This window comes from Thiothrix eikelboomii (assembly GCF_900167255.1).
Classification (GTDB): Bacteria; Pseudomonadota; Gammaproteobacteria; order Thiotrichales; family Thiotrichaceae; genus Thiolinea; species Thiolinea eikelboomii.
Window position 1 is genome coordinate 57,672 of the sequence record NZ_FUYB01000013.1, and the last position, 54,251, is coordinate 111,922.

General features: G+C 46.3%; 55 protein-coding genes (1 of these 55 only partly in view). 44 read left to right on the top strand and 11 right to left on the bottom strand.

Annotation, left to right across the window (positions count from 1 at the left end; genetic code table 11):
- Positions 1-869, bottom strand: the 5' portion of a protein-coding gene (locus B5D50_RS12800) for a DUF1501 domain-containing protein (RefSeq protein WP_078923033.1). It extends 271 nt beyond the left edge of the window; the window shows 869 of its 1,140 coding nt (coding positions 1-869); it begins with the start codon at positions 867-869; its stop codon lies off the left edge, out of view.
- An 11-nt stretch (positions 870-880) separates the two neighbouring features.
- On the bottom strand, positions 881-2,257 hold the full coding sequence (locus B5D50_RS12805) for a DUF1800 domain-containing protein (protein WP_078923034.1): 1,377 nt from the start codon (positions 2,255-2,257) through the stop codon (positions 881-883).
- Between the two features lie 160 nt (positions 2,258-2,417).
- On the opposite strand from B5D50_RS12805, the gene cysQ reads away from it, so the two are divergent.
- The 17 genes from cysQ to acs all read left to right on the top strand — a co-directional run bounded on the left by cysQ (position 2,418) and on the right by acs (position 20,768).
- Complete coding sequence (gene cysQ, locus B5D50_RS12810) at positions 2,418-3,212, top strand: 3'(2'),5'-bisphosphate nucleotidase CysQ (protein ID WP_078923035.1); 795 nt, start codon at positions 2,418-2,420, stop codon at positions 3,210-3,212.
- Between the two features lie 126 nt (positions 3,213-3,338).
- Positions 3,339-4,055 (top strand): response regulator transcription factor, encoded by a 717-nt coding sequence (locus B5D50_RS12815; RefSeq protein ID WP_078923036.1) that lies wholly within the window; start codon positions 3,339-3,341, stop codon positions 4,053-4,055.
- Between the two features lie 84 nt (positions 4,056-4,139).
- On the top strand, positions 4,140-4,838 hold the full coding sequence (trmB, locus tag B5D50_RS12820) for a tRNA (guanosine(46)-N7)-methyltransferase TrmB (RefSeq protein WP_078923037.1): 699 nt from the start codon (positions 4,140-4,142) through the stop codon (positions 4,836-4,838).
- 134 nt (positions 4,839-4,972) lie between these two features.
- Positions 4,973-5,803, top strand: coding sequence for a hypothetical protein (locus B5D50_RS12825; protein WP_078923038.1), 831 nt, complete (start codon positions 4,973-4,975; stop codon positions 5,801-5,803).
- Positions 5,804-5,972: 169 nt separating this feature from the next.
- The gene (locus tag B5D50_RS12830; protein WP_078923039.1) at positions 5,973-6,524 is read left to right on the top strand and encodes a M23 family metallopeptidase; all 552 of its coding nucleotides are present in this window, start codon (positions 5,973-5,975) and stop codon (positions 6,522-6,524) included.
- A 146-nt stretch (positions 6,525-6,670) separates the two neighbouring features.
- Positions 6,671-7,111 (top strand): tol-pal system-associated acyl-CoA thioesterase, encoded by a 441-nt coding sequence (gene ybgC, locus B5D50_RS12835; protein ID WP_200807091.1) that lies wholly within the window; start codon positions 6,671-6,673, stop codon positions 7,109-7,111.
- Complete coding sequence (tolQ, locus tag B5D50_RS12840; RefSeq protein ID WP_078923040.1) at positions 7,101-7,787, top strand: protein TolQ; 687 nt, start codon at positions 7,101-7,103, stop codon at positions 7,785-7,787. The genes ybgC and tolQ overlap by 11 nt, the downstream gene beginning before the upstream one ends.
- Positions 7,784-8,194 carry an ExbD/TolR family protein gene (locus tag B5D50_RS12845; protein ID WP_078923041.1) on the top strand — a complete coding sequence of 137 codons (411 nt, stop codon included), beginning with the start codon at positions 7,784-7,786 and terminating at the stop codon, positions 8,192-8,194. Before tolQ ends, B5D50_RS12845 begins: the two co-directional genes overlap by 4 nt.
- A gap of 57 nt (positions 8,195-8,251) precedes the next feature.
- Positions 8,252-9,751 carry a cell envelope integrity protein TolA gene (tolA, locus tag B5D50_RS12850; RefSeq protein ID WP_078923042.1) on the top strand — a complete coding sequence of 500 codons (1,500 nt, stop codon included), beginning with the start codon at positions 8,252-8,254 and terminating at the stop codon, positions 9,749-9,751.
- Positions 9,752-9,753: 2 nt separating this feature from the next.
- A complete protein-coding gene (gene tolB, locus B5D50_RS12855; protein ID WP_078923043.1) occupies positions 9,754-11,001 on the top strand; it encodes a Tol-Pal system beta propeller repeat protein TolB in 1,248 nt (415 codons plus the stop codon).
- A gap of 25 nt (positions 11,002-11,026) precedes the next feature.
- Positions 11,027-11,761 carry an OmpA family protein gene (locus B5D50_RS12860; protein ID WP_078923044.1) on the top strand — a complete coding sequence of 245 codons (735 nt, stop codon included), beginning with the start codon at positions 11,027-11,029 and terminating at the stop codon, positions 11,759-11,761.
- 5 nt (positions 11,762-11,766) lie between these two features.
- Positions 11,767-13,002 (top strand): tol-pal system protein YbgF, encoded by a 1,236-nt coding sequence (gene ybgF / locus B5D50_RS12865; protein ID WP_078923045.1) that lies wholly within the window; start codon positions 11,767-11,769, stop codon positions 13,000-13,002.
- A 168-nt stretch (positions 13,003-13,170) separates the two neighbouring features.
- The gene (locus B5D50_RS12870; protein ID WP_078923046.1) at positions 13,171-16,095 is read left to right on the top strand and encodes a molybdopterin-dependent oxidoreductase; all 2,925 of its coding nucleotides are present in this window, start codon (positions 13,171-13,173) and stop codon (positions 16,093-16,095) included.
- Positions 16,096-16,105: 10 nt separating this feature from the next.
- Positions 16,106-16,801: a 4Fe-4S dicluster domain-containing protein gene (locus B5D50_RS12875; protein WP_078923047.1), complete on the top strand. Its 696-nt coding sequence runs from the start codon at positions 16,106-16,108 to the stop codon at positions 16,799-16,801.
- A gap of 11 nt (positions 16,802-16,812) precedes the next feature.
- A complete protein-coding gene (locus B5D50_RS12880) occupies positions 16,813-17,757 on the top strand; it encodes a dimethyl sulfoxide reductase anchor subunit family protein (protein ID WP_078923048.1) in 945 nt (314 codons plus the stop codon).
- 132 nt (positions 17,758-17,889) lie between these two features.
- A complete protein-coding gene (locus tag B5D50_RS12885) occupies positions 17,890-18,672 on the top strand; it encodes a tRNA 2-thiocytidine biosynthesis TtcA family protein (protein ID WP_078923086.1) in 783 nt (260 codons plus the stop codon).
- 152 nt (positions 18,673-18,824) lie between these two features.
- Complete coding sequence (gene acs / locus B5D50_RS12890; RefSeq protein ID WP_078923049.1) at positions 18,825-20,768, top strand: acetate--CoA ligase; 1,944 nt, start codon at positions 18,825-18,827, stop codon at positions 20,766-20,768.
- 86 nt (positions 20,769-20,854) lie between these two features.
- Here acs and B5D50_RS12895 read toward each other — a convergent pair whose 3' ends face one another.
- A complete protein-coding gene (locus B5D50_RS12895; protein ID WP_078923050.1) occupies positions 20,855-21,154 on the bottom strand; it encodes a DUF2288 domain-containing protein in 300 nt (99 codons plus the stop codon).
- Positions 21,155-21,333: 179 nt separating this feature from the next.
- Here B5D50_RS12895 and B5D50_RS12900 point away from each other — a divergent pair, with 179 nt between their 5' ends.
- Positions 21,334-22,017, top strand: coding sequence for a SctK family type III secretion system sorting platform protein (locus tag B5D50_RS12900; protein WP_078923051.1), 684 nt, complete (start codon positions 21,334-21,336; stop codon positions 22,015-22,017).
- Positions 21,995-22,624: a type III secretion system stator protein SctL gene (gene sctL, locus B5D50_RS12905; RefSeq protein WP_078923052.1), complete on the top strand. Its 630-nt coding sequence runs from the start codon at positions 21,995-21,997 to the stop codon at positions 22,622-22,624. Before B5D50_RS12900 ends, sctL begins: the two co-directional genes overlap by 23 nt.
- Before the next feature lie 51 nt (positions 22,625-22,675).
- Here the strand turns inward: sctL and B5D50_RS12910 are convergent, their stop codons facing one another.
- The 3 genes from B5D50_RS12910 to B5D50_RS12920 all read right to left on the bottom strand — a co-directional run bounded on the left by B5D50_RS12910 (position 22,676) and on the right by B5D50_RS12920 (position 24,088).
- Entirely contained in the window at positions 22,676-22,870 is a 195-nt protein-coding gene (locus B5D50_RS12910) for a hypothetical protein (protein ID WP_078923053.1), read from the bottom strand.
- A gap of 85 nt (positions 22,871-22,955) precedes the next feature.
- On the bottom strand, positions 22,956-23,300 hold the full coding sequence (locus tag B5D50_RS12915) for a TusE/DsrC/DsvC family sulfur relay protein (RefSeq protein ID WP_078923054.1): 345 nt from the start codon (positions 23,298-23,300) through the stop codon (positions 22,956-22,958).
- A gap of 101 nt (positions 23,301-23,401) precedes the next feature.
- A complete protein-coding gene (locus tag B5D50_RS12920; RefSeq protein WP_078923055.1) occupies positions 23,402-24,088 on the bottom strand; it encodes a type I-MYXAN CRISPR-associated protein Cas6/Cmx6 in 687 nt (228 codons plus the stop codon).
- A 189-nt stretch (positions 24,089-24,277) separates the two neighbouring features.
- On the opposite strand from B5D50_RS12920, the gene B5D50_RS12925 reads away from it, so the two are divergent.
- The gene (locus B5D50_RS12925) at positions 24,278-25,474 is read left to right on the top strand and encodes a pyridoxal-phosphate-dependent aminotransferase family protein (RefSeq protein ID WP_078923056.1); all 1,197 of its coding nucleotides are present in this window, start codon (positions 24,278-24,280) and stop codon (positions 25,472-25,474) included.
- Positions 25,475-25,551: 77 nt separating this feature from the next.
- Here the strand turns inward: B5D50_RS12925 and B5D50_RS12930 are convergent, their stop codons facing one another.
- Positions 25,552-26,739: a PDC sensor domain-containing protein gene (locus B5D50_RS12930; protein WP_200807092.1), complete on the bottom strand. Its 1,188-nt coding sequence runs from the start codon at positions 26,737-26,739 to the stop codon at positions 25,552-25,554.
- Between the two features lie 229 nt (positions 26,740-26,968).
- On the opposite strand from B5D50_RS12930, the gene B5D50_RS12935 reads away from it, so the two are divergent.
- The 5 genes from B5D50_RS12935 to B5D50_RS20120 all read left to right on the top strand — a co-directional run bounded on the left by B5D50_RS12935 (position 26,969) and on the right by B5D50_RS20120 (position 30,497).
- The gene (locus B5D50_RS12935; protein ID WP_078923057.1) at positions 26,969-28,360 is read left to right on the top strand and encodes an SUMF1/EgtB/PvdO family nonheme iron enzyme; all 1,392 of its coding nucleotides are present in this window, start codon (positions 26,969-26,971) and stop codon (positions 28,358-28,360) included.
- Entirely contained in the window at positions 28,338-28,682 is a 345-nt protein-coding gene (locus B5D50_RS20755) for a formylglycine-generating enzyme family protein (protein ID WP_159448635.1), read from the top strand. The genes B5D50_RS12935 and B5D50_RS20755 overlap by 23 nt, the downstream gene beginning before the upstream one ends.
- A gap of 141 nt (positions 28,683-28,823) precedes the next feature.
- On the top strand, positions 28,824-29,333 hold the full coding sequence (locus tag B5D50_RS12945) for an HRDC domain-containing protein (protein ID WP_078923059.1): 510 nt from the start codon (positions 28,824-28,826) through the stop codon (positions 29,331-29,333).
- The gene (locus B5D50_RS12950; protein WP_159448636.1) at positions 29,305-30,318 is read left to right on the top strand and encodes a reverse transcriptase/maturase family protein; all 1,014 of its coding nucleotides are present in this window, start codon (positions 29,305-29,307) and stop codon (positions 30,316-30,318) included. The genes B5D50_RS12945 and B5D50_RS12950 overlap by 29 nt, the downstream gene beginning before the upstream one ends.
- A 26-nt stretch (positions 30,319-30,344) precedes the next feature.
- Positions 30,345-30,497 carry an SUMF1/EgtB/PvdO family nonheme iron enzyme gene (locus tag B5D50_RS20120; protein WP_143594357.1) on the top strand — a complete coding sequence of 51 codons (153 nt, stop codon included), beginning with the start codon at positions 30,345-30,347 and terminating at the stop codon, positions 30,495-30,497.
- 80 nt (positions 30,498-30,577) lie between these two features.
- Here B5D50_RS20120 and B5D50_RS12955 read toward each other — a convergent pair whose 3' ends face one another.
- The gene (locus B5D50_RS12955) at positions 30,578-31,783 is read right to left on the bottom strand and encodes an ATP-binding protein (protein WP_078923061.1); all 1,206 of its coding nucleotides are present in this window, start codon (positions 31,781-31,783) and stop codon (positions 30,578-30,580) included.
- Between the two features lie 100 nt (positions 31,784-31,883).
- Positions 31,884-32,747 (bottom strand): TauD/TfdA family dioxygenase, encoded by an 864-nt coding sequence (locus tag B5D50_RS12960; RefSeq protein ID WP_078923062.1) that lies wholly within the window; start codon positions 32,745-32,747, stop codon positions 31,884-31,886.
- A gap of 291 nt (positions 32,748-33,038) precedes the next feature.
- Here B5D50_RS12960 and dsrA point away from each other — a divergent pair, with 291 nt between their 5' ends.
- From dsrA to B5D50_RS13030, 14 genes are all read left to right on the top strand, one after another.
- Positions 33,039-34,337, top strand: coding sequence for a dissimilatory-type sulfite reductase subunit alpha (dsrA, locus tag B5D50_RS12965; RefSeq protein WP_078923063.1), 1,299 nt, complete (start codon positions 33,039-33,041; stop codon positions 34,335-34,337).
- Positions 34,338-34,450: 113 nt separating this feature from the next.
- Positions 34,451-35,524, top strand: coding sequence for a dissimilatory-type sulfite reductase subunit beta (gene dsrB / locus B5D50_RS12970; RefSeq protein ID WP_078923064.1), 1,074 nt, complete (start codon positions 34,451-34,453; stop codon positions 35,522-35,524).
- 20 nt (positions 35,525-35,544) lie between these two features.
- The gene (gene tusD / locus B5D50_RS12975; RefSeq protein ID WP_078923065.1) at positions 35,545-35,937 is read left to right on the top strand and encodes a sulfurtransferase complex subunit TusD; all 393 of its coding nucleotides are present in this window, start codon (positions 35,545-35,547) and stop codon (positions 35,935-35,937) included.
- A gap of 3 nt (positions 35,938-35,940) precedes the next feature.
- Positions 35,941-36,342, top strand: coding sequence for a sulfurtransferase complex subunit TusC (gene tusC, locus B5D50_RS12980; RefSeq protein ID WP_078923066.1), 402 nt, complete (start codon positions 35,941-35,943; stop codon positions 36,340-36,342).
- Positions 36,343-36,352: 10 nt separating this feature from the next.
- Entirely contained in the window at positions 36,353-36,667 is a 315-nt protein-coding gene (gene tusB, locus B5D50_RS12985) for a sulfurtransferase complex subunit TusB (RefSeq protein ID WP_200807093.1), read from the top strand.
- A 32-nt stretch (positions 36,668-36,699) separates the two neighbouring features.
- The gene (locus B5D50_RS12990) at positions 36,700-37,038 is read left to right on the top strand and encodes a TusE/DsrC/DsvC family sulfur relay protein (RefSeq protein ID WP_078923068.1); all 339 of its coding nucleotides are present in this window, start codon (positions 36,700-36,702) and stop codon (positions 37,036-37,038) included.
- Between the two features lie 101 nt (positions 37,039-37,139).
- Complete coding sequence (locus B5D50_RS12995; RefSeq protein ID WP_078923069.1) at positions 37,140-37,901, top strand: respiratory nitrate reductase subunit gamma; 762 nt, start codon at positions 37,140-37,142, stop codon at positions 37,899-37,901.
- Positions 37,894-39,474 carry a sulfate reduction electron transfer complex DsrMKJOP subunit DsrK gene (dsrK, locus tag B5D50_RS13000; RefSeq protein WP_078923070.1) on the top strand — a complete coding sequence of 527 codons (1,581 nt, stop codon included), beginning with the start codon at positions 37,894-37,896 and terminating at the stop codon, positions 39,472-39,474. Before B5D50_RS12995 ends, dsrK begins: the two co-directional genes overlap by 8 nt.
- A gap of 88 nt (positions 39,475-39,562) precedes the next feature.
- Positions 39,563-41,518 carry an NAD(P)-binding protein gene (locus B5D50_RS13005; RefSeq protein WP_078923071.1) on the top strand — a complete coding sequence of 652 codons (1,956 nt, stop codon included), beginning with the start codon at positions 39,563-39,565 and terminating at the stop codon, positions 41,516-41,518.
- A 3-nt stretch (positions 41,519-41,521) separates the two neighbouring features.
- Positions 41,522-42,034, top strand: coding sequence for a hypothetical protein (locus tag B5D50_RS13010; protein WP_078923072.1), 513 nt, complete (start codon positions 41,522-41,524; stop codon positions 42,032-42,034).
- The gene (gene dsrO, locus B5D50_RS13015; protein ID WP_078923073.1) at positions 42,031-42,771 is read left to right on the top strand and encodes a sulfate reduction electron transfer complex DsrMKJOP subunit DsrO; all 741 of its coding nucleotides are present in this window, start codon (positions 42,031-42,033) and stop codon (positions 42,769-42,771) included. Before B5D50_RS13010 ends, dsrO begins: the two co-directional genes overlap by 4 nt.
- A 10-nt stretch (positions 42,772-42,781) precedes the next feature.
- Positions 42,782-43,984: an NrfD/PsrC family molybdoenzyme membrane anchor subunit gene (gene nrfD, locus B5D50_RS13020; protein WP_078923074.1), complete on the top strand. Its 1,203-nt coding sequence runs from the start codon at positions 42,782-42,784 to the stop codon at positions 43,982-43,984.
- A 118-nt stretch (positions 43,985-44,102) separates the two neighbouring features.
- Complete coding sequence (locus tag B5D50_RS13025; protein WP_078923075.1) at positions 44,103-44,678, top strand: Uma2 family endonuclease; 576 nt, start codon at positions 44,103-44,105, stop codon at positions 44,676-44,678.
- A gap of 143 nt (positions 44,679-44,821) precedes the next feature.
- Positions 44,822-45,700, top strand: coding sequence for a HalD/BesD family halogenase (locus B5D50_RS13030; RefSeq protein ID WP_078923076.1), 879 nt, complete (start codon positions 44,822-44,824; stop codon positions 45,698-45,700).
- A gap of 93 nt (positions 45,701-45,793) precedes the next feature.
- On the opposite strand, the gene B5D50_RS13035 is transcribed toward B5D50_RS13030, so the two are convergent.
- Together B5D50_RS13035 and B5D50_RS13040 are read right to left on the bottom strand one after the other, a co-directional pair.
- Complete coding sequence (locus B5D50_RS13035; protein ID WP_078923077.1) at positions 45,794-46,522, bottom strand: hypothetical protein; 729 nt, start codon at positions 46,520-46,522, stop codon at positions 45,794-45,796.
- A gap of 100 nt (positions 46,523-46,622) precedes the next feature.
- The gene (locus B5D50_RS13040; protein WP_078923078.1) at positions 46,623-47,414 is read right to left on the bottom strand and encodes an enoyl-ACP reductase FabI; all 792 of its coding nucleotides are present in this window, start codon (positions 47,412-47,414) and stop codon (positions 46,623-46,625) included.
- Between the two features lie 118 nt (positions 47,415-47,532).
- Between B5D50_RS13040 and B5D50_RS13045 the strand changes: the two genes are divergently transcribed.
- From B5D50_RS13045 to B5D50_RS20125, 5 genes are all read left to right on the top strand, one after another.
- Positions 47,533-49,395, top strand: coding sequence for an ABC transporter substrate-binding protein (locus tag B5D50_RS13045; protein ID WP_078923079.1), 1,863 nt, complete (start codon positions 47,533-47,535; stop codon positions 49,393-49,395).
- 13 nt (positions 49,396-49,408) lie between these two features.
- The gene (locus B5D50_RS13050) at positions 49,409-50,785 is read left to right on the top strand and encodes an ABC transporter permease (RefSeq protein ID WP_078923080.1); all 1,377 of its coding nucleotides are present in this window, start codon (positions 49,409-49,411) and stop codon (positions 50,783-50,785) included.
- A complete protein-coding gene (locus B5D50_RS13055) occupies positions 50,778-51,974 on the top strand; it encodes an ABC transporter permease (RefSeq protein ID WP_078923081.1) in 1,197 nt (398 codons plus the stop codon). The genes B5D50_RS13050 and B5D50_RS13055 overlap by 8 nt, the downstream gene beginning before the upstream one ends.
- A complete protein-coding gene (locus B5D50_RS13060; RefSeq protein WP_078923082.1) occupies positions 51,974-53,623 on the top strand; it encodes an ABC transporter ATP-binding protein in 1,650 nt (549 codons plus the stop codon). The genes B5D50_RS13055 and B5D50_RS13060 overlap by 1 nt, the downstream gene beginning before the upstream one ends.
- Positions 53,624-53,994: 371 nt before the next feature.
- Positions 53,995-54,251, top strand: a 257-nt coding sequence (locus tag B5D50_RS20125) for a hypothetical protein (RefSeq protein ID WP_200807094.1), incomplete at its 3' end; no start/stop codon positions are given.

Below are 54,251 nucleotides of genomic sequence, written 5' to 3' on the forward strand. Positions count from 1 at the left end.
CACATACCAATTCGTTTAAGGTTATTCCGCATACTAGCCAGCCCTTGAGCTAAACTTTGTAAAAGTAATTTATGGCGTGATCGGTGATCAGTATGCGTATCAAAACTACCTAAAGTTATTTTATAAGCAGGTACGTTTAGGCCTGAAGCAATCAGGGTATAAGCTGAGTTTAAACTTTGTCCAAAGTTACCTGCACCAAAGCTTTCTTTAGCAGCAGGTAGGTCTTTTAAGTAGTCGGCTAAAGTGCTGGCTAGCATCTCTATTTGCGACTGGACATTTAGAATATGTTGCAAAGAAGGATTCGTAGAGTCGGATTTAAGTGCATGAATTCTTGAACCACTACTCGCAAAATTGCTAGGTTCAGAAATACTCAAGGCTGAAACATTCTGGCCATATAAAGGACCTAAATTCGTATCAAGCGCGATACCCGCCAAGCTGTGTTCAGGAAAAGATTGTGCAATCCAACCATCATGAAGACCACGCGCCTCGGCTTGTGCGGTATCCCAAATTTCAATGGCTTCGAAATGTGAGCGATTTCCAGTTTCATAGCCAATACCTTGTACCCATGCCAACTCACCCTCATTCCAAATCGGCATGAGCGCTTCTAAGGCTGGATTTAAGCCTAAATGCGCAGATAAGGTCAGTATACTAGAGCGTTCAATCGCAATCGTTGGGCGAGCACTATAATAATTAGGGTGGGTATAAGGGATTAAGGTATTTAAGCCATCATTTCCTCCTTTTAGCTCAATCAAGATCACAATACGCCGATTACCGGCAAGGGTACTGAGGGTATTAGCCCAAACACTTGGGGCGGCTAGCAAACTCAGGGTACTGAGGCCTAAACCTTTCAAAAAGTCACGACGATTCATAGTTATTATTCTTAGCGGAGTTGATAGGTCGGGTCTTTTAAGACAGTCATTAAGATCGTGTCAGCGTTCTGATTACAGTTAGGTGCTGCTACAGGCTTGACGGGCAATAACCAAGCGACTAAAGGACTGGGGTCGGTAGAGCAACTGATTTGCGGCAAAATATTTTTAAAAAAACCACCCGCTTTAATCGAAGAGCCGATACTACCAACGGCATTAGTTTTGGCGACTAGCTCACGAACTAAGCTCTGTGCCTCGCTACCATGCTCGGCTAACAATTTAGGAATCAAATCATAGCGGCGAATTAAACGGGTGTTAGTGATCCAATCTGTGCCACCTCGCCAACCTTTGACATCGGGTGGATTAAATAGATCTTGTCCTAGTTGTTGGTTGACTATTTTTAAGGCAGGGTATTCTGCAAACGGAATTTGTAGCTCACGGATTAGACCCAGTGTAAATTCCACTGGAGATTTAATTAGGCTACCCCGCTGCTGAGTCTCCCAGAAAATAGGGCTAGTTATTATTTTAAGCAATAAAGCTTTGATCTCGTAGCCACTCTCTCTAAAGGTAGTTGCCCATTCTTGAATAATACTAGGATTAACAGATTCATGGCTAATAAATTCTTTCCAGAATTTTTCAGCAAGATGTTCAGCCGTTCGTGGTTGATCTAAAAGGATATTAATAATATCAGTGCCATTAAATTTTCCAGAGTGTCCTAGAAAATGCTTTTGAGAGTTGTCGTGTAGCTTAGGTTGAAATATAAATTCACCCGTTAAGTTATTTACATTCCAGCCAGAAAAAGCACGTGCGACCTGAATAATATCTTGTTCATTGTAATGGCCTACGCCCAAAGTAAATAATTCGAGCAGTTCACGGGCAAAATTCTCATTCGGGCTGGTGGCTATGTTCTTTGAGCCATCGAGATAAGTTAACATCGCCGGATCTTTAGCAATCGCATGCAGTAGCTCAGCAAAATTGCCTAAAGCATGCGTGCGCAGTAATTGATGTTGTTTTAACATCCATTGCGGCCAAATGACTTTAGTTAAGCTAGAAGTAAAGTGGTTATGCCAAAATAAGGTCATGCGTTCCCATAACGGGAATTGGGTTTTATGTAGTTCTTCTAACCACCAATTCGTTAATAGGACACCTTCTGTACGGGCTAATTTATTTAATTCTATTTTTCTGTTGCGATTACTTTGATAGAACACAGCCATATCCTCCCACGCAGTGAGTAGGGGTAGCTTAGTCAAACTAGGTGCCTGATCAGGGCAGAGGGTTGCAAAAATCTGTTCCACCGTCTGTCCGATACGTTGCTTGCAGAGGTGATGGTTGATACCTAACTCGAGGCGCGAAGCTAGATGGCGCGAAGCGGCGTAGTCAGTGATAAGCATGATTTGGGGTGCTCTGTTAAACTTGTTTTTTATTTTTATGTGAATATTATTTTATTTAATGATCAACTGTCTAATCTTATAGATAAATGGCCAGACCTTCGATGTACTGGTCTGGTTTATGTTAAAGTTATGATCATTTCAAAGCTTTTATGAGGACAAGATGGATCTTGCAAGCCTTACCTTAGTTATTGTTGAACTCGCCCAAGCAGCCGGTGCGGAAATCATGCAAATCTATCACTCTGCGGATTTCACGGTTGATCGTAAACAAGATAATTCACCTTTGACTGCTGCCGATCTGGTTTCACATCAAACCATCGTTGCTGCTTTGCAGGAGTTAACCCCCCAGTATCCAATCTTGTCAGAAGAGTCTGCGACCCTTGATTTTGCTGAGCGTAGTCAGTGGACAACCTATTGGTTAGTCGATCCTTTGGATGGAACCAAAGAATTTATTAAGCGCAACGGTGAGTTTAGTGTATTAATTGCCTTGATCCATCAGCATGAGCCTGTATTAGGTGTCGTGCATGCTCCGGCTTTGCAGAAAACTTGGTATGCCAGTTTAGGTAATGGTGCTTATTTGCAAGTCGCTCAAGCTGAACCTGAGCTGCTGTCTACCCGCGAGCCGAGCGAGTTAGTAACCATTGTCGGTAGTCGATCGCATGCTGGTGATTTTTTACCCGCATTTCTGCAGCAATTTGAAAACTATGAACTTATTTCAATGGGCAGTATTTTAAAGGCCTGTTTAGTCGCTGAAGGTAAAGCCGATTTTTATCCCCGTTTAGGCTTAACTTCCGAGTGGGATACTGCAGCGGCTCAAATTATTGTCGAAGAAGCAGGAGGAGCAATGCAAGATCTTAATGGGCAAGCTTTAAAATATAATTCAAAGGATTCATTGCTCAATCCGCATTTTATAGTGAGCGGTAGTCAACATTATTTCGATAAAACTTTAGATAATTGATAAATTAGAAAATAAATCTTTAAATAATTTGTAACAAATGTTGCAAAATACTCCCTAACAGCAATATTAATTGGTGATAATGCTAGGGGTAGGTGTAGATCATTTTATTTCTAATGGCTCAAATTCATGGCAAAGGCTAATGACGCAGAAAGTAACAAAATCTTGCTAGTTGATAATGATGAAGTTCTTCAACAGCTCTTGCAGAAATTTTTAACAGGCCAAGGTTACCAAGTAGCTGTACTAGCAAGTGGAGAACGAATTGCTGAGTTTTTGAACTCCAATTCAGTGGATTTGATTGTAATGGATGTCCTGTTGCCCGGCGAAAATGGTTTACATTGGCTAGCTTGGGTAAAGCAACATTATAGCTCATTACCCGTACTGATTTTATCTTCACAACAAGCGGTCGATGATCGAATAGCTGGCTTACAGTTAGGCGCTGATGATTATTTAATTAAACCTTTCCATATGACTGAACTATTGTTAAGGCTAAAAAATATTCTCAGACATCAACGTTCAACAGAGACAAAGTTGGACGATTCTTATATCTATTGCTTTGATCCTGAACATGCTTTGTTTTTTCGAGATGGTCAGACGATTAAATTGACCACGACAGAAACTCGTTTGATGCGCTTTTTGTTTGATCATGCGGGTGAAATTGTGACCCGTGATCAGATTTCTGAGGCCTTGCGAGGCAATAGCCATCACCCCTTAGATCGAAGTATTGATGTGCATATGAATCGGCTGCGCAAGAAAATTGAAGCAAAACCAAACTTACCGAAGTATTTAAATACGGTATGGGGCAAGGGTTATCGTTTCATACCCCCTAAAAAAGAGGGTGTATGATTCGGTGGGCATAGGTCTGACCTACCTGACAGCCTGTGCTTGATATGCTCTAATAAGCGCCTTTATTAGCCAAGTATCACTCAAATGGATGCCAATCACCCGCGCCAAATTAAAAGTTTTGTGTTAAGACAAGGGCGCTTAACCAAAGGACAAGAACTGGCTTTAGCCACCGCTTGGCCGCAGTATGGGATCGCTGAGGGTCAGGGCTGGCTCGATTTTGCAGCGATTTTTGGTAATGCAGCGCCTGTTAGTTTGGAAATTGGCTTTGGCAACGGTGAAAGTTTAGCGCAAATGGCAAGAACAGCCCCAGAGCGTAATTTTTTAGGGATCGAAGTGCATACGCCCGGTGTCGGTCATTTATTGCATCTGGTGCAAAAATATCAATTGGAGAATCTGCGGGTCATGAATACGGATGCTGTTGAGATTATTCAGCAGCGGATTCCTACAGGCTCGCTCAATCGTATCCAAATCTATTTTCCCGATCCTTGGCATAAAAAGCGTCATCATAAACGTCGAATCATCCAAGCAGCGTTTGTGAGTCTATTAGCAACCCGCTTGCAGGCGGGCGGTTTATTACATTTAGCTACGGATTGGCAAGATTATGCTCAGGCGATGGCTGAAGTACTAGACGCGAGTCCTGATTTTTGCACCATGAATCCTAGCGGTGAGCCGTTCTCGCCTCGCCCCGAGTTTCGTCCACTGACTAAGTTCGAACAACGGGGTCTAAAATTAGGGCATGGTGTCTGGGACTTGCTCTACTGCAAGCAAGAACTCAGCCATTAGTCGGTTAATGTTGCGCGGTTTAACCGATACTCTGCTAATTCTAACAGTTTAAACCAGCACCCTTATTCAGCGTCAGGATTGTTTGCTATTGATTCCAGTTATTTATTATCTGAGACAGACACTGGGATCTCGCTATGTTCAATACCCTCAGGCGCTTATCGGTTTTAGCTATTGTTTTGATTGGTTTGCTCTTTCCCACTTGGACGGTGGCGCTGACCCCACCTTTTCAAGTACAGGTTGATACGGCTTGGCAAGCGGCAGAAGTTAAAGATGTGCAAGCGGTATTGGATTCAACCGTGCTGGCAATTGCGCCTTATATCGGTAGTCGCCGTTTAGAGCCGGTACTAGTTAAGAATGACGAGAAAGGCCCGATTTCCTTATACGAACGTGCGGCTAACGGTGAATATGTCGTTCTATTGGATGTGAATGGGCGCTACTGGTCACAATTGGCTTATCAGTTTTCGCATGAGACTTGCCACCTCTTAAGTAATTATGATCTTGCACCCAATAATGTTTCCAAGCAGCAATGGTTTGAAGAGTCTTTGTGTGAGGCGTTTAGTTTATTCAGCTTGGGAAAGTTGGCGGATCAGTGGGAGGTCAACCCACCGTATGAAAATTGGAAAGACTATGCCCCCGAACTACGCAAATATGTTGCGGATATGTTGAAAGAGAAGCAACGTAGCTTGGCACCCAATTTGGCAAATTGGTATCAGCAACACCAAGTCACTTTGGAGGCTGATCCCTATGCTAAGGATCGCAGTTTAAATGAAAAAATGGCTTCACATCTATTGAAAATTTTTACGGAACAGCCCGAGACTTGGGCGGCCATCAACTACATTAATTTAGGCGATGATAGCAAGGATAAGTCGCTGACTAAGTACTTGAAAGATTGGTACAATAATACTCCAGACCATTTACGTGCTCCGATTAAAAAGATTCAGCAACAACTTGATGTTAAGGGTTAGTGAGTGCTGTGAATTATTAACAAGCTAAGCGCAAATCGTCGGTAGAAGTTTATTTCTCAGCGTTTTTGTGTGAAATTAATAAAAAATAAGCTGAACTTTTCAACCTAGCACATATCTGTATTTTGTATGGAGGTTGCCTTACATACGCGAGAAACGAGAGGGCTGAGCGATGCAAAAACCATTATTATTCTTAGGCGTACTTACCATTGTTATGATGGGTTATTGGATTCCCGAAGATCGTCAGATGCCAGTAGAAGGTGCTAAGCCTTATGATTGGAATCCCGCTGCTTACTGGTATGTAGGTGGCCAAAATGCACAAAAAGGTATCAATATTTTCGCCCGTGAAGGCACTCCAGTCGTTGCAAGTACTAGTGGCTGGGTGGTTTATAGCGAAAATAATCCAGCGGGGGATAACACCGTTTTAGTATTAGGTTCTAAGTGGCGTTTACATAATTATGCCAACTTAGAAAAAGTCGATGTTAAACCGGGTAGCTGGGTTAAAACCGGTGAAAAGATTGGTGCAGTTGGCTTGCCAAAGCAGAATACTCGCCGCCCTGCGAATCTGTATTATTCTATTCGCAGCTTATCGCCTCAAGTTTCTGAGCTGAAACCAGAAAAACCTTTTTGGTTAGATCAAGTCTTTCATGTGAATCCACATAAATTTTTGACTGAATACCAAGCTAGTGATGCTCAAGCAGCTCAAGCGGGATCAGCACATTAAACGTACTCAAAGCCCTAAATAACCCTAATCTAGGGTTTTTGGGCTAGTGAGGGCTACTTTTTGAGGGCTTAACGACCTCAGTCTTGTCTTGGCGTGTAAATTAATTGGTAGCTGTCTACCTTTTTCATTATCCTTGCGCCATGAAAATGGAAACTCCTAACTATCTGAATGGCTACAGTTTGCCAGTGCGGGTCTATTATGAAGACACGGATGCAGGCAAGGTCGTCTATCACAGCAATTATATTAATTTTATGGAACGCGCACGTACTGAATGGTTACGCTCTTTAGGGTATGAGCAAGATCAACTGATGCGTGAACAAGGCATTGTTTTTGTGGTGCGTAGCCTACAGGTTGATTATCTAAAACCTGCGGTATTCAATGATTTATTAGCGGTGGATGTCGCGATTCATGAACTTGGGCGCACCAGTATTCATTTCCGGCAAAATATTTGGCGCGATAGCCCGTTTGAAAATAAGCGTGAACATTTGATCGCCAGTATAGTCAGAGTGGTGTGCGTGGATGCCGACAGGTTTCGGCCGACTGCAATTCCATCTGAAATTCGAGGTAAGTTTAGCGGTGAGCACTGATCTGTCGATTTTGCATTTGATTTTGAATGCCAGTCTAGTCGTAAAAATTGTGATGGGGCTATTGGTGTTGGCTTCCTTGCTTTCTTGGACTTTAATTTTTGTCAAAGCCAGCAAGCTCAAACACGCACGGCGGCAAGCAGAGCAGTTTGAAGAACGCTTTTGGAGTGGAATTTCATTACCCGCTCTCTATGATGAGTTAGCAAAAGCTCCACAGCGTTCCGGTTTAGCACGAATTTTTTACGATGGTTTTCATGAATACCGCAGGCTGAGTCAATTAGATCAGACGCATCAGTTGCCTGCTACGGAAGCCGTACAGCGCTCCATGCGGGTGGCTGCTTCCAAAGAACTTGATGGTTTAGAGCAAAATCTAGCTTTCCTTGCCACCGTGGGTTCAACGAGTCCTTATGTCGGTTTGTTTGGTACGGTTTGGGGGATTATGCATGCATTTTTATCCTTAGGGAAAATGCAGCAAGCGACTTTAGCGGTGGTCGCACCCGGGATTGCTGAGGCCTTGATTGCTACAGCGATTGGTTTATTTGCCGCTATCCCAGCTGTAGTGGCGTATAACCGCTTTGTAGATCATGTGGATCGCTTAGCAGTGACTTATGATAATTTCCGTGAAGAGTTTACTGCATTGTTAGAGCGTCATGCGGCGACCCAGCAGGTACGTCGATGAGACGCGCTCGTAAGTCGATGGCACAAATGAATGTTGTCCCTTATATCGACGTTATGTTGGTGTTATTGGTGATTTTTATGGTTACCGCGCCGATGATGCAAGCGGGTGTGGCGATTGATGCTCCAGATGCTGATGCTTCACCGCTACAATCCGATAATCAGCAGGAACCTTTAATAATTTTAGTTGATCAAAGAGGACAATACCTGTTGCAGGATGGTGACACTTTGAATGCTAAACAGCTCACGACTTATGTAAAAGAGCAATTAGCAGGCAAGCGCAATCGAGCCGTTAATATTCGAGCCGATGCAGGCGTTGAGTATCAGTATGTGATGACGGCGATGGTGGCCGCGCAAAGAGCAGGTGCTACAGCGATCCATTTATTGGCTGATCCGGTTAAACCTAAGTGAGCAGCCTGCTAAACAACAAGGCTTTAAATTTGCAGGAACTGTAGAAATAAGTAAACCATGTTCAAAGAACTGCTAAAGAATCCGGTTGCTCTCTTTTGGGCAATTATTATACATCTCCTTGTTCTGATACTGCTTATTGTTGGCTTTCAACTCAATAAAACGCCGCAGCCACCTGAGGAGTCGGTTGCTGTCGCAGTCAATGGCCTGAAACCTTTAGCAGAGCAAACCTCTGAACCCATTGAAGCCCCCTATCCGATTGACGACCCTACGTCTAAGACTAAGGCTCAAGCCGAAGCACAAGCTAAAGCGGAACAAGAAGCAGAACGGCAACGGTTAGCTGAAGCAAAGAAACGTCAGCAGGCGGAGCAAGCCGCCTTAGAGGCTGAACGCAAACAAGAGGCAGCGGAACGTAAGCGTCAGGCTGAGCAAGAGCGCCAACAAGCCTTAGCAGATGCGTCTAAAGCTAAAGCTGAAGCCGCTAAAGCCGAAGCGGAACGGCAACAGGCGCTACAAGCCGAGCGGGAGCGTAAAGAGGCTGCTGAGCAAGCTTTGGAAGAAGCACAGCGTAAAGCCGATGCAGCTGAGCAAGCCCTAGCCGAAAAGCAACGCCAGCAAGCTTTGGCTGAAGAGCAAGAGCGTCAAGCCGCCGCTGAACGTGAATTAGAGCGTGAGCGGCGTAAAGCCGAAGCGGTTGAAAAGCAATTAGCTGAAGAGCGTCAGGCACGCTTACAAGCCGAGCAAGCTTGGGAAGAAAAACAAAAACAGTTACAAGCTGAGCGTGATGCTGAGCAGCAAGCTTTAATTCGGCGGGTGGAAGCGGAAGCTCGTCAGCAACGTGAAGCCGAGGAAAAACAACAAGCAGCGGAGATTGAGCGTAAAATTAAAGAGGCTGAAGAAAAACGGTTAGCGGACGAAAAAAGACAAGCTGAAGAGAAAGCATTGGCCGAAAAGCGGGCTGCTTACCAAGAAAAATGGAAGGCTGAACAAGAAAAGCTCAAACAAGAAGCTGAGGCTAAAGCCAAGTCTGAAGCTGATAAGCAACGAGCCGAAGAGGCTGCTAAACGTAAGGCTGAAGAAGAACGTAAGTTGGCCGAAGCCAAAACTCGTGAAGATCAAGAGCGGCGCTTACGTGAAACCAGTGAGCGTGCTCGTGAGCAAAGAGCACGCGATCAAGCCGAAGCTGAGGCTAAGACTAAAGTGGCTGAAGAGCGTGCCAAGCAAGAAGCTGAAAAAGCTAGGCAAGAGGCTATTGCTAAGCAAAATAGTGGTCCCAGCCCCCAAGCGATGGAAAATGCAGCTTTAGCGTGGGGAGCACAAATAAAACGGCGGGTGAGTTCGCGCTGGAATCAACCGACCGATACTTTTGGCATGCGTGCTACGGTGTCCTTATCCATTAAGCCCCCCGGTCATATTCGTGACTTGCGGGTCACGGATTGCAATGGTAGCCCTCAGTTTTGCGAATCCCTAACGGCAGCTTTGTATAAGTCAGAGCCGTTTCCTGAACCGGATTTACCCGAGCTTTATAATCAAAACTTAAGATTAATTTTTGAGCCATAACCATGAAACATCCGCTTATTGTGTTGTTATTGTTCGTCAGTGGACTAATGGTCTCCATGACCAGTCGTGCTGAGTTAGTGATTCGTATCACCGACGGTACGAATGATGGTATTCCGGTGATGATTGTACCCTTCCAAGGGGGCGATTTAGCCGGTGTGATTGAAGCTGATTTGCAGCGCACGGGGCTGTTTACACTAATTGATCCGGCTAAAGCCGGCCAAGCCTTAGGTTTAGGGCAGCCCTTTCAAACTGAGCCATTGCGAGCCAGTGGGGCTGAATATGTGATTGTGGGTAAGCAAGCGGGTTCTTTGGAGTTTGAAATTCTGAATGCGGCCACAGGTCAACGGGCAGCAGGCTATCGCATTGCGCAAAGCTCGAATACACGGCGGATGGGGCATAAAGCGGCCGATTTAATTTTTGAACGCCTAACTGGCAAAAGAGGGGCTTTTGATACACAAGTTGCTTATGTTTCTGCAAGTGGCCCTCCCAAAGCGCAAACTTATCAATTGATTGTGGCAGATGCAGATGGGTTTAATCCGCGTACTATTTTGCGTTCGAATAAACCCGTGATGTCACCCAGTTGGGCACCTGATGGCAGTCGTCTAGCCTATGTTTCTTATGAAAGTGATCGCTCAGTGATTTATGTGCAGGATTTAGTATCCGGTGCTAAACGTGTGCTAGCAGATCATCCGGGGATGAATGCGGCCCCTGCGTGGTCACCCGATGGGCGTTTCTTGGCGATGAGTTTGTCACAGGAAGGTAATCCCGATATTTATTTAATGGATGCGAATGGCGGTGGTTTACGGCAGATCACCACGACTAAGGCGATTGATACCGAACCCGCTTGGGCGAATAACAATACGATTATTTATACCTCTGATGAGAGCGGCCGTCCGCAGTTGTATCGGACGACTGTGGCAGGGGGTGAAGGTTCACGTTTGACCTTTACGGGTGAATACAATGCTGCACCGAGTATCGTCGGCAATACGATTGCGATGGTAAGGGATATTGGTAGTGCGAATCGTATTGCTTTGATGAATGCCGCTTCTAAAGATTCTAGGTTGGTCTCTGAAGGTAGTTATGACGAGTCGCCTGCTTTGGCACCCAATGGGGAGATGGTGATTTATGCCACTGAAGCAGGTGGGCGTGGAGTGCTGGCGGTGGCGAGTGCGAATGGTAAAGCCCGCCAAGTTTTAGCCACTCAAGTGGATGATGTACGTGACCCAGCATGGTCGCCGTATTTAGATTAATGCTTTGAATGAGGGAATAATAACCATGCATCATAACAGTTTTTTAAGCTGTCTCCTCGCCGTGGGCGTGTTGAGTGGCTGCCAAGTCGCTCCTCCTCCTCAACCTATTCCCGATTTGGGGGCTTTTCAAGGTGGCGGTTATGGCGGTGTGGGTCAAGGTGGCATAGGTCAAGGTGGCATAGGTCAAGGTGGCATAGGTCAAGGTGGCATAGGTCAAGGTGGCGCAGGCGGGTCAGGTCAATATGGTTCTGGTGCGGGTGGTCAATCTCCACAGGGTGGGCAACCGGGTATCGGTGGCGCAGGCCAAGGCCAATATGCTGGGCAGGGGCAAGGAGGGTATGGGCAAGGCGGTTATGGTGGTACGCTGGCAGGCCAAGGTAATAGCCCTTATTCTCCTGCTGATTTGAATAATCCGGGGAGTATTTTAGCTCAGCGGGTTATTTATTTTGATTATGATCAAGCAAGTATTCGTGCGGAGTATTTGCCAGTCTTGCAAGCCCATGCTTCTTTATTAGGTGCTTATCCTAACTTAAAAATAAGACTGGAAGGACATGCAGACGAACGCGGTTCACGCGAGTACAATGTAGCCTTATCGGAACGTCGAGGTTACTCAGTACGTGACTATATGGCGGCGCGAGGGCTGAAAAATCAGCAAGCTGAAATAGTGGGTTATGGGGAAGAAGTACCCGCTTCACTAGGACATGGTGAAAAATCATGGAGTGAAAACCGCCGAGTTGAAATAATTTATGTAGGAGAATAAAGGGTATGTGTTACAAGCTCGACCGGAGCCTATTCGGTGTTCTGGTGGCTATGATGTTGGTCGCATCACCTGCACAGGCGCTAAATGATGACGTCGCGGTGCAGTTATTAGAGCGCCTCAATGATTTAGAGGGAGAAGTGAGTGCTTTACGTAGCGAAAATGAAAGCTTAAAAGATAAGCTCGACGGTGCTCTAACTCGTGAGGATGATGAAAGCCAAGTTAAAACTGAAGCAGTACAAGCGGGTGCAGAAGACGGGATTAATTTAGAAGAGCAGGCTAAGGCTATTGAACCTGCATCGACTGAACTCCAAATTCCGGGCGTTAATATGATTGTTGAGGAGGTTGAGCCAGCAGGCGTTGTGGATGCAACCGATATTCCTTCTTTAGAACAAGAGGCGGTTAGCAGTGAAGCTGCAGCAACTCCTATGGATAGTACGACGCAATCCGCCTCCGAATCTGCGGCATCAGCCGATTTTTTAACAACTAGTCCTGTGGATGCAGCTCCAGCTTTATTAAATGCAGGTGCTGCGGCCGCTACCGCTGAGTCAACAGCTACTGCACTGCCGACTGAAGCGGCGACTCCTGAACTTGCTCCAGCTCCAGTGGTGACTTCAACGACGCCTGCCCCAGTAACTACGCCGGACAGCACTAGTCCAGCGACTGCTCAAGCTCCAAGTACTGCTATAACATCTGAGGCTAGTCAAACAGCACCGGTGGTTGATCCAAAAAGTAAAGATAGCTATTACTACTATGGTACGCCTGAAGAGCAGAATAGCGCGCATAGCACGGAGATCAAGCCAGTCGTAGCGGCTGTCCCCGCAGCAACCAACCCTACCACTGATAGCCCTGATCAAGGTCGCAAGGCGAAGGCTGATTACAATCAGGCCTATCAGTTATTGGTGAATAAGCCTGCTGAGGCTGCGCCCTTATTTCGTAATTTCTTAGCAAGTTATCCGCAGCATGAATTGGCAGCGAATGCACAGTATTGGCTAGCAGAGGCTTTATATGCGCAAAAAGACTTTGAAGGTGCTTCGCAAGAGTTTATGAAAGTGCTTAAGCAATACAAAGACAGCCCTAAATCTTCGGGGGCGGCTTTAAAGTTGGGTTATTCCTTTTATGAGCTACAACAGTGGGAATATGCACGTCGAACCCTAGAAGATACCGTGCGCTTCTTCCCTGATACGAGTTCAGCAAAATTAGCCGAAGCGCGCTTACAAAAGATGAAAAATGAAGGGCATTAAAGGCTAGTTAGTGATTGGATGATTCTCTAAAAACCGGCGCTTAGCCGGTTTTTCCTTTTATAAATAAAACTTATTCATATAGATAAAAATTATTGTTGCTAGATCAAGCGAGATGGTCGAAGATGCGCAGTTAAGTATATTACTGTATTACTATATTCAGAGGTACAGATGAGCGCATTGCCAGAGTTTGAGCCACGAGGGAAGCAAGAGGTTAAAGCCACCACATGTTATATGTGTGCTTGCCGTTGCGGCATCCATGTTACGGTCGAGGATAATAAGGTTCGCTATATTCAAGGCAATCGCGACCATCCGATTAATAAAGGCGTGCTCTGTGCTAAGGGCAATGCTGGCATTATGAAGCAAAATTCGCCTGCCAAGCTTAACTCTCCCCTCTTGCGTAAACCGGGTACAGAGCGTGGTGCGGGTAAATTTGAAGCGATTACGATGGCAGAAGCCTTGGATATTCTGGAAGCACGCTTACGCAAAATTCGCGCCACCGACCCGCTGAAGCTGGCTTACTTTACAGGGCGCGACCAAATGCAAGCACTGACGGGCTTTTGGGCTTCGCAATTTGGTACCCTGAATTGGGCTGCACATGGTGGTTTTTGCTCAGTGAATATGGCAGCCGGTGGCTTATACACGATGGGGCATGCTTTCTGGGAATTTGGTGATCCTGATTGGGATCGCACCAAATACTTCATGCTCTGGGGGGTGGCTGATGATCATGCGTCTAATCCGATTAAAATTGGCCTAGAAAAACTCAAGCGCAATGGGGGCAAATTCATTGGCGTGAACCCCGCACGTACAGGCTATCAGGCGATTGCCGATGAGTGGGTGGCGATTAAGCCGGGTACTGATGCGATGCTGGCATTGTCGATGCTGCATGTCTTATTGAAAAATGATCAATTCGATTGGGAATTCCTGATTCGTTATACCAATGCGACCCATTTAGTGGTGCATACACCGAATCAAAAAGGTCATGGGTTATTGCTACGTGACACCGACGGTAAGCCTTTGGTTTGGGATCTGAAGCTAGAAGCTGCTGTCGATGGCACACGCCCAGAGATTAGCCCCGCCTTGTTTTTTGATGCGGTGGTGAACGGTCAGCCCGTTAAATCAGTCATGACCCTGATTGCCGAAGAGTATCTAGGTGAGCAATATACGCCAGAAAACGCCGCCAAAATTTGCGGGGTACCTGCTGAGCAGATTGAGCGTTTAGCCTTGGAAATGGCGCATGTTGCGTTTAAAGAAACGATTGAAGTAGATGTCCCTGAAGGCTGGACAGATTGGGCTGGGCGTAAGCATTATAAATTTATCGGTCGTCCGGTTTCGATGCATGCCATGCGCGGGATTTCGGCGCACTCGAATGGTTTTCAGACGTGTCGGGCGATCCATTTCTTGCAAATTATGCTCGGTACGATTGATGTCCCCGGTGGGCATTTAGCTAAGCCACCTTATCCTAAGCATATTCCGCCTGCGATTAAACCGGCGAAAGACTGTGCACCCAATACACCTTTGAAAGGTCCACCCTTGGGTTTCCCAACTGGGCCGGAAGACTTGGTGATGGATGCCAACGGTAAAGCCAAGCGCATTGATAAGGCCTATTCGTGGGATGCGCCCATGTCGAATCACGGCTTGATGCACATGGTGATTACCAATGCAGTGAATGGTGACCCCTATAAAATCGACACGCTGATGATGTTCATGGCGAATATGGCCTGGAATTCGACGATGAATACCGCCGAAATTCAAGACATGCTGCGTGAGAAAGAAACAGATGGCGAATATAAGATTCCCTTTATCGTGGTATCGGATGCTTATCATTCAGAGATGGTCAATTTTGCCGATTTAATTATCCCTGATACCACCTATTTGGAGCGCTGGGATACGATTTCGATGCTGGATCGGCCGATTTCAGAGCCTCATGCGGCTTGTGATGCCATTCGCCAACCGGTGATTAAGCCAGAACGTGATGTTTTATCTTGGCAGGAAGTGCAAGTGGAATTAGCCGGGCGCTTAGGTTTTCCAGCCTTCACCCAACCGGATGGCTCACGCAAATACAAAGACTACAAAGACTTCATTATCAATTGGCAACGCGAGCCGGGGATTGGCTTTTTAGCGGGTTGGCGTTTGGATGATGAGGGCAATGAGGTTCATCTGCGTGGCAAGCCCAATCCAAAACAGTGGGAGCGCTATGCGAAAAATGGTGCCTTCTTTGAAATGCATTTACCCAAGCATATCCGCTATTACCGCCACGCGAATAAAGATTATTTGGAATTTGCTAAAAATGCCGCGTGGGTGGGTTCAACGAATCAAATCATTATTGAACTGTACTCTGAAACTCAGCAGCGTTTTAAATTAGCGGGGCAGGGCTTATACGATGGCCCGATGCCGACTGAGGCACATCATAAAGAGCGCTTGAGTACTTATTTTAATCCGCTGCCGTTTTATTATAAGCCGCTTGAGCAATGTCGAATTGATGAGGATGAATATCCCTTCTATGCAGTGAATCAGCGCCCAATGTTTATGTATCACTCTTGGGATTCGCAGAATGCTTGGCTGCGGCAGATTTGCGCCCAGAATTTCTTGTATATGAATCGCCAGCGCGGCACAGCGATGGGCATCAAGGATGAAGCTTGGTGCTGGGTCGAATCGCATCATGGCAAAATTCGGGTGCAAGTGAAGCTAGTCGAAGCCTGTCAATACGACACAGTGTGGACTTGGAATGCGATTGCTAAGCAAAAAGGAGCTTGGGGCTTGGATGAAACTGCCAATGAGGCTAATGATGGTTTCTTAATGAATCATCTGATTTCTGAGCTATTGCCAGTGAAAAACGATCCCCTTGATAAAGTAACCAATTCTGACCCCATCACGGGGCAAGCTGCATGGTATGACTTGAAGGTGAAGGTCTACCCCGCTGCTGAGGGTGAAACGGGTACCTGGCCGATTTTCCCGGTGATTAAGCCTTTGCCGAATGGGAATATCTCGCCAGAGGTTTTGCGTTATCAAGCCCATACCGCAGTCAATTTACAACGTCCGATGAGTGATGTATTGCAACGGGGCAGTGTGCATGACAACGAGCGTGGCCTGTGAGGAGTAAGCCATGAAATTAGGTTTAGTAATTGATTTAGATGTCTGCGTGGGCTGCCACGGTTGTGCGGTATCTTGTAAACAATGGAATACCTCGGGGACAACCGGACCACTCACTGATTACCGCCCCTATGGTGAGGACCCCAGTGGCGTATGGTTTAACCGGATTCGTAGCTATGAAGTCGGTGATTATCCGCACAATAAAACCATTAATTTTCCAATGTCGTGTATGCATTGCGAACAGGCTGATTGCGTGGATGTTTGCCCAACCGGGGCGAGCTATAAGCGTGCCGAAGATGGGGTGGTGCTGGTCGACCAAGATAAATGTATGGGTTGCAATTATTGCTCATGGGCTTGCCCTTATGGTGCACGTGAATTAGATCGTTCGTCCGGCACAATGAAGAAATGCACCTTATGTATTGATCGTATCTACGACGAGCGTTTAGATGAATATGACCGCCAGCCGTCTTGTGTGATCACTTGCCCCGCGCATGCCCGTCATTTTGGTGATTTCGACGATCCTGAATCGAAGGTAAGCAAGCTAGTGCGCGAACGGGGCGGCTATGCACTGATGCCTGAGCTTGGTTATAACCCCACCAACCGCTACCTACCTCCGCGTATCACTCGCCCGATTCCGACTGAAGATGTGAGCAAGAAATCACTGATCAGCTCGGTGAAAGAGTGGGTCAATAAAGCGGTTGCGCGTTAAGGAGAAAACTCATGCATCCAGCCTTTTCTGTGATCTTTTTTACCGTGGCCTCGGGCGCGGGTTATGGTTTATTTATCCTCATGGCCTTGGGTTATATCCTTGGTTTTGTGGAATTTGATAAAGGGGTCACTCTCGTGGGTGGCTTATTATCATTAGCGCTAATTTCTGCAGGCTTATTATCCTCAACTTTGCATTTAGCCAATCCTAAAAATGCATGGCGGGCTTTTTTCCGCTTTAGAACTTCTTGGTTAGCACGTGAGGGCGTGTTTGCAGTGTTATTTTATCCAGTCGCCTTGTTATTTTTACTGGGTTTGTGGGTGAATCTTGAGGCTGGTGTCTACAATGGCTTTGTCGCTTTTATTGGCGTAGCCGCTAGTTTATTAGCACTGGCAACTTTATTTAGTACGGGCATGATTTATGGCTGCCTCAAAACTATTCGCCAATGGAACACGGCTTTAACACCGACTAATTATCTGTTGTTAGGTTTAGCGACCGGTGGGGTTTTATTCGTGCTGGTTTTGGCTTGGAATGGCAAGCCCACCCTCGTGATGGCTAGTTTATCGCTGGCTTTGCTGACTATCGCAGCGATTAGTAAGGCGATTTACTATTTCTGGGTGCGTACTGTGATTGGGCCGACGATCAATACCGCGACGGGTTTCACTCGTGCTCAAGTCCGTTTGCTCGACACAGGGCATACTGCAGGTACATTTTTAACGGATGAATTTGCGTATTTCGCACCCGCTAAATTATTGCTAGCACTACGGATCACGGTATTTGTCGCCGGCTTTTTTATCCCACTCATGCTGCTGGGTTTCATGGTATTAGGTGCGCAAGCAAGTGGGTTAGCTTTCCTTGCTATGTTGTCGAGCTTTATCGGTATTGGTGCTGAGCGCTGGCTATTTTTCGCTGAAGCGAGACATGTGATTCGTCTGTATCATGGAGCGCAGCATACTTAAAGCTTTAGCCGAGCGTGTTAGTGCTGGTTGAGACAGTATCCGTAGAATCTAGTGTAATACGGATACTGATCTGAGCGGTTGGCTAGATTTTGCTACTAGCATCGTGGTAAAAAATCGGCTATGTTGCTGGGCATGAGTAATACTGCTGAGCGCCTATTTGAGCTTCCAGTCGAAACTTTTGCCACTCCGCCCAAATCCTTAGTGCGTGCAGTGGGTAAAGCGATTGGTGATTATCAATTGATTCGTGAAGGTGATCGCATTCTGCTGGGTTTATCCGGCGGAAAAGATTCCCTTTCGCTGCTGCATATCTTGCGTCATTTTCAACGCCATGCACCGATTCGATTTGAATTTGCTGCTGTGACTATTGATCCACAGTCAGGGGCGTTTGATCCATCGCCCTTGATTCCTTATATGGAAAAGCTGGGTGTGCCTTATTTCTATGTGCGTGAGCCGATTATGCGCTTGGCAGAAACACACATGGATAATAATTCCTATTGCGCCTTCTGTTCGCGAATGAAGCGTGGTCTCATGTATAAGACCGCCCGAGAGCAAGGCTATAATGTGTTAGCTTTAGCCCAGCATTTAGACGATTTAGCTGAAAGTTTTTTAATGTCAGCTTTTCATGGCGGCCAATTAAAAACGATGAAAGCGCATTATCGAATTGATGCGGGTGATTTGCGAGTAATTCGCCCGTTAGTGCAAGTCCGTGAGCGCCAAACGGCTGATTTTGCTAAGGCTGCGGGTTTGCCAGTGATTATGGAAAATTGCCCTGCCTGTTTTGATATGCCCACCCAGCGTGAGCAGATGAAGCAATTATTGCGTGCACAAGAGTTAGGCAATGCTAATCTTTTCAAAAGCCTAGCGACCGCAATGCGTCCACTAATTCGTGATGGCTTAGACGATACTTTCGAATAAAATTGTCGACAATCTATGGATATTTCTGGTGTTTTTCTGGACTTTTTGCCTAGATTGTATAAATATACTGTGCCGGAGAGCGATTTACACGAATAAAAACACAGAAGCACCCAGTCGTTTGTAAGCCATTTTTCGTTAGTGAGGAGTCAACCATGTCTGATGTTAAGACGTATCCCGTGCCTGCTGAGTTTGCAGCGCATGCTCATATTAATGCTGAACAATATGCGAGCATGTATAAGCAATCTGTTGAGGATCCAGCCACTTTCTGGGCTGAGCAAGCTGAAAACTACCTGACCTGGAGCAAGAAATGGGATAACGTTTTGGATTGGAGCTTCGATGAAAGCGACATCCATATCCGTTGGTTTGAAGGTGGTCAACTGAATGTCTCCGAAAACTGCTTAGATCGCCATTTAGCGACACGCGGCGACCAAGTTGCGATTATTTGGGAAGGTGATAATCCGAATGAAGATCGCAAAATCACTTATAAAGAATTACACGAAGAAGTCTGTAAGTTTGCCAATGTGCTGAAAAGCCGTGGTGTGAAAAAAGGCGATCGGGTTTCTCTCTATCTACCGATGATTCCTGAAGCTGCAGTGGCGATGTTAGCCTGTGCCCGCTTGGGAGCAGTTCATTCTATCGTTTTCGGTGGTTTCTCGCCAGATGCTCTGCGGGATCGTATCCAAGGTGCAGAGTGTGGCGTGGTGATTACCTCTGACCAATCTATGCGTGGTGGTAAGCGAGTGCCGCTGAAAACCAATGCTGATAAAGCGATTGCTCAATGCCCTACCGTGCATACTTGTATCGTGATTAAGCGCGGTGGTGATCCCGTTGAATGGAATTCACAAGATGTTTGGTATCACGAGGCGATGGCTGAGGCTTCTGCGGATTGCCCTGCTGAGCCGATGGATGCCGATGATCCGTTATTTATTCTCTACACCTCTGGTTCTACAGGTAAGCCTAAAGGCGCATTGCACACCACCGGTGGCTATCTGCTGCAAGCAGCCATGACACATAAGCTAGTCTTTGACTATAAAGAAGGCGAAGTCTACTGGTGTACTGCGGATGTGGGTTGGGTGACAGGCCACTCTTACATTGTGTATGGTCCTTTAGCGAATGGTGCAACCTCTTTAATGTTTGAAGGCATTCCAACTTATCCTGATGCAGGACGTTTCTGGGATGTTTGCGACAAGCATAATGTGGCAATTTTCTACACGGCACCCACTGCTATTCGCATGCTGATGGGTCAAGGTGAAGAATTCGTTAATCGTGCGAAGCTTGAAAAATTACGTGTATTAGGTTCAGTGGGTGAGCCAATCAATCCAGAGGCTTGGGAATGGTATAATCGCGTTGTCGGTCGTAATCGTTGCCCTATCGTGGATACTTGGTGGCAGACTGAAACAGGTGCACACATGTTAACTCCATTGCCAGGTGCTACACCGTTGAAACCGGGTTCTGCAACCAACCCCTTCTTCGGTGTGCAACCTGTGCTTTTGGATGATAAAGGGATTGAAATCGAAGGCAATCCAGCCGAAGGTAATCTAGCGATTAAAGCGCCTTGGCCGTCGATGATGCGGACTGTCTATGGCGATCACAAGCGTTTCTATGAGACTTATTTTGCTATGTACCCGGGCTATTATTTCACGGGTGACGGTGCACGTCGCGATGAAGATGGTTACTACTGGATTACGGGGCGTGTGGATGATGTTCTGAACGTTTCAGGCCATCGGTTAGGTACAGCTGAGATCGAATCCGCCTTAGTACTGCATCCACAGGTTGCAGAAGCTGCCGTAGTGGGCTATCCCCATGAAATGACAGGGCAAGGTATCTATGCTTATGTCACCCTGATGTCTGGGGTTGAGGGTACCGATGCGCTGAAAAATGAGTTAATTAATTTAGTGCGCAAAGAAATTGGCCCGATTGCTAAGGTCAACTTGCTGCAATGGGCTCCTGGCTTACCGAAAACTCGCTCTGGCAAAATTATGCGCCGGATTCTGCGTAAAATTGCGGCTAATGAGTTGGATGGTTTAGGTGATACTTCAACCTTAGCTGATCCAAGCGTGGTCGATAATTTAATTGCACAACGTGAAAACAAGTAAGCACGAGCGGCTTTAATCTGAGCTCAGCGAACCGCCTCTTCATGAGGCGGTTTTTGTTTGTCATACCGAAAGACATACCAAAAAACTTAAGCGCGTTGTTGCACGACCACCCAAGGTGCGACTACGACAGCCCATAGCTGTTGATCATCCCCTGCCCAAGCTTTGGCAGTTAGATCGGATAAAACACTAAGTTGTTGCGTCTTCAGCCAAGCGCTCACCTGTGGAGCTTCATCATTTGCGAGTGCACTGGCAACTTCAATTAAATCTAAATCAGCTGCTACCTGCAACACTCGTCCACGCGCAAAGAAAAAACCGAGTTCTTGCCAAGTGATGCGGCCGGTTTCTAAGTTCAGGCGAGTTCTTAAGGGAAGTTCAAGTTCATCCATTCAAACAGTCCAGAGTTTATAGTTTACTGAATACCACTATTGTAAAGAGCTAAGATTCTGAATGCCAAAGTTCGTTTGCCTTAGTAAACCCTCCGACTGTCGATCAGGTTTTTATGCCTAACCTGTATTTGCTTGATAATCTGCAGATTCGGTTACTTCAAAGTGAATGAGCTCAGCACGTGGATGCCCCAAGTAATAGCAAAATAGCGAATTTGGTGTGGGAATTTAATTTCCGCCCGGATCACTATACACACGTGAGTTGGTTAGATCAGATGCCGGATGGTCCCATCATAAAAAAACTTGTCGGTAAGCAACGCAGTGCAGACCGTATCGTGCAGCATTTATTGCAAAGATTGGGGTTAGAAAATCAGGTATTTTTTAATTTTTCTAATTCATTGACCCGGATTGCTTTGTGGTCAGGTGATGATTTAGAGCGCCTGATTCTGTACACGGGTACGGTTTTCTATCATAAGCGTGTACAAAAGATTGTTATCCGTGAAGAAGTACAGCAACTCCAAGAGCAGCTGGGGTTTGATTTATTTAGCTTTATGCAACGTCGTTCGGCCTTAATGAAAGGCAATTTACCGTTGAATCTAAAATTACCTGAAAAACTAGATGCCCAACATAGTTTGATTGTCGCGGGTTTATTGTGCCTAAATCAGGCTCTGCAAGAATATCCGATTGCTTTGCGCAAACGATTAATGCTGAAGTTGCCTTATCAATGGTATCTATTACTAAAAAAGGCCGAACCCTTGGGTAAGCAATTACAAGGGCAAAACAAAGAATGTGCCGCCTTAATACAAAAAATAGCCATAGAAGTGCGCATGAGGATCGACAGCGATGGACAAATTCGTTTCAATTAAGCCGCTAGACTCACAACTTGAGCCGGGCAAAGTGGTTCTGAAAGCGCATGACTACCGTCATTTAGTTAATTATGACACCTTGGTTCAAGAGATGGCTCAGCGTGACCAAGAGCGCGAGCAACAGGCTAGTCAAGCCCTGCATGAGGCGATTCAAGCAGGTATGCAGCAGGGACGTGCACAAGCGCATGACCAAGTGGTGCTGCAATTACTCGGCTTTACGGTCAAAATGCATGACAATTTGCGCAATGTTGAATTGGCGATGGTGCAAGTAGTGCTCGATGCCGTACAGCAGATTCTACATAGTTTTGATGATCGTGAGTTAGTAGCGAGCACGGTACGTCGTGGGATGGATTTAGTTCGTAGCAGTAAAAAATTGATTATTCGTGTTCATCCACAAATGCAAGATGTGGTGCTTGAGCAGTTAGAAGAATGGCAGCGCATGATTGTGCATATTGAAGTCTTACCCGATACTCAGCTTAAATTAGATGAATGTGTACTCGAGTCCGATGTGGGAATTATTCATACCAGTGTTGAGCAACAGATTGAGTCTTTGATTCGCGCTTTGCGCAAGACTTTTCCTTTACCGAAAATACGTCCTGCGCAATAAAAAAAGCCGCTAGGAGACAGCGGCTATGTAACTTAACAAGAGTAACTGAATTTATTTCCAGAAATTAGCTTCTTTAGAAGCAATTTCACGCACTTCAGCTGCTAGCTCTGTGTAATGGTCACGGTACTCTTTCCACTCACCGACATAATACGCTTCGGCATTAAACTCGCCTGACTTCTCATACGCCGTGAATTTCTTTTGCATTTCCAACATTTCTTGAATCAGGGCTTGTTTGCGCTCGTTCATAGTCTTGATCTCTTAACTCATGCGATTAGCTGAGCATAAACGGTGTACTAGGCACAGCCTATACCCCTTAATGGTTAACTTTAGCTTAGTAGCCACCTTTACGATTCGTCGCTGGTAAGCCCGCCACTTTAAGGCCTTGTTTACTCGGTGCACGCGGGAACAGAGTATACAGGTCTTTGCTGCTAAGCTTTTTGTTATCCCATTTTTCAGCCATCGCTTTCAAAATTGCCCGCTCCATCGGCTGGTTACCATTATTGTTGATGTATTCATCCCGCAAATAATGGAGTACATCCCAATGCTGATCCGTCAGGGTTTCGATGCCTTCTCCGGTTGCTAAATGTTGGGCGACTGCTTCATTCCAGTCATTCAGATCGACTAAGTACCCCGTTTCGGTTACTTCAATCGTTTTGCCATCTATTTCTAATGCCATCGTCGTTCCTCTTATGCTTTAGTGTATCTTCAACACGCTTGGAAAAATTATACTGTGCGCCTGCGTGCTCACTATTGCTCTAAAGGGATAGCTGAATCAGATTATTCGGTGGGTTTTAAAGTTTTAATGCCTTTATGTGGCATCAATAACCCACAGCCAAACTGACGGCCTGCCCCTAAGCCGATTTGTTGCAGGCGAATCGAGGTTGCATTATCTAAATCGGCTAGCATCAAATGGCGAGTCAGGCGTTTACCATCAGGGGTTTGCAAGTGGTGGCTACGGCCACACAGCATTTTTTTGACTTTGAACTGGGTCAGTTGCTGCACTTCGGCGGCCATGCGCTGTAAAAATTGTTCTTCAGTTTCTGTTTCAGAGGATAAGACATAACGTGCAAACAATACCGCTGCATTGGAGAAGGGTTTTTCTTTCGCCTCACCCACGACTAATTGATAGTCAGCCCAGCTTAAAGTTTGCCCACTGAGTGCTTTAGCTGCTGTCAGTCGGTGCTTAGGTAGGCGTAATTCTAAGCGCGTGCGCCGCGAAGGAATCAGTAAACCACTCTGATCCTCAGGGCGTAACCACCCATTGCCGCTCTCAGCGACATGAATAGTATGCACCCCCGCTAAGGGCTCTGTATCCAACCAAGGCAAAGCCGCCCGAACAGCCACTGATAAATCCCAAGCATGATCAATCGGCAATTGTTTGCAATGCAAGGCAAAGCTTAAGTCTAAGACCTCATCAGAGGCCTGATAGGGCAGGGTTTTATCTTCGTCTTCTTGCCAAAACATCCGATTTTACCTTTGAAAAAGCAGATCAGCAGCAAAGCATGCTTTCAGCAATTTGTATATATTCAGCATGGAAGATGGCTACACATGGCAGCATCTTGCGGATGGGGCTTGCAATCAGCCTAGGCATGGCGTACAAGGATTTCCCCATTTTATTTCAAGTTATTAAAAGCGAATAGGACATCAAATTTCATGAGCGAGTCTCTCTCTCCTCCAAATATTGTTCCTTTGGAACAGATTTTACCAGATGAACCGTTGTTGATGATGGGGGCGGGACCAGTACCGATTCCGCAAAAAGTTGCGGCGGCGAATTCAATTGTTATCAATCACCTCGGTGATACCATGAATCGGGCGATTGAGCAGGTTAAAGACATGAGTCGCTATGTCTTCCAAACCCGCTCTTCACATGTGATGGGGGTCAGTGGCCCTGGCTCAGCCGCGATGGAAATGGCGATTGCCAATTTAGTCATGCCCGGCTCACGAGTTTTGTGTATTACCAATGGTTATTTTAGCCAGCGCTTAGCCGAAATGTCACGTCGGGTCAGGGCTGAGCCAACTATTTTAGAAATGCCCAAAAATCAGGGTGTCGATGTCGAGCTGGTTGAGCGTGAACTGCAACGGGGTCACTATGATGTGGTGACGATGGTGCAGGGTGAAACTTCAAATACCGTTTACAATCGTCATCTTGAGCAAATCGCTCAATTAGCTAAACGCTATGGTTGTTTAATTATTGTCGATGCGGTCTGTACGCTTAGCACCATGCCGCTGGAAATGGATAATTGGCAGGTGGATGCCATTATTACGGGTGGGCAAAAAGGTTTATCTTCGATTCCGGGGGTATCGCTATTAGCTTTCTCAGAAGAGGCTTGGGTACGCAAAATTGCCAACCGCCAAGATTTGCCGTATCACTGGTGCTTGGATGCGCAATTAGCGGATAAATTTTGGAATCAAAAATCGTATCACTACACCGCGCCCGTATCGGGGATTTTGGCGCTGCACGAAGCTTTACGCTTAGTCTGTGAAGAAACCCTGCCCAATCGCTTCCGTCGCCATTTACGCTGCTCTGAAGCTTTGCAAGCGGGCTTAGAGGCGATGGGCTTAGATTTATTGATTGAAAAGCAGCATCGCTTAAATTCAGTGATTGGTATTATCGTGCCGGATCATGTCTCTGCGGATGCGGTGCGAGCAGACATGTCTTGTGTCCACAAAGTCGAAATTTCCGGCGCATTTGGCCTGAATATCCTACGGATTGGGCAAATGGGCGAGCAAAGTCGAGCGCATAATTTATTCAGAACCTTGCATGCCTTTGGTTCAAGTATGCGTAAATGCGGTGCAAAGCTGGATTTGCCAGCGGGAATGGCCGAGTTGGAGCGGGTGTTGTCGAATTAGCGGCAGCTTCGAGTCTATTTTCAAGCTGTGATTGAGCCAGCTGCTGGATTTAAGTAGCTGGCTTGAAACAACTCTGATCAAAGCCCACAAGTTCCAGTTTCATAAACCTGCATCACGGATTTGAGTTCTTGATAAATATAATCGCGCTCTGCTTTTGTATGTGCTTGCAGTGCAGTAGGGATTTCATGCTGCTCAAGACGGGTCAGTAATTGATTCACGGCCATGCAACCTTGGGTCGCTAAACTATCAATCAGTTGATCCAGCTGGGTTGTATCTAGCGGAAGGGTTGCTGTATTTGTAGTGGTTGCATCGTGGGTTGCACCCCCTAACCAGAAGGCTAGGCCTTTGCTTAGAAATTCATCGTAGCTCAGATAATGCGTGCCATCACAGGAAAAGTTTAAGCCGACTTTGCCATTGACGATATTCAAAGAGGCCGTGCGTAAATAAATCACCTCATCTGCAAAACGTAAGGCTTTAAATTGCCAGAGTATCTGCTTGATCTGCTGACTCGGTACGATAGCACGCTCGAAATAAGGTCGGCGTGGATAAGCAAGGCAAATATTGGTATCGGCTAATTCTTCCATCGTTAAAATCCGATAGACATAAGGGTCGTCGATATGCCAAATAGTGGAGCGGCTGGCTGAGAAATGAATTTGAAAATGATGCACGCCTTGGTCGACGACTAAAGCCTCATGCACGGATAAGACATGATCAATTTGCTTATCCATTAAACTTTCAGAGCGCTCTTGGGCAAATAAGCCTTGGCGAATCGCCGGATCACCTTTAATTTGCCGCCATTTACTCGGTTCTTCATAAATCATTTCTGAATGTGGCAGCTCGCGTAAATCGTAATCCACGCCTAGAAACCCTAAACGCTGCCCCTGTTGATCACGAATAGTTTGAATCGCGGTTAATGAGGGGCGTTTTTTATTCCGACTGATATAGGCTGCGGATAAATTAAAATCAATCCTGTCATCAGCGATATGTTGCAGATAGGGACGGGTGGAGCGGTCGCGCTGATAATCCGCTAGTTCTAGACCATAGCGATTCACCGTCGAACTAAGCTGCACGCCTTGAGTGTCTAGCACATAAAGATATTTACAATGATCAATTTGTTTGAAAATCAGCCGCAGCTGCTCATCCAGCAAGCTTCTGTCTTGTAGCAGCGGTTGCACGATGATCGCGTATTGCTTTAAGGCTTTACCTAATAAATCAATCAGTCTGGCTCGTTGTTGCTCAATGGATTTTTGTAAAGTATGTGGCATGGTTGCAAGTTATCAGTGGTTGGGAATGAATAAACCGTGGTTAATAATAGTTTGATCCTAAGCCAAACCCGAGGCTGAAACTATATAGCAAATGAGCTAAGCGCTAGTGGATTGAAACGCCGCATCGTTGAATAACAGTGAGGCTATTCAATAATCAGCTGGCTGGCCTCTCGTCCGTCTGTCTTAATTCGGTTAGTATTTAGTTTCCCGCATTTACGGCTTGCTCCCCATGACCGATATTTTTATCAGTTACAGTCATCAAGATGAAAAGTGGAAAGACGCTTTGCAAAAGCAATTGCGCGTCTTGCAATTGCATGCAGATTTTATGGTTTGGGATGATCGGCAGATTGAGATTGGTGACAACTGGTTGCCACGGATTGAAGAGGCGATTGCCGCTGCTAAAGTCGCGATTTTGTTGATTAGCTCTGATTTTTTGATTTCTGAATTTGTCTGTCGGCAAGAGATTCCACGCTTTTTACAGCGCCGCGCTGCCGATGGCTTGCGGATAGTGCCTTTAGTGGTTGAACCTTGTCCGTGGCAAGCCGTCGGCTGGTTGGCGAATTTGCAGGGCGCGACCAAGGACAATGAACCTTTATCGCGGCATGCTTGGGATTCGTATGCGCTCAAGCATGAGTTCAGTGAAGTGGCTTTGAAAGTTTATCGTTTATTGCAAGAGTCGCGTGCGGATGAAGAGCGCCAATTAGCAGCCCAAAACGCCGAGCAAGCGCGGCAAGCCCAACGGGATCGTGAGCGTGAACAAGCGCGTCTGGAGGCCGAGCAGCGTGCTGAACAAGCCCGTCTACAAAAAATAGCGGATGAACACGCTCGACAAGAGCAAATCGCACGGGAAGCTAAACGCCAACAAGACTTAGCCGCTGCTGCTGAAGCCAAGCGGGTCGAAGCCGCTGAAGCCAAACAAAAAGCGGAGCAAGGCAAACAACAAGCACCCCCCCGACCCCAAGCTGCTTTGGAGGTGCAGCATGCACCGCTTGGCTCAAGTGCCCCTTTGAAGCTAGGTAAATGGGCGCTGCTATTGGCCGGGTTAGGTCTGGCCGCTTGGGGCGTTTCAGTCTATCGGGGTGCACCCGATCCAGAGTTGATTACTCAAGAACCCGTAAGCCTAGCCCCCACCACACCAATTCCGGCTAGTCCAGAGCCAAGCAAGGCGAACACTCAGTTCCCGAATATGCTTCCGATTCCAGCAGGTGAGTTCACCATGGGCTGTGTTAAAGGAAGGGATGATGTCGAAGGTGGTTGTGATGATGATGAAAAGCCACCCCATCCAGTCAAGCTTAGTGCTTTCAAGTTGGCAGAAACGGAAGTCACAGTGGAGCAATATTTGGCCTGTGTGCAGCAAGGTGGCTGCCCTGCACCACATTGGAATGAAACAGGCAGTGATTACAACATCAACACGGGTAAGGATGATTACTATAAAAAAATGGGTGAGGCTTTGACTGACCTACTATCTCCTATCGTGGGTGTCAGTTGGGAAAATGCGGTTGCTTATGTAGCATGGTTGAATAAATCACAACAGCCCAGCCAGCCGTTCCGTTTGCCGACAGAGGCCGAGTGGGAATATGCAGCTCGGGGTGGAGATAATGAGCAGGCTTCCGTGGGGTAATGCGATTGGCAAGAATAAAGCTAATTGCAGTGACTGTGGGGATAAGTTTAAATATGTAGCGCCAGTGGGTAGTTTCGCGCCCAATGGTTTTGGTTTGAAAGATATGCACGGTAATGTATGGGAGTGGGTAGCTGATTGGCATGGCGCTTACCCAGACCAGTCTGCCAGTAACCCGAAGGGTGCTAGTAAGGGCACTGGCCGCGTGTTGCGTGGCGGCTCATGGAGCTACGCACCGAGGAACGTGCGTTCTGCCTTTCGGAACGCCGACACGCCTGATGACCGGAATAACGCTGCAGGTTTCCGTGTTGCCCAGGGTCAATAGCCATAAAGCACAGAGGGCGCGGGCGGTGGAGCAACCAGCAAGCGCGTTACGGAGTAGCGCTAGCAGGGTGCGGAGCAGGTCGCGCTTGGGGGTACAGGGGGCGAAGCCCCTGGCGATTATATTTTTCTCTAGAAAAAAGCCATGAAACTCAAATTTTTTAGCATTAATGCTTTAGAACCAGAGGCTGATCAAGAGGCTGTTGATACATTTTGCGCTAGCCATCGACTGATTGCGATTGATAAGCGTTTTGTTGAGCAGCCTGCTTACTGCTATTGGTCGATCTGTATTACTTATCTTGATGTCTCATCTTCACCTAAGAAGCTAGCGGAAACTATCAATAAACGTGAGCAAATTGATTATAGAGATCGACTCAATGAGGCAGATTTTGCGGTTTTTACTAAGCTACGAGATTTACGCAAATCACTGGCTGAAACTGAGGGCGTTCCAGTCTATTCAATTTTTACTAATGCCCAATTGGCGGAGATGGTTACTGAGCGTGTAAAAACTCAGACAGCTTTAGCCGCCTTGAGTGGCGTTGGTATAGCTAAGCTTGAGCGTTACGGAAAACCATTTTTGAACCTGCTAAACGATAATTTATTACAGCTAAATGCTCCTCAAGTTGATGAAGCGTCATCGAATTCTCTTGGCTGATTTAGCATCTAGAGATAATTTGGCACTAGCTGTTTGGAAAGCTGCTCGTGGTAAGCATCATCGCCCTGATGTCATTCGTTTCACGAGTGGCCTTGATCAACAACTTGAAGCGTTAGCATCAGACATTCTACGAGAGCGCGTACCCTATGCGGATTACCGCGCATTTTATATTCATGATCCTAAAAAGCGTTTGATTCATGCGGCCTCTTTTGCAGATAGAGTATTACACCATGCCATCATGAATCTTGCCGAACCTATTTTTGAAAAGACTTTAGTTGCAAGCACCTATGCTTGTCGACCCGACAAGGGAGTGCATCGTGCTATTGCTCAAGTACAAAATAATTTGCGCCGCTATCCTTGGTATGTGCAATTGGATATTGCGGGTTATTTTCCCGCGATTGACCATTCCATTTTATTAAAAATCATAGAGCGTCGTTTCAAAGGCCAAGGTTTTCTCGCTTTGCTATGGAGAATTATTGATTCTTTCCATGCTCAACCAGGTAAAGGTTTGCCCATTGGTTCGTTGACCTCCCAACATTGTGCAAACTTCTACTTAGATGGCGCTGACCGCTGGTTATTAGAGACGCTGAAAGTAGCTGCTCATGTGCGTTATATGGATGATCTTGTATTTTGGTGTCGATCCAAAGAAGAGGCTAAGTCTGCTTTGGCGAGTTTGGAGCAATATTTACTAGTGGAGCGTCAATTACGGATTAAACCGAATCGCTTAATTAACCGCAGCAATCATGGAATCAGTTATTGCGGCTATCGGGTCAAACCAGAGGCTATATTACTCAGTCCGCGTAAGCGTCGGCGTTATCAACAGTTACGTTTGCAATGGGAGCAAGCATGGCTGGAAGGATTTATCAGTGAGCAGGATTTACAACAGGCTTATCAATCAATCCATGCGATTACCTTGCACGCGGATAGTATAGCTTGGCGCAAACAGAACTTGCTTTTATATCCACCTCCGATTATACCAGTTTAGGGTGATAGGCATAAGGCACTAACCGCGTGTTGCGTGGCGGCTCATGGAACAACACACCAAGGAACGTGCGTTCTGCCAATCGGAACAACAACACGCCAGATAACCGGAATAACAATACAGGTTTCCGTGTTGCCCAGCTCAATAGTCGCTTTTGGCAATTGACCAGCCTATCATCCTGACACTCGATCTTGAGTGGCTAAAACAGCTAACCTTCCCGTATGTTAGTAGGTAATGTTGTCGAAAGCTTACGGGAAAGGTTTTATCTCGGATTATCTGTTGTTGCCGCCAAATACCCCGCCAACTGATGCCAAGGCACAGCGGTGACTCCGTGGCGTGATTGAGCTGTGTCCCCCGTATAAACCAGTAAGCCTTCGATCAGTTTAAACTGAGCGGTGTCTTCAGTCCGTTGGCTGGCTTGGCTAAAATTTTTGAAAAATTCAGTATGCAAGGTTTGCCCGGATTTCACTTCGACCGGACACAAACCTTGTACCGTTTCGATCAGCAGATCAAATTCAAGGCCGCTATTTTCACGATAATGAAACAGCCGGGGGCGTTTACCCTGATTTAAGAAAAATTTATACACCTCACTCACCACCCACGATTCAAAAATAGCTCCGCGCAGGGGATGGAGACGTAATTGCTCTGGTGAGTTAATTCCCAGTAAGGAGCAGACTAAGCCTGTATCTAAAAAATGCAGTTTTGGCGTTTTGACTAAGCGCTTGCGCAGATTGCCCAACCACGGCAAGAGGGCGGTACTTAAAAAACTTTCTTGCAATACCGACGACCAAGTACGAATGGTATTGTGCGAAACACCCGTATCATTGGCTAATTGGGTGTAGTGCAGTTCCTGCCCAGTGTGGGCAGCGGATAATTGCAAAAAGCGCGAAAACTGATCAAGGTTGCCGACATTCACTAATTGGCGCACATCTCGCTCTAAGTAGGTCAGTGTGTAATCGGCTAACCATTCGGTTGGGCTAATGGCTTGGCTATACAAACGCGGGTAGCCGCCTTGCCAAACGGCCTCCCACACGGAGTTGGGCGCTTGCTGGGCTTGGCTGAGTTCGGCATAAGAGAGGGGTAGCAAGGTCAAAATAGCAGTACGCCCCGCAAGGGATTGGGCAATTTTGGCGGAAATCAGCAGGTTCTGTGAACCCGTGAGAATGTACTGCCCCATTTGGCCACTATTGTCGACCCGATCTTGAATATAATGCAGCAATTCGGGGGCATTTTGGATTTCATCCAAGACCACGCCAGTCTCACCGAATTGTTTCAAAAAACCACGCGGATCAGCTTTGGCGTATTCACGGGTATCGAGCGGTTCGAGTGAAACATAAGCTTTATCTTTAAAACTAGCCTTGCATAGCGTCGTCTTACCCGATTGCCTTGGGCCTAATAAAGTCACGACTGGATTAGTAGCCGCACGACGCAGTAATTCAGCACTCAAAGTTCGTGGAATAAAGGACATGGTATGACTGAGCCTAGTTATCTAGTGCCATTAGTATAATAGATGGCTTACACTTTGTAAGTTGAATTTACAATCTGCCCATATAAAGGTTAAAAATCAATCAGCTTGCTCGCTCTAAATAGCGTCCTCGATAGAGCAGACGTTTCTTTTCTGGTTCATCCGCATCTACAAACCCTGTCCGACAATGCAATACATTATTGCAAATCAAGCCTTCACCGGCTTGCAGGGTATAGCTGAGTTGATAAGGTGAGCCTTGTTCCCATAAATCCAATAAAAACTGGGCGGCTGCTTGGGTGATCGGATCATCCCGCCAGATCACATTCTTTTGCCGAGCCGAGTAGCGCATGTGTAGGCTGCCATCTGGATTAAAACTAAATACTGGACCGGTGTGTGCTGGGCGAATTTCTTCACCGTTTAAAATATTCGCTGGAATCGTGAAGGCTGTTGGATGCAAGAGTGCAGTAATAAAAGCCGGATTCGCATCTTGTAATAAGAGATAAGCGAGTTCGTGATCCATAAAAAGGTTAGCACCGCCTTGAGCAGCAGGCCGTACACAATGCAAAAGCATGCCGTGAATTTGCTCATGCGGAGCGTTGTAATAACCATCGGTATGCCAACTGAGTTTTTTGTCAGTATAAGGAATGTAATCGTGTTGACCTTGATGTTGGGTGACTTGAATGGAAGTCAAACTATCGGCATCGGCACAAAGATTATGCGCGATCTGGTTTAAACCCATGCGCTGTGCGAGGTAGTGAATTTGCTGTTTAGAGGCCTGTGGCTGATGGCTTAAGCGATACAACACTAGATTATAGCGAGCTAAATACTCATGCAGTTCGGCTAGCTCTGCGGGTGTGGGGGCGTCTGCGTCTTGAAGCTCCACTCGTAAAGCACTCGCACGTAGCGGATACCGGGCTAATTTTTCTTTCAGTCTTTTTTGACAAAAATCGCTATCCTGCCAGTTCATAAATACTCAAGTAAGTTTGAAGGTTTAAATATTATAAAATAATGATATTCTATCTCTCGCGTTGGCTGAGAGAAAACTTGTCGAGTCCTTACGATCTATCTCTAATGGGATAGCTGCATTTTATCTCATTCCCCATGGGTGAGATTCTTTGGCAAGAGACATAAGCATACACTTATAAACACTTTGAAAGCGTGTGGATAGGTGTCCACGCAACCGATTCTAAGCTGGGCTACTGGATGTTATTAAAAAAGTAGTCAAGCTAGTCATCAATGTAACGATGAGGAGGCAGCTATGGCAACAAAACATTATCCAACCCCGATGCTGGATGTCTTAGAAGAAGGGCCATGGCCTAGCTTCATTACCGGTATTAAAAATCTGCGTGATAATCATCCAAATGAGCGGATTCGTAATATGACTAATGGCGTGTTAGGCCAGTTAGAGCATTCTTACGAAACCCGGATGGGTTATTGGAAAGGCGGCACGATTTCTGTTTTCGGGTATGGCGGTGGGATTATTCCACGCTTCTCTGAAGTCGGGCATATGTTCCCTGAGTCGAAAGAGTTCCATACCCTGCGTGTCCAGCCACCTGCTGGTAACTACTACAGCACGGATATGCTACGTCAACTGGCAGATAGCTGGGAGAAGTATGGCTCTGGTTTACAAACTTTCCACGGTCAAACCGGCAATATCATGTTCATCGGCTCGGATAGTAAAAACTATCAAGGCTTTTTCGATGAAATTAATGATTATGGCTGGGACTTAGGTGGTGCAGGTCCTTGTGTACGGACCGGGATGTCTTGTGTAGGGGCGGCACGTTGCGAAATGTCCAATTGCAATGAGCAAGCGATTCATCGCCACTTATTGAATAATTTCACGGATGATGTACACCGTCCGGCATTGCCTTATAAGTTCAAGTTTAAGGTTTCAGGTTGCCCTAATGATTGCATGAATGCGATTGAGCGTGCGGACTTCGCCATTATTGGTACTTGGCGTGATGACATGAAGGTCAACCAAGCCGAAGTCAAAAACGCGATCATGAAGAAAGCCGCTGAAATCGGCAAAGAAGGGGATCGGGCAGCGGGTCGTCAATATATGTTTGATAACGTTATTAGCCGTTGCCCAACCGGTGCGATTAAGCTGAATGACGATGACACCATGACGGTCGATAACAGCAACTGTGTGCGTTGTATGCACTGTTTAAATGTCATGCCTAAAGCCCTGCAAACTGGCGATGACAAAGGCGTTAGCATCCTAATGGGTGGCAAGCGTACTTTAAAAATCGGTGATTTAATGGGTACAGTGATCATTCCTTTCATGAAAATGGATACGGACGAAGACTACGAGCGTATTAAAGAGCTGGCTTCTACCGTGATCGACTACTGGGCTGAGAATGGTTTAGAGCATGAGCGCTGTGGTGAAATGATTGAGCGTATCGGTTTGGTTAACTTCCTTGAGGGTATTGGTATTGACCCTGATCCAAACATGATTCAGCAACCGCGTAATGTGTCTTATGTGCGCATGGATGGTTGGGACGAAGCCGCTGAAGAGTGGTTCAACCGCAAGCGCGAAGAAAAAATGGCGGCTGCTTAACCCTATCCTCAATCCCTCCCCTTATCAAGGGAGGGAAGTGCTCCTCCCCTGATAAGGGGAGGCTGGGAAGGGTTTCAGTACTAATGTTAAAGATTTTTTGGAGAGTTTAGTTCATGGCAGCCGAAATGCGCGAACCGATTGAGTCTGGATGTCCAGATGGCTTTCAATATATGCATCCTGTGATGCGCCGTAACTACGGTCAATGGTTATATCACGAAGATCCACGGCCGGGTGTGTTAGTGCATGTGGCACGCAGTGGTGAAAAGATTTGGACAGTGCGGGCGGGAACACAACGTATTCTGGATGTTTTCACGCTGCGTAAGCTGATGGATATTGGTGATCAATACGGTGAAGGTTTTGTGCGCTTCACGATTCGTTCCAATATTGAATATATGGTAGCGGATGGCGAGAAAGTCGAGCCATTAGTAAAAGCTTTGGAAGATGCAGGTTTTCCGGTCGGTGGTACCCGTAATTCGGTGACTACTTTGTCACATACTCAAGGCTGGTTACATTGTGATATTCCGGGGACGGATGCCTCTGGTGTAGTCAAAGCGATGATGGATGAGTTAATCGACGAATTTAAAGGCTGGAATATGCCTAATCGCGTCCACATGACCACTTCTTGCTGCCAAATTAACTGCGGTGGTCAAGGTGACATCGCGATTAACGTCCAGCATGTGAAGCCACCTAAGATCAATCATGCTTTAGTTGGGAATATTTGTGAGCGCCCATCGGTCGTGGCACGTTGCCCCGTCGCGGCGATTCGCCCGGCGATGGTGGATGGTAAGCCTTCACTGGAAGTCGATGAGAAGAAGTGTATTTGCTGTGGCGCTTGTTATCCGCCTTGCCCACCGATGCAAATTAATGATCATCAATACACACAATTAGCGATTTGGATTGGTGGTAATCACTCAAACGCACGCGGTAAGCCGACTTTCCAACGCTTAGTGGCAGCAGGTATTCCGAATAACCCACCGCGTTGGCCGGAAGCAACTGCAATCGTGAAAAAGATTCTGCAATGCTATAAAGAAGGCGCTCGTGATTGGGAGCGTATGAATGAGTGGGTTGAGCGTATTGGTTGGCCACGTTTCTTTGAAGTCACTGGACTGCCGTTCACTAAGTATCACATTGATAATTGGCGTGGCGCACGCAATAACTTGAATTCTTCAACCCATATCCGCTTTTAAAGTGGGTAACGAGGAAGGTTATGAAATACACCCTTATGGTCAATGAAGGTCCTTATCAGCATCAGTCCTCGGACACTGCGCTACAATTTGCGCGGGCTGCTTTGGACAAAGGGCATGAGATTTTTCGAGTGTTCTTCTATCACGATGGCGTGAACAATGGTACGCGCCTTGCAGTACCACCTAAAGATGATCGGATGTTGCAAAAAGAATGGTCTGAATTGGCAGAAAAGCACGGTCTAGATTTAGTGATTTGTATTGCAGCTGCTCAGCGTCGTGGTTTAATGGATGCCTCCGAGGCCAAGCGCCAAGGTTTGACTGCGGATAATATTGCTCCCGGTTTCCGTATTTCTGGCTTGGGTCAGTTGATCGAAGGTGGAATTGAATCGGATCGTACCCTTGTGTTTGGGGATTAAAGCATGGCGAAGAAATTCATTTATTTGAACCGCAAAGCACCTTATGGCACGGTCTATGCGCTGGAATCCTTGGAAGTTGTTTTAATAGCTGCTGCCTTTGAACAAGAAGTTACTTTAGCGTTCTTGGATGATGGTGTGTATCAGATTGCTAAAGGTCAAAACCCAAAAGCACTGGGTATGAAAAACTTCTCTGCGACTTATAATGCTCTGGGCGATTACGGAATTACTCAGTTTTATGTAGAGCGTGAGTCCTTGGCAGAACGGGGTTTGAGTGAAGACGATTTAATGCCCATTGTCTACGAAGATGAAGACGATGATTACGCTGAAAAGCCGTCAGTCCGGGTGGTTTCGCGTGCTGAAATGGCGCAAATCATGGCTGATCAAGACGTAACCTTTAGCTTCTAAGAGGTGAGCTATGGCAATGTTGCATATTGTGAATAAATCGCCCTTTGAGCGAAATGCGCTGAAAAGTTGCTTAGCGCATGCTTTGGCTGGTGATGCTGTATTACTCATTGAAGATGCGGTGATTGGTGCAGTGAGTGGAACAAGCTTAGCCTCTGAACTCCAAGCAGCGATGAGCGAGCAAGCAGTCTCTATTTATGCCTTAGGCCCGGATTTATCCGCACGGGGCGTGAGTGAACAGCGAATGCTAGACGGCATTCAAGTGGTCGATTATGCAGGTTTTGTGGACTTGACCGTCGCGAACGAAAAAACACAAAGCTGGCTTTAAACCTTAACCTTATACTAAACAGGAGGCCAGATATGGCTCTGGATATTGGCGGTAAAACCATCGCAACGGACGAAGAAGGTTACTTAGAAAATTTGAATGATTGGACACCTGAGGTTGCAACGGCGATGGCCTTGGCTGAAGAGACTCCGGTCGCTCTGAATGATGAACATTGGGAAATCATTAATTTCCTGCGTGAGTATTATGAAGAGTATCAAATTGCTCCAGCAGTACGGGTATTGACTAAAGCCGTCGGTAAGCGTCTTGGTGCTGATAAAGGCAATTCAAAATATCTCTATAGCTTGTTCCCTTATGGTCCGGGTAAGCAAGCGTGCAAGTATGCCGGCCTACCTAAGCCAACCGGCTGCGTCTAAATTATTCATTATTAGTTTGGTGCTTTAGGTAACTAGAGCCATGTCACCAACCCTGGTCTATCGCTGGGGTTGTTGTGAGCTTTCGTCTGTAGGAGTCAGTTGTGACCTTCGTGAGTATTTTTTACGGCCTGCTGTTTTGGGCGGCGACACTCGTGTTAGTGGTCGGAGTAGGCCGCAAGATATACCTATATGCCACGATTCCAGCGCCACTCAAAATCCCCACGACGCCCGCACCAGTGACGCAAGTCGGTGTCGTGGGGCGTATGTTCCGTGAAGTGGTTTTATTCGAGAGTTTATTTCGTGCGAATAAATACACTTGGCTATTCGCATTTATGTTCCACATGGCTTTATGGTTAGTCCTCTTGCGTCATACTCGTTATTTCATGGACATGAATAGCCTGCTGTCGTTTATTCAGCCTTTTGGCAAATACGCGAGCTTTGCAATGGTGTTTGGTTTGGCAGGTTTATGGGCGAGACGTTTATTGGTGGATCGTGTGCGCTATATTTCTGCACCCTCAGATCATTTGATGTTGGCGCTATTAATCGGGATTGGCTTAAGTGGCATGATGATGACCTTTGTCTCTCCGACTGATATTACGATGGTGAAGGGCTTCTTCCGTGGCTTAATGACTTTTGACTTCCATCCCTTGCCCGCTTCACCGATTTTATTGGTACATCTATTTTTAGTGGCTTTGTTGATGTTGATTTTTCCGATTAGTAAATTGTTGCATGCACCGGGTGTATTTTTTAGCCCCACGCGCAATCAAGTCGATAATCCACGTGAGAAGCGCCATATTGCAGCTTGGGCTTTAGCGCTAGAAAAGAATAAGCAGAGTGATCGGAACGAGGTGAAACATGGCTGATTATGAAGTTCCGAAGCTGAATGGCGAAGGTTATATTCAGATCCCGAAGATTAAGCCGGGTGCGATGGCCGGTAAAGGTCCGTTTATTGCTAAGCCGGATTTCCAAAAGGCTTTAAATTTTCCTGCTGATTTCCAAGCGGATGGCGCGGGTAAATTTGAATTAGTACCGGATTGGAAGGATCGGGCTTTAAATAAACTGGATGATTTGCGTCATCGCTATCGTTCGCTGCAATTGTATTTAGATATTTGTGTCAAGTGCGGCGCTTGCACCGATAAATGCCATTATTATGTGGGTACACATGATCCCAAAAATATGCCGGTCGCACGCCAAGATTTATTGCGGAAAGTATATCGGCGTTATTTCACGTTTGCGGGTAAGCACTTTCCGAAATTAGTCGGTGCAGTGGACTTGACCGAAGAAGTGGTCGACGATTGGTATAATTATTACCATCAATGCTCTCAATGTCGGCGTTGCTCGGTGTATTGCCCGTATGGAATTGATACGGCTGAAGTATCAATGGCTGCCCGTGAAATCCTCGATCATATTGGTCGTGGCTCTAAATATAACAACGAAATTATCAGTAAAGTCTTTAAAGTCGGAAATAATTTAGGTTTGCCGCAGCCTGCCTTAGCTGACACTTTAGAGGGTTTAGAGGAAGACGTCGAAGCGGATACAGGAATTAAAGTTCGTTTCCCACTCGATGAGGAAGGCGCTGAGGTCTTACTCGTTACCCCATCGGCTGACTTTTTTGCTGAACCGCATGTAGATGGCTTAATGGGTTATGCCAAAGTCTTTCACGAGGCGGGTATTAGCTGGACTTTAAGTTCTTATGCTTCCGAAGGCGCTAATTTCGGGATGTTTATCGGTTCTTACGAAAATATGCGTCGCATTGCACTGCGGATTCGTGAGGCAGCGATCAAGCTTAAGGTCAAGCGTATTGTCTTTGGTGAGTGTGGGCATGCATGGCGTGTGGCTTATAGCTTCCTGAATACGCTCGCCGGACCGTTTGATTTTCTTGATCCAAAATATCCTGTACCCCAGCATATTTTGGAAGTCACTTGGGGCTTGATCCAAAATGGCAAGCTCGTCATCGACAAGACACAGAATGATGACAAAGTACTCACCTTCCATGACTCTTGCAATGTAGCGCGGGGTTCACGCATGGGCGATAAACCGGGCGGACAGTTTGAGTATCCACGCAATGTGATTAAAGCCGTGTGTAATCATTTTGTTGATATGCCTGCCGATACCATTCACGACGCAACTTATTGTTGTGGTGGGGGCGGTGGTCTGTTGACCGATGACCTCATGGAGCTACGGATTAAGGGTGCACAACCCCGGATGGAGGCGCTTAAATATGTCACTGAACAGCAGGGCGTCACCCATATGGCCGCGATTTGTGCGATTTGTAAATCGCAATTTACTAAGGTAATCCCGTACTACGGCTTCAAAATGGATCAGATTGTAAGCGTGCACCAATTGGTCAGTAAGGCCTTAGTCTTACAGCGCCCCGTATCCGTGCAAGCGCGTCCTGACGATGATGACGAGGACGATGAAAATGATGACGCATAGATGATGACGCATAAGCTGATCCATCACCCCAATTTATACCGTATTGATCCTGAGCTTGGCAGACTAAGCTCACGCAGAGGAGAATGACATGTCAACAGCACAGCACGACCCTAAGTTACAAGCTCGCACGTTTCGGCGTTATAAGGATGGCGATCACGAGTGGGATAGTATGCATGACAAAATTTTTGTCGGCGATACCTCACACAAATGCCCGACTTATGTGCATAAAACCCCACCTTGCCAAGGCTCTTGCCCCTCCGGTGAAGATGTGCGTGGTTGGCTACAAATTGTGCGTGGTATTGAGAAGCCACCCGCTGGCATGAGCATGCAAGAGTATGCTTTCCGTCGCTCTACCACGGCGAATCCTTTTCCTTCGATGATGGGACGGGTCTGCCCTGCGCCTTGCCAAACGGGTTGTAATCGGAATGATGTCGATGATTTCGTCGGTATTAATGCGGTGGAACAATACATCGGTGATACGGCGATTGAGCAAGGCTTCAAGTTTGATCCTGCCCCCGCTTTATCGGGCAAAAAAGTGGCGATTATTGGAGGGGGACCTGCGGGTTTATCGGCAGCTTATCAATTACGGCGCTTAGGCCATGCCTCCACTATTTTTGAAAAATTACCTGAACTTGGCGGTATGTTCCGCTATGGTATTCCCGGTTATCGTGTGCCGCGTGACAAATTAGGCGCCGAAATCCAACGGATTCTGGATTTGGGTGATATTGAAGTACGCTGCAATACTAATATCGGCCAAGATATTACGGTTGAGCAATTAGAGCAGGATTATGATGCTGTATTGTGGGCGATGGGCTGCTGGACAGGGCGTGATTTATTCGTCGACAAGTTTGCTGAAACTCCCAACTGCGTGACTGCGGTCGATTTTCTCCAAGCCTTTAATTTAGGCACAATGAAATATACCGCGCCGCGTGTAGTCTGTGTGGGTGGTGGTGATACCTCGATTGACGTGGTATCCGTATCACGGCGGATCGGCACGGTGGCGAACTACCATGAAAAGCCCGAAGATGCCGCAACGGGCAAATTAATTCATGGTGAAGTGGCTGAGAAAGTCCCTGCAACCGTGACTTTGACGACTTTATTTGCTTTGGATCAGATGACAGCTGCCGAGCATGAGGTGCAGGACGCGCTAAAAGAAGGTGTCACCATCCTCACACAAGTGATGCCGAAAGAAATTGTCTTTGGGGCGGATGGCCGTGCTATCGGCTTGAAAGTAGTCGAGTGCGTGATGAAAGGTAATTTGCCACAGGCCTGTGAAGGTGGCAAAGAGACCCTTATTGAAGCCGATATTATTGTCTCAGCAATCGGTCAATACGGCCGTTTTGATGGTGTAGAAGCGTGGAATAATGGCAAAAACCTGATCAATCATAATGCTTTTTATCAAGTACCGGGTAAGGAAGGGCATTTCGCCGCTGGTGATATTGTGCGTCCACATTTATTGACCACTGCAATTGGTCAAGGTGCGATTGCGGCTGAAACCATTCATCAGTATTTGAATGCACGTGAAATCCAAAAGCGCCCAAAAGTGGATAAGCATCACTTTGATTTGATGCGCAAATTACAGGAAGTTGGTTTAGAGCCAAAGAGCTTTGATACCAGTAAAGCTGAGGATATGCGCGGTACTTCAGATATGAATTATGCGGTACATAACTACGAAGACCGCTCAAAAAGCACTATTGTGCAGTCTAAAGAGTTATTTTTAGGGCATTTTAAGGCAGAAGCCCGCCATACCCGCACGGAAGATGTACCGACTTCTGAGCAGGTTTTAGGGCATTTTGCTGAGCGCATGAATGCTTTAGCGGAGGCCGATGTGATTGCCGAAGCCAAACGCTGCATGAGCTGTGGTATGTGCTTTGAATGCGATAACTGTGTGATCTTCTGCCCACAAGATGCAGTTTATCGTGTGCCGAAAAAGCAAGCGACTTTAGGGCGTTATGTGGCAACTGATTATGCGCGTTGTATTGGTTGTCATATTTGTGCGGATGTCTGCCCGACTGGCTATATTGAAATGGGGATGGGTGAATAAGCCATGCCCTTGCTCAGCAAAATCAAATCACTGCTAGGGCTGGCGCTGTTTGCAATAGCGCTAGTCGGCTGCGATGCGGGTGTGCCAGAGCCAAATCTTGCCCCTGCCAAAGCCAAAGCAGCGCAATGCGTTGAACCGACAGCGGACATTCGCAAAAATCACATGGTTTATTTGGATAAGCATCGTGATAAGACAGTCATTGAGGGTATTCGTACCACTAAGCATAGCCTCAATGAGTGTATCAACTGCCATGTTGCACCTACTCGGGAAGATGGCTCAGCCGTGCACTATACCGATGCCAAGCAAGACCATTTTTGCGCGAGCTGCCACACGTATGTTGGTGTGAAATTAGATTGTTTCCAATGCCATGCGGATCGCCCGCAAGTCGCGGAAAATCCTAATTATCAGCATAAGCTTAGCTCAACGACCTATCATCTGTCTGCTACTACCGCACAGCCTGATGCGAGTGATTTATTATTGCTAGGTAGCGGCCAAGTTCAAGGAGCGACGCAATGAGTCAAATCAATGCGTATCGACGCAAATTTCTCGCTGCCTTAAGCGGTGTTGCAGCGGGTAGCTTGGCTTCTGGTGTGATTTTGCGCACAGTACAAGCAGGTGATGTGCCCGCCAAACCTGCTGATCAGCCCATCTCTAATCAAGTACGTTGGGGTATGCTGATTGACATTAATCGCCTTACCGATGGTGGCGCAAGTATGGTGGAAGCCTGCAAGCGTGAACATGGTTGGGGTAATGATCCGAAAGCCCGTCCTGAGCAGCAGGCTCAATGGATACGCACGGTTCAAGTGACTGACAAACTTACCCAACACAGTTTCACTTTGCCGGTAATGTGCCAGCATTGCGCAGAACCGCCGTGTGTCGACGTTTGCCCCACGGGAGCGTCGATGAAGCGTGCGGATGGCATTGTGCAAGTGAATAAACATATCTGTATTGGTTGCCGTTATTGCATGATGGCCTGCCCGTATAAAGCGCGTAGTTTTGTACACGAAAACCTGACTGATCAGCGCCCCGATTCCCCGCGTGGTATAGGCACGGTCGAGTCTTGCAATCTGTGTGTGCATCGTGTGGATCAAGGCCAGTTACCTGCTTGTGCAGAAGCGGCACCACAAGCAGTCATTTTTGGTGATTTAAATGATCCAAACAGTCGAATTAGCCAAGCAGTCAAAACTTTAGGTGGTTCGCAGATTCGTGCGGATTTAAGTTTAAATACTGGCGTGCGCTATTTAGGTCTTTGAGGGTAGAACGATGAGTAGTAAATCAACGACCTACAGTGAATTACGTGCTAGTAAGGCTTATTACCTTATTCTAGGTATCTGCTTAGCTGTCTTGGGCTTAGGTGCTATGAGCTTTTTCCATTTGGAGCACGAAGGCCACCATGTCACTGGCATGAATAATCAAGTCGTTTGGGGATTGCCGCATGTATTTGCAATTTTCTTGATTGTGGCGGCTTCAGGGGCTTTGAATATTGGTTCGATTGGCACGGTCTTTCGTAAGAAGCTCTATCAAAAAATGGGACGAGCCTCAGCACTATTAGCAATAGCTTTATTATTAGGTGGTTTAGCGATTTTAGTGCTGGATTTAGGTCATGCTGATCGCTTAATCATTGCTATGACTTATTATAATTTTAAATCCATTTTTGCATGGAATATTATTCTTTATAACGGCTTTTTAGTTTTATGCTTGTTATATATTTGGACGATGCAAGATCGAGCAGTAAAAGCATTTTATCCTTATATTGGTTTTTTCGCCTTTAGTTGGCGTTTAATTCTGACTTTAGGAACAGGCTCTATCTTCGGGTTTTTAGTAGCACGTACTTATTATAATAGTGCGATCATGGCACCTTTATTTATTGCAATGTCCTTTGCTTTGGGCTTGGCAGTTTTCATTATCCTATTATTTTTTACCTTCCGCTTAGATAAGCGGGAGTTAGGTGATCTGATTTTGAATCGCTTGCGTTACCTGCTGGCTATTTTTGTAGCATCAGTGATGTTTTTAGAGTTAGCACGGCATTTAACCGCATTGTATATCACGCAGCGGCATGGGGTTGAGCAGTTTATTCTTTTGGATGGCGGTATTTATACCCTACTATTTTGGATTGGACAGGTGCTGGTGGGTGGCTTAATTCCCTTATCTTTGATTTTTTGTCGGGCATTGAAAAATAATCACTGGTCACTGTTACTGGCTTCGACTTTAGTCATTATTGGTGGTTTTGTGCAGCTGTATGTGATTATTGTCGGTGGGCAGGCTTTCCCGCTTGAGTTATTTCCGAATGCGGAAGTGCAAAGCAGCTTCTTTGATGGTGAATTGAATCGCTATACACCAAGTATTTGGGAATGGATGCTGGGTGTAGGTGGGGTAGCGCTCACACTCGCTTTGTTCTATGTGGGTATGAAAGTGCTGCGTTTCTTGCCAGAATCCTTGGCCGATTCGGAAGTAGAAGTGAATTAGTCGTTCGGCCGTTCTAGCGCTTGATACTTTAGAAAAAACCAGCTTAGGCTGGTTTTTTTGTTTCTGCTTTAAATAGATGTTGTAAGCTTGTAGACGAAGCAGTCATGGAGCAAAAGCGATGCCATTAGCCCAGCAAGCTAATTTTATTTTGGTTGAAGACTATCTAAGTGCTGAACTCAAACAAAGTATTCGCCATGAATATGTGGACGGTCAGATCTATGCGATGGCTGGGGCGAGCATGAACCATAATCGCATCACGAGTAATTTGGTGCGTTTGTTAGGCAATCACTTGGCGAGTCAAGCTTGTGAGGTGTTTAGTAGTAATATGCTGCTGCAAACCAGTGCAAATCGCTATCGCTATCCTGATGTTGTGGTCAGCTGCCAAACCCAAGCCGAGAACGAGCTGCTACTATCTAGCCCGATACTATTGGTTGAAGTGATGTCCCATAGTACACGGAAAACTGACAAAGAAATTAAGCGTTTAGAGTATTTACAGCTGCCAAGTTTAATGGAGTATATGTTGATTGAGCAGGACTTTGTTGAAATCGAAGTGCTGAGGCGTAGCCAGAATTGGCAACCTTCTTATTATTATTTAGGCGATGAGATAGTGTTTGAGTCGATTGGACTTAGCTTGCCCGTATTAGAGGTTTATCAGCGGGTGGTGAATCGGGATATGGAGAGATCTGGTTTTTAGTGTTAAATGATTGTCATGGTGAAATTCCTTGTTTTCCAAGCCTGTCAGCGTAGTATATATTTTTATGAAAATTAAGGATTTTCATCTCTACGGGGTGTGCTTATTACCACGCATGCTGGGGTTTTTGTCTGGAGACACGGATTATGAATACTAATGCTGGGGATACCGAATTATCACCTGCTGAATTAATCAACTACACGCAATATCCCATTGATCAGCCACAGGATCAGGCCACTCAGGCCATCATTCGACAAATTCAGGTCGGGTTGGCTGAGGATGGTTGTGCGGTAGTTCGTGATTTCCTCAGTCCCGAGGGTTTGCGGGCTTTACTCAAAGAGGCGGAGGAGCGTAGCCCCCAAGCCTATTATTCCCAGAAAAAAGATTGCAATGTCTATCTGAATGAGGGTGATGCCAGCCTGCCATCGGATCATCCGTGCAACCGCTTTCTGCCACGCACTAATGGCTTTATTACCACTGATTTGTTTGGTGAGGAAACCGCTGCCCACCGCCTGTATTTCTGGGAGCCACTGAAAGACTTTCTGGCAACTTGTCTGGGCAAGGAGGCGTTGTATCTTTATGAAGATCCGGTTTCTAGCATGATCGTTAATGTTGGCAGGCCGGGACAGCAATTTAACTGGCATTTTGATACCAATGAATTCACCATCACCCTGCTTCTGAAAGCAGCGCAGTCCGGTGGCTATTTTGAGTATGTACCCGACTTACGCAGCCCGGAGGACGAGTGCTACGCTGAGGTACAAAAGGTACTGGATGGTGACCGGAGTCGTATTAAACGGCTGGATTTACGCGAAGGTGATCTGCAGTTCTTTTTGGGTCGGTTTTCACTGCATCAGGTGACAGCCAATACCGGTGATACAGATCGCTTGCTGCTGATTATGTCATTTACTGAAAAACCGGGAGTCGTTGGCAGTGTGGCGAGGGTTAAAGACCTCTATGGCAAGGTCACTCCGGCGCACTACGCCAGCGAGCAGCAGAAAGTACGCGCCGATAAGTTGCTGGATTAGACACGCTGCTGGCTTTGTTAAAGACAGTTGCATAAGCACCTTCATAATCACTATCCGAATTGACGGATTTGTATAGCGGCTTTTGCAGGAGGTCTATTTCTTATGCCAAGTCCCCAATAAATCATTCAACTGCTCTAACAGATAATTCTTCCGCCATTTATCATCTTTCACTTCTTTAAGCAGTTGATCTTGTTGATGTAGGCAGGCTCTTTGCCATTCGCGGTTATGTTTAGCGAGATCTTTTAACAGTGCTAGCATAAAGCTATCTAAGTCTAAATCGAGATAAACTGGATTAGCATATTCAGTTAATAAACGATTGAAGACCACGGCCTGATTGTCCGCTGGCAAAATGCTAAAGCATTCCCAAAGCACTACACAGGTAATTCGCATCAGTCGATAAATATGCCCTTCGGAATCATCTAAGTGTTCACCTAAAGTTGGCATGATACCAATCATCGCCATGCATAAATCAATGGTTTTACTGGGCGGCGTAGTGGCTTGTCGAGCCGATTCCAACAACGACTCCAACATGTCGGAAAGTTTTTGAGCACTTTCCAGATTAATAAAGCCCGTGGTGTTTTGATGGCGTGCGATCATCCGTTGTAGGGTTGCACGATATTTGGCTTCTTCAGGATCGCTGGTATTCAGATATTCGCCAAAATGAATCAATAAGGTTTCGCGTAACTCAAGATCACGCAGAGCCGTTTCTAACAGGAAGTGTTCAAGCTGCTCACGCGAAAGGCGGGGTAGGATTTGTTCGAGTTGATGACGGCGACTGTATTTGGGGCTAGGGTTATAATCGTTATTGGGTTCAATAGTCATACCGTTCGCTGCTGATTAGAGTTGAATATACCAGCCTGAGCTGGCTACCTATTCACCCAGTCTAATGGCGAATAGGTTCATAGCAGATGAATAGGGCAGTTTATTCAGTCGGCATGCCCGACATACCGAGAATATTCCAACCACCATCGACATAGGTAATCTCTCCCGTGATGCCTGAGGCTAAATCAGAACAGAGGAAGGCGGCCGCATTGCCGACTTCTTCAATCGTCACATTACGGCGCAGCGGTGCATGTTGCTCAAAATGATCCAGCATTTTACGGAAGCCGGTAATGCCAGAGGCAGCTAAAGTACGAATGGGTCCTGCAGAAATAGCATTCACCCGAATACCAGCAGGACCAAGATCAGCGGCCATAAAGCGCACACCTGCTTCTAAGCTCGCTTTTGCCATCCCCATCACGTTGTAGTTCGGGATCGCGGCAATCGCGCCTAAATAACTTAAAGTCAGCATCGCGCTTTGGCGACCTGTCATCATTGGCCGTGCATATTTTGCCATTGCTAAAAAGCTATAGGCGCTAATGTCATGGGCGATTTGTGCGCCTTCACGGGTAGTATTATCGACAATGCTGCCTTCGAGTTGTTCTTTCGGCGCGAAAGCAATCGCATGCACTAAAATATCGAAACCCTCCCAATGTTCAGCTAATTGTTTGAACGTCGCCTCAATTTCGCTGTCAGAACCTACGTCACAAGGGAGCACGATGGAAGAGCCGAATTCTGCCGCGAATTTCTCAACTCGAGGTTTTAATTTGTCGTTTTGATAAGTGAGTGCTAATTCAGCACCCTCACGATGCATGGCTTGAGCAATGCCATAGGCAATCGAGCGATTGCTTGCAATGCCAGTGATTAGGGCGCGCTTGCCAGTGAGAAAACCCATAGTGACTCCTTAGAAACTCGCATACACTTTTAATTCCAAGTCGTTGCAACAGTGATGCATGCTAGCTTGGGTTGGTGTTATGCTTGATTGAATTAATCGCGTCAGTATACAGAAGAACATGCAAAAAAGATTCATCACCCGCGACTGGCTTCTTTATTCCATCCTGATCATTTTGGTCGCTTTACTCTTGTTGCTGATGTACCAAGTCGATCGGCAATGGACGAAGTTGGCACAGATGGAGTCCTCTCTAGCTCAGCAAACCCAAGAGATGCGCAGCTTACGAACCACCGCTGCCTCAGGGGCTTTGACACCGACGGCACAAACAGCTAAAGGCTCTACACAGCAGGCTGGAGGCGTCAGTACCGCTTTCCAACGTGCTTTAGCCGCGAGCCAGCAGCCTGATTATGCCCAAGGTGATTGGAGTGTGAATGCTTTAGGGGGTAATCTCAAAACGGTAACGCCTCTAGTTTCGGGTGACGCAGATGCAGCGGATGTACAAAGCTATGTTTTAGAAAGCCTGCTGAGTCGTAATCCTGATACCTTAGCTTGGGAAGGTTTGATCGCAAAATCATGGCAGGTGAGTGAAGATGGTCTCAGCTTTACCTTTCAAATGCGTGAGGATGTGAGCTTCTCGGATGGTGTGCCACTGACGGCTAAAGATTTAGTGTTTACGTTTAATTTCATGATGAATGAAGCTATTGAAGCACCGGGGGAGCGCTCAGTGTATGGACGAATTGCTTCGGTGGAGGCTAAAAATGATTATGAGGTCGTTTTCACATTCAAAGAGCCTTATTTTGAAGCTTTGCCTTTGGCAGGGGGAATGGCGATTTTACCCGCTCATTTCTATGAGCCTTATCTCAAAAAGCCACAAGAGTTTAATCAATCCAAAGGTTTATTGTTAGGTAGTGGCCCTTATCGTTTAGCCAACCCTAAAACTTGGACACCCGATCAAGGTAATGTCGAGTTAGTACGCAATGAACGTTATTGGGGTGATGTCCAACCTTCCTATAACCGTATCTTGTGGAAAGTGATCCAGAATGAAAGTGCACGTCTGACGACCTATCGCAATGGGGAGCTGGATGCTTATGGTGCACGTCCTGCTGAATACGGCAAATTGAAAGTCGATGAGCAGATCATGGGCAAAAGCCAAAACTTTGAGTACATGCCTCCTGTGGTCGGTTATAGCTATATTGCTTGGAATCAGCAGCGCGATGGCAAACCAACACGGTTTGCGGATAAGCGTGTGCGTCAAGCCCTGACTTATCTCACCGATGTGCAGCGCATTATTAAAGATGTGCACTTAAATTATGCAGAGCCTGCAGTTAGCCCCTTCAATCCACGCAGTAAACAACATGATCCGAGTTTGCAGCCGTGGGCATTTAATTTGGAAAAAGCCCAAGCTTTACTCAAAGAGGTGGGCTATGCAGACAAAAACGGAGATGGTGTCTTAGAAGATGCCGAGGGTAAACCCTTTCAATTTAAATTGACTTATTTTGAATCTAACCAAGATACCACTCGTATGGTGCTCTTGCTCAAAGATATTTACGCTCGTGCGGGGATTAAGCTAGAACCTTTTCCACAAGAATGGCCGATTATGCAAGAAGCGATGGAAAAGCGTAATTTCGATGCGATTACTTTAGGTTGGACCAGTGGTATTGAGACCGATATTTTCCAAATGTTTCATAGCTCGCAAATTAAAGATAATGGCGATAACTTCATTGCTTATGCGAACCCCGAGCTGGATAAACTGATTGATGAAGCACGGCGGACGGTCGATGAGTCCAAACGTCTGCCACTGTGGCAACAAGCCGAACGACTGATGTATGAGGATCAACCTTATACCTTTTTAATGCGTCGTCAGTCTTTATTGTTTGTAGATAAACGGATTCAGAATCTACAAATGACGAAACTGGGGCTGAATCGTGGCTTCTTGCCAATGGAAAATTATGTACCTGCTCATCAGCAAAAATATCAGCAATAACAGGAGTGTTTAAATGCTGACGTATTTGCTGCGCCGCTTATTGCTGATGATTCCCACTTTGCTTGGAATTACCATCGTCGTCTTTTCAGTGATGGCGCTTTCGCCGGGGGGAATCAGTGCACAGAGTTTGACCGATGGTAATATGAAGCCCGAAGAGCGCAAAGCACTCCTTGACTATTATAATAAGCGCTATGGCCTTGATCAGCCTGCTCCGGTGCAGTATTTGCGTTGGTTGAACAATGTGTCACCGATTGGCTTTCAGCAGGATGAGAACGGCAAATATACGGGGTTTTCTTTGACTAAGGGGATGGACCTAGGTGACAGCTTTCATTATGGCCGCCCTGTGAGTGAAATTCTCGGCGAGCGTATTCCTATTACCTTATTACTCAATATCATCACCATCCCCATTATTTATATTGTTGCGATTGCGATTGGGGTGAAGTCAGCTACCGAGCGCGGCAGTGGTTTTGATGTCAGTTCCAGTATGGTGATGTTAGCGCTTTGGTCAATTCCTACTATGTTGCTGGGCGTGCTTTTACTGGGATTTTTTTCTAGCATTCAACATTGGCAGTGGTTTCCGACCGCAGGGATAGGTAGCCGAGCCGCTCAAGATATGCCATTTATGCCACATTGGGGTTCACTTTGGGATCTAGGCAAACTGTTTTTAGGCATGCTATTCGGTACATCGCTATTTGTTTGGCTCAGTCGCTGGCAAGAGCGTAAATTACGGGCTTTTCTGGCGGGTGTTTTTGGGCTAGTGGCGGGCGTATGGATGGCACAAGCACATGCGAGTTTCTCATTATTTGCGTGGATGGTTTTGCCAGTGTTAGGGGCGGTTATCTTAGCGGGCATCGGCTGGATGGATTATAAACCGTTTCGTGTGATCGGTTTAGGTGTATTTGGGGCAAGCCTAGGTATTTTATTTGCCTTCCAATTTATCCATGAAGGTTTTGTGCGCGGCTTTTTATTTGATCGTGTTTGGCATTTAGTGTTGCCAGTGCTTTGCCTATCTTTAGGTGCTTCCGCTGCTTTAGCTAAAATTATTCGCTCTTCACTGTTGGAAAATCTGAATGCTGATTATGCCCGTACTGCCCGTGCGAAGGGTTTAGATGAAAGCACAGTTCTTTGGAAGCATGTATTCCGTAATAGTTTATTACCCCTGATTACCATTATTGCGGGTTTATTACCTAGCTTATTAGCTGGCTCATTAATCGTTGAAAATATTTTTAGTATCAATGGGATGGGGCAGTTAGCGATTGAAGCGGTGAAAAGCCGGGATCGTGAACTGGTTTTGTCGATTACTTGGATTAGTGGCTTCTTAACTTTAATCGGTTATTTGATCGCTGATTTTCTTTATACCTTGGTTGACCCCCGTGTAACTTATGACTAAGCAGCAGATTAGCCAAGAACATTTATCACGACGCTTATTGCGTAAAACCCTGAATGGCCCTGGGGTAAGCTTTGCTTTATTTTGGATTGGTACGCTGGTAATTTGTGCGGTCTTTGCGCCTTTCTTAGCCAATAGTATGCCGCTGATGATGAGCAAAGAGGGGGAAATATCTTTTCCGATTCTGCGTTATTTAAGGACTGAGGATGTCGCTGTATTAGCGGCCTTTTTTACGATTATCTTGCTTTGGGTTATTCCTATTAAGTTTAAGTTCCGGGTTAATTTAGCCTTGGTGGTTGCAGTACTAGCAGCGGTGGTGGTCTTAGCCAATCTTTATTTAAAGCCGCCCCAATTGGTTATTTACGATAATTTTCGTACAGCGGCCTATACCGAAGTCGATTGGCGAGTGATGCCACCGATTCCGTATGCACCGCAAGATTATTTACGTAGCTATGGTGGCACAGGCTTAGAAGCTCCCTTGGCAGCTGAGGCGGATCAGCAAGCGCGTATCCATTTAATGGGTACCGAAGAGAATGGCGCAGATGTCTTGAGTCGGATGATTCATGCCTCACGGATTGCTTTAAGCATTGGCATTGTTGCGACCAGTATCTCGATGATTTTAGGCATTATTATCGGCGGTTTTATGGGGTATTTTTCAGGTATCGTCGATATGCTAGGGATGCGCTTGGTAGAGATTTTTGAGGCGATTCCTACCTTGTTTTTATTGCTGACGTTTGTTGCCTTTTTTGGTAGTAGTCTCTACATGATGATGGTGATTATTGGTGTAACCAGTTGGTCAGGTTATGCGCGTTATATTCGGGCAGAGTTTCTGAAGTTACGTCGCCAAGATTATGTGCAAGCGGCCGTGGCAGCAGGCTTACCCTTACGCTCAATTTTATTCCGCCACATGTTGCCGAATGGGGTTGCCCCCTTGTTGGTTGCGGCCAGTTTTGGTGTCGCATCGGCGATTTTAGCGGAAGCGACTTTAAGTTTTTTAGGTCTAGGCTTAGTGGATGATCCGTCTTGGGGGCAAATGCTCAATCAATCGGTTACTTCCGCTAATTTTAATTGGTGGATGGCTGTTTTCCCCGGTGGAGCGATTTTCTTAACAGTGTTTGCTTATACGCTCATCGGTGAGGCTTTCCGCGATGCGATTGACCCGAATCTTTCGCGTGCTGCTGGAGTGCAATAATGCCAGCCTCTTTATTAGCGATCAGTAATCTGTCGACTTACTTAAATAATGGTACTGAACTGGTCAAAGCCGTCGATGGGGTGAGCTTTACGATTAATAAAGGCGAAACCTTTTGCTTAGTGGGTGAGTCGGGCAGTGGTAAATCTATTACAGCTTTATCCGTGATCCGCTTGCTACCTTATGGTATTGCTTCGCATCCTAGCGGTAAGATTCTGTTTAATCATCAAGACTTGCTTCAGGTGGATGAGGCTTCGTTACGGAGTATTCGTGGTTCACAAATCGCGATGATCTTTCAAGAGCCGATGACTTCGCTCAATCCGGTGTTTACGATTGGTGATCAAATCATGGAAGCTTTGCAGCTTCATCATCCTGAAATGACTGCAGAAGCCGCCCAAGAGCGGGCGATTCAAGCGCTTGAGCAAGTGCAAATGCCAAATAGTCGGGCGCGGATGCAGGATTTTCCGCATCAACTATCCGGTGGGCAGCGTCAGCGTGTGATGATTGCAATGGCTTTGGCGTGTGAGCCGGAGCTGTTGATTGCCGACGAACCGACCACGGCTTTAGATGTAACCGTGCAGGCTGAAATTTTGCGCCTGATGCGTCACCTGCAAACAACGACGGGCATGAGTATGCTATTTATCACCCATGATTTTGGGGTGGTCGCTCAAATGGCGCATCAAGTCGGTGTGATGCAACGCGGTAAATTGGTTGAGGTGGGGTTAGTGGAGCAGGTGTTAAACCGACCTCAGCATCCTTATACGCATCAGTTGCTTGAGGCAGTACCCGAAAATTTAGCTCGCCATAAAAACCCAAATTTAGCTAAACCCTTGTCTGAAAAGCATTTAATTGCTGAGCCCTTAGTGCAATTGCGGCATGTGAATGTATGGTTTCCGATTAAGAAGGGTGTATTCCGCCATGTGGTGGATCACAATAAAGCGGTCGATGATGTCAGCCTTGATATTGCTAAAGGCCAGATTGTCGCTTTAGTGGGCGAATCGGGCTGCGGAAAAACCACTTTGGGTCGGGCGATTTTGCAGCTGGAAAAACCAACTTCGGGCAGTATTAAGTTGCAAGGTTCAGAGTTAGTCGGTTTATCCGCTCGTGAAATGCGTCCGTGGCGAGCAAAAATGCAGATGGTATTTCAAGACCCCCAATCGTCTTTAAATCCACGGCTGTTAATCGAAACTACGCTCACCGAACCCATGAAAATACATGGCATCGGTCGTAGTCACGAAGAGCGCTTAGTGTTAGCAGGACAAGCCTTAGAGCGTATGCAGTTAAAACCTGAGCATTTATGGCGCTATCCGCATGAATTTTCAGGCGGACAACGCCAGCGAATTGGCTTAGCCCGTGCTTTGGTTTTGAATCCAGAGTTTGTCGTCTGTGATGAAATCACCAGCGCTTTAGATGTATCCGTACAAGCGGAAATCTTGCAACTGCTGTTGGATTTGCGGGCAGAACGTGATTTAACTCTGTTATTTATCACGCACAATATTGGTGTAGTGGAGTATTTGAGTGATCAAACAGTGGTGATGTATAAAGGGCGGATCGTTGAATTAGGGCCAACCGCTGCCGTGTGTGGTTCACCGCAGCAGGATTATACTAAAAAGTTGTTGGCAGCAGTGCCGCGTTTGAGTTTGAAACTCTAGAGCTTTGGCCCTGTTCAGTTAGTGAAATGCTTATGGTGAAGTAAGGCAATGGTTATCTGTGGAAAATCAAATTAGTCTGTGTCAATTCGATGAAGTAAAATAATGACAATGTGTTTGCTTAGGTTCATCGAGTCTACCTTTTTTAGGTTCTAGATAAGTTTACTATAAAAGCATTATGCGATTTTTTCTATTTTTACCAAGCAGTCCTCCTATTTTTTATCTTTTGCACCATAAAATTTCGCGCTTCAAATAGTTTGGGTGGCAAAGTCATCTGACAGAATTGTATGATTTTAAAAAAACTAGCGACTTTCATAGTAAGATAGCGATGTTAGCTGAATGAAATCGTGTAACACGGAGGAGCTTGTAGCTCAATGACGCGACTAGCAATTAGACCCGCTACCTTGGCTGTTTCGCTGCTAAGCCTAAGCATGCCGTTGGCAGCTGCTAGCAATAGTATGCCATTTAATAGTATAGGTTCGAGTTTTAGCCCTTGGAGTATGGGCGGTATGCCGGGCAGTTCGAGTTTTAGTCCGTGGGGTATGGGCGGTATGCCGGGCGGCTCGAGTTTTAGTCCGTGGAGTATGGGCGGTATGCCGGGCGGTTCGAGTTTTAGTCCGTGGAGTATGGG

Coding starts and splice junctions, on each gene's coding strand:
- B5D50_RS12805 (WP_078923034.1), bottom strand. CDS start 2,257: ATGCTTATCACTGACTACGCCGCTTCGCGCCATCTAGCTTCGCGCCTC.
- cysQ (WP_078923035.1), top strand. CDS start 2,418: ATGGATCTTGCAAGCCTTACCTTAGTTATTGTTGAACTCGCCCAAGCA.
- B5D50_RS12815 (WP_078923036.1), top strand. CDS start 3,339: ATGGCAAAGGCTAATGACGCAGAAAGTAACAAAATCTTGCTAGTTGAT.
- trmB (WP_078923037.1), top strand. CDS start 4,140: ATGGATGCCAATCACCCGCGCCAAATTAAAAGTTTTGTGTTAAGACAA.
- B5D50_RS12825 (WP_078923038.1), top strand. CDS start 4,973: ATGTTCAATACCCTCAGGCGCTTATCGGTTTTAGCTATTGTTTTGATT.
- B5D50_RS12830 (WP_078923039.1), top strand. CDS start 5,973: ATGCAAAAACCATTATTATTCTTAGGCGTACTTACCATTGTTATGATG.
- ybgC (WP_200807091.1), top strand. CDS start 6,671: ATGGAAACTCCTAACTATCTGAATGGCTACAGTTTGCCAGTGCGGGTC.
- B5D50_RS12845 (WP_078923041.1), top strand. CDS start 7,784: ATGAGACGCGCTCGTAAGTCGATGGCACAAATGAATGTTGTCCCTTAT.
- tolA (WP_078923042.1), top strand. CDS start 8,252: ATGTTCAAAGAACTGCTAAAGAATCCGGTTGCTCTCTTTTGGGCAATT.
- tolB (WP_078923043.1), top strand. CDS start 9,754: ATGAAACATCCGCTTATTGTGTTGTTATTGTTCGTCAGTGGACTAATG.
- B5D50_RS12860 (WP_078923044.1), top strand. CDS start 11,027: ATGCATCATAACAGTTTTTTAAGCTGTCTCCTCGCCGTGGGCGTGTTG.
- ybgF (WP_078923045.1), top strand. CDS start 11,767: ATGTGTTACAAGCTCGACCGGAGCCTATTCGGTGTTCTGGTGGCTATG.
- B5D50_RS12870 (WP_078923046.1), top strand. CDS start 13,171: ATGAGCGCATTGCCAGAGTTTGAGCCACGAGGGAAGCAAGAGGTTAAA.
- B5D50_RS12875 (WP_078923047.1), top strand. CDS start 16,106: ATGAAATTAGGTTTAGTAATTGATTTAGATGTCTGCGTGGGCTGCCAC.
- B5D50_RS12880 (WP_078923048.1), top strand. CDS start 16,813: ATGCATCCAGCCTTTTCTGTGATCTTTTTTACCGTGGCCTCGGGCGCG.
- B5D50_RS12885 (WP_078923086.1), top strand. CDS start 17,890: ATGAGTAATACTGCTGAGCGCCTATTTGAGCTTCCAGTCGAAACTTTT.
- acs (WP_078923049.1), top strand. CDS start 18,825: ATGTCTGATGTTAAGACGTATCCCGTGCCTGCTGAGTTTGCAGCGCAT.
- B5D50_RS12895 (WP_078923050.1), bottom strand. CDS start 21,154: ATGGATGAACTTGAACTTCCCTTAAGAACTCGCCTGAACTTAGAAACC.
- sctL (WP_078923052.1), top strand. CDS start 21,995: ATGGACAAATTCGTTTCAATTAAGCCGCTAGACTCACAACTTGAGCCG.
- B5D50_RS12910 (WP_078923053.1), bottom strand. CDS start 22,870: ATGAACGAGCGCAAACAAGCCCTGATTCAAGAAATGTTGGAAATGCAA.
- B5D50_RS12915 (WP_078923054.1), bottom strand. CDS start 23,300: ATGGCATTAGAAATAGATGGCAAAACGATTGAAGTAACCGAAACGGGG.
- B5D50_RS12920 (WP_078923055.1), bottom strand. CDS start 24,088: ATGTTTTGGCAAGAAGACGAAGATAAAACCCTGCCCTATCAGGCCTCT.
- B5D50_RS12925 (WP_078923056.1), top strand. CDS start 24,278: ATGAGCGAGTCTCTCTCTCCTCCAAATATTGTTCCTTTGGAACAGATT.
- B5D50_RS12930 (WP_200807092.1), bottom strand. CDS start 26,739: ATGCCACATACTTTACAAAAATCCATTGAGCAACAACGAGCCAGACTG.
- B5D50_RS12935 (WP_078923057.1), top strand. CDS start 26,969: ATGACCGATATTTTTATCAGTTACAGTCATCAAGATGAAAAGTGGAAA.
- B5D50_RS20755 (WP_159448635.1), top strand. CDS start 28,338: ATGAGCAGGCTTCCGTGGGGTAATGCGATTGGCAAGAATAAAGCTAAT.
- B5D50_RS12945 (WP_078923059.1), top strand. CDS start 28,824: ATGAAACTCAAATTTTTTAGCATTAATGCTTTAGAACCAGAGGCTGAT.
- B5D50_RS12950 (WP_159448636.1), top strand. CDS start 29,305: ATGAAGCGTCATCGAATTCTCTTGGCTGATTTAGCATCTAGAGATAAT.
- B5D50_RS12955 (WP_078923061.1), bottom strand. CDS start 31,783: ATGTCCTTTATTCCACGAACTTTGAGTGCTGAATTACTGCGTCGTGCG.
- B5D50_RS12960 (WP_078923062.1), bottom strand. CDS start 32,747: ATGAACTGGCAGGATAGCGATTTTTGTCAAAAAAGACTGAAAGAAAAA.
- dsrA (WP_078923063.1), top strand. CDS start 33,039: ATGGCAACAAAACATTATCCAACCCCGATGCTGGATGTCTTAGAAGAA.
- dsrB (WP_078923064.1), top strand. CDS start 34,451: ATGGCAGCCGAAATGCGCGAACCGATTGAGTCTGGATGTCCAGATGGC.
- tusD (WP_078923065.1), top strand. CDS start 35,545: ATGAAATACACCCTTATGGTCAATGAAGGTCCTTATCAGCATCAGTCC.
- tusC (WP_078923066.1), top strand. CDS start 35,941: ATGGCGAAGAAATTCATTTATTTGAACCGCAAAGCACCTTATGGCACG.
- tusB (WP_200807093.1), top strand. CDS start 36,353: ATGGCAATGTTGCATATTGTGAATAAATCGCCCTTTGAGCGAAATGCG.
- B5D50_RS12990 (WP_078923068.1), top strand. CDS start 36,700: ATGGCTCTGGATATTGGCGGTAAAACCATCGCAACGGACGAAGAAGGT.
- dsrK (WP_078923070.1), top strand. CDS start 37,894: ATGGCTGATTATGAAGTTCCGAAGCTGAATGGCGAAGGTTATATTCAG.
- B5D50_RS13005 (WP_078923071.1), top strand. CDS start 39,563: ATGTCAACAGCACAGCACGACCCTAAGTTACAAGCTCGCACGTTTCGG.
- B5D50_RS13010 (WP_078923072.1), top strand. CDS start 41,522: ATGCCCTTGCTCAGCAAAATCAAATCACTGCTAGGGCTGGCGCTGTTT.
- dsrO (WP_078923073.1), top strand. CDS start 42,031: ATGAGTCAAATCAATGCGTATCGACGCAAATTTCTCGCTGCCTTAAGC.
- nrfD (WP_078923074.1), top strand. CDS start 42,782: ATGAGTAGTAAATCAACGACCTACAGTGAATTACGTGCTAGTAAGGCT.
- B5D50_RS13025 (WP_078923075.1), top strand. CDS start 44,103: ATGCCATTAGCCCAGCAAGCTAATTTTATTTTGGTTGAAGACTATCTA.
- B5D50_RS13030 (WP_078923076.1), top strand. CDS start 44,822: ATGAATACTAATGCTGGGGATACCGAATTATCACCTGCTGAATTAATC.
- B5D50_RS13035 (WP_078923077.1), bottom strand. CDS start 46,522: ATGACTATTGAACCCAATAACGATTATAACCCTAGCCCCAAATACAGT.
- B5D50_RS13040 (WP_078923078.1), bottom strand. CDS start 47,414: ATGGGTTTTCTCACTGGCAAGCGCGCCCTAATCACTGGCATTGCAAGC.
- B5D50_RS13045 (WP_078923079.1), top strand. CDS start 47,533: ATGCAAAAAAGATTCATCACCCGCGACTGGCTTCTTTATTCCATCCTG.
- B5D50_RS13050 (WP_078923080.1), top strand. CDS start 49,409: ATGCTGACGTATTTGCTGCGCCGCTTATTGCTGATGATTCCCACTTTG.
- B5D50_RS13055 (WP_078923081.1), top strand. CDS start 50,778: ATGACTAAGCAGCAGATTAGCCAAGAACATTTATCACGACGCTTATTG.
- B5D50_RS13060 (WP_078923082.1), top strand. CDS start 51,974: ATGCCAGCCTCTTTATTAGCGATCAGTAATCTGTCGACTTACTTAAAT.